The 57,671-nt window shown below is 49.6% G+C and carries 48 protein-coding genes, 5 tRNA genes and 2 pseudogenes (1 of these 55 running past the window's edge); 9 read left to right on the top strand and 46 right to left on the bottom strand.

From position 1 onward, the window contains the following. A protein-coding gene (hydA, locus tag OUY18_RS06025; protein WP_268057847.1) for a dihydropyrimidinase crosses the window boundary here: on the top strand, positions 1-405 show its 3' end. 981 nt of this gene lie to the left of the window's left edge; the window shows 405 of its 1,386 coding nt (coding positions 982-1,386); its start codon lies beyond the left edge, outside the window; its stop codon occupies positions 403-405. A 199-nt stretch (positions 406-604) separates the two neighbouring features. On the opposite strand, the gene OUY18_RS06020 is transcribed toward hydA, so the two are convergent. From OUY18_RS06020 to OUY18_RS05960, 13 genes are all read right to left on the bottom strand, one after another. Next, positions 605-1,267: a potassium channel family protein gene (locus OUY18_RS06020; protein ID WP_268057846.1), complete on the bottom strand. Its 663-nt coding sequence runs from the start codon at positions 1,265-1,267 to the stop codon at positions 605-607. A 17-nt stretch (positions 1,268-1,284) separates the two neighbouring features. Continuing rightward, positions 1,285-1,935 (bottom strand): potassium channel family protein, encoded by a 651-nt coding sequence (locus OUY18_RS06015; protein WP_268057845.1) that lies wholly within the window; start codon positions 1,933-1,935, stop codon positions 1,285-1,287. Between the two features lies 1 nt (position 1,936). Then, the gene (locus tag OUY18_RS06010) at positions 1,937-4,762 is read right to left on the bottom strand and encodes a cation-translocating P-type ATPase (protein ID WP_268057844.1); all 2,826 of its coding nucleotides are present in this window, start codon (positions 4,760-4,762) and stop codon (positions 1,937-1,939) included. A gap of 90 nt (positions 4,763-4,852) precedes the next feature. Beyond that, the gene (locus OUY18_RS06005) at positions 4,853-5,902 is read right to left on the bottom strand and encodes a lysylphosphatidylglycerol synthase transmembrane domain-containing protein (RefSeq protein WP_268057843.1); all 1,050 of its coding nucleotides are present in this window, start codon (positions 5,900-5,902) and stop codon (positions 4,853-4,855) included. A 216-nt stretch (positions 5,903-6,118) separates the two neighbouring features. Continuing rightward, a complete protein-coding gene (locus OUY18_RS06000) occupies positions 6,119-7,588 on the bottom strand; it encodes a transglutaminase domain-containing protein (protein ID WP_268057842.1) in 1,470 nt (489 codons plus the stop codon). Between the two features lie 186 nt (positions 7,589-7,774). Beyond that, complete coding sequence (locus OUY18_RS05995; RefSeq protein WP_268057841.1) at positions 7,775-8,725, bottom strand: leucine-rich repeat domain-containing protein; 951 nt, start codon at positions 8,723-8,725, stop codon at positions 7,775-7,777. A gap of 563 nt (positions 8,726-9,288) precedes the next feature. Continuing rightward, on the bottom strand, positions 9,289-10,542 hold the full coding sequence (locus OUY18_RS05990) for an SIS domain-containing protein (protein ID WP_268057840.1): 1,254 nt from the start codon (positions 10,540-10,542) through the stop codon (positions 9,289-9,291). After that, complete coding sequence (locus OUY18_RS05985) at positions 10,488-12,248, bottom strand: glycoside hydrolase family 9 protein (RefSeq protein ID WP_268057839.1); 1,761 nt, start codon at positions 12,246-12,248, stop codon at positions 10,488-10,490. The genes OUY18_RS05990 and OUY18_RS05985 overlap by 55 nt, the downstream gene beginning before the upstream one ends. A 105-nt stretch (positions 12,249-12,353) precedes the next feature. Further along, complete coding sequence (locus OUY18_RS05980) at positions 12,354-13,127, bottom strand: response regulator transcription factor (RefSeq protein WP_268057837.1); 774 nt, start codon at positions 13,125-13,127, stop codon at positions 12,354-12,356. A gap of 96 nt (positions 13,128-13,223) precedes the next feature. Then, complete coding sequence (locus tag OUY18_RS05975; RefSeq protein ID WP_268057835.1) at positions 13,224-14,096, bottom strand: carbohydrate ABC transporter permease; 873 nt, start codon at positions 14,094-14,096, stop codon at positions 13,224-13,226. 13 nt (positions 14,097-14,109) lie between these two features. After that, the gene (locus tag OUY18_RS05970) at positions 14,110-15,006 is read right to left on the bottom strand and encodes a carbohydrate ABC transporter permease (protein WP_268057834.1); all 897 of its coding nucleotides are present in this window, start codon (positions 15,004-15,006) and stop codon (positions 14,110-14,112) included. A 112-nt stretch (positions 15,007-15,118) separates the two neighbouring features. Beyond that, on the bottom strand, positions 15,119-16,507 hold the full coding sequence (locus OUY18_RS05965; protein ID WP_268057833.1) for an ABC transporter substrate-binding protein: 1,389 nt from the start codon (positions 16,505-16,507) through the stop codon (positions 15,119-15,121). A gap of 123 nt (positions 16,508-16,630) precedes the next feature. Next, positions 16,631-18,388, bottom strand: coding sequence for a sensor histidine kinase (locus tag OUY18_RS05960; RefSeq protein ID WP_268057831.1), 1,758 nt, complete (start codon positions 18,386-18,388; stop codon positions 16,631-16,633). Positions 18,389-18,902: 514 nt separating this feature from the next. Between OUY18_RS05960 and OUY18_RS05955 the strand changes: the two genes are divergently transcribed. The 3 genes from OUY18_RS05955 to OUY18_RS05945 all read left to right on the top strand — a co-directional run bounded on the left by OUY18_RS05955 (position 18,903) and on the right by OUY18_RS05945 (position 21,328). Continuing rightward, entirely contained in the window at positions 18,903-19,244 is a 342-nt protein-coding gene (locus OUY18_RS05955) for a hydrogenase maturation nickel metallochaperone HypA (protein WP_268057830.1), read from the top strand. Positions 19,245-19,278: 34 nt separating this feature from the next. After that, positions 19,279-19,935, top strand: coding sequence for a hydrogenase nickel incorporation protein HypB (gene hypB, locus OUY18_RS05950; protein ID WP_268057828.1), 657 nt, complete (start codon positions 19,279-19,281; stop codon positions 19,933-19,935). A gap of 250 nt (positions 19,936-20,185) precedes the next feature. Further along, positions 20,186-21,328, top strand: coding sequence for a hypothetical protein (locus OUY18_RS05945; protein ID WP_268057827.1), 1,143 nt, complete (start codon positions 20,186-20,188; stop codon positions 21,326-21,328). A gap of 198 nt (positions 21,329-21,526) precedes the next feature. Here OUY18_RS05945 and OUY18_RS05940 read toward each other — a convergent pair whose 3' ends face one another. Further along, positions 21,527-23,407, bottom strand: a complete 1,881-nt coding sequence (locus OUY18_RS05940; protein WP_268057825.1) for a type I phosphomannose isomerase catalytic subunit — start codon at positions 23,405-23,407, stop codon at positions 21,527-21,529. Positions 23,408-23,747: 340 nt separating this feature from the next. Between OUY18_RS05940 and OUY18_RS05935 the strand changes: the two genes are divergently transcribed. Next, positions 23,748-25,208 carry an ABC transporter substrate-binding protein gene (locus tag OUY18_RS05935; RefSeq protein ID WP_268057824.1) on the top strand — a complete coding sequence of 487 codons (1,461 nt, stop codon included), beginning with the start codon at positions 23,748-23,750 and terminating at the stop codon, positions 25,206-25,208. A gap of 40 nt (positions 25,209-25,248) precedes the next feature. Here OUY18_RS05935 and OUY18_RS05930 read toward each other — a convergent pair whose 3' ends face one another. From OUY18_RS05930 to OUY18_RS05900, 7 genes are all read right to left on the bottom strand, one after another. Next, a complete protein-coding gene (locus OUY18_RS05930; RefSeq protein ID WP_268057823.1) occupies positions 25,249-26,781 on the bottom strand; it encodes a response regulator transcription factor in 1,533 nt (510 codons plus the stop codon). A 2-nt stretch (positions 26,782-26,783) separates the two neighbouring features. Then, on the bottom strand, positions 26,784-28,574 hold the full coding sequence (locus OUY18_RS05925; RefSeq protein ID WP_268057822.1) for a sensor histidine kinase: 1,791 nt from the start codon (positions 28,572-28,574) through the stop codon (positions 26,784-26,786). A 131-nt stretch (positions 28,575-28,705) separates the two neighbouring features. Next, positions 28,706-31,798: an alpha-mannosidase gene (locus OUY18_RS05920; RefSeq protein WP_268057821.1), complete on the bottom strand. Its 3,093-nt coding sequence runs from the start codon at positions 31,796-31,798 to the stop codon at positions 28,706-28,708. Continuing rightward, entirely contained in the window at positions 31,795-32,796 is a 1,002-nt protein-coding gene (locus OUY18_RS05915) for a glycoside hydrolase family 130 protein (RefSeq protein ID WP_268057819.1), read from the bottom strand. Before OUY18_RS05915 ends, OUY18_RS05920 begins: the two co-directional genes overlap by 4 nt. 114 nt (positions 32,797-32,910) lie before the next feature. Next, a complete protein-coding gene (locus OUY18_RS05910; RefSeq protein WP_268057818.1) occupies positions 32,911-34,386 on the bottom strand; it encodes an ABC transporter substrate-binding protein in 1,476 nt (491 codons plus the stop codon). A gap of 29 nt (positions 34,387-34,415) precedes the next feature. Continuing rightward, on the bottom strand, positions 34,416-35,342 hold the full coding sequence (locus OUY18_RS05905) for a carbohydrate ABC transporter permease (protein WP_268057817.1): 927 nt from the start codon (positions 35,340-35,342) through the stop codon (positions 34,416-34,418). 13 nt (positions 35,343-35,355) lie between these two features. After that, positions 35,356-36,312: an ABC transporter permease gene (locus OUY18_RS05900; RefSeq protein ID WP_268057816.1), complete on the bottom strand. Its 957-nt coding sequence runs from the start codon at positions 36,310-36,312 to the stop codon at positions 35,356-35,358. 425 nt (positions 36,313-36,737) lie between these two features. On the opposite strand from OUY18_RS05900, the gene OUY18_RS05895 reads away from it, so the two are divergent. The 3 genes from OUY18_RS05895 to OUY18_RS05885 all read left to right on the top strand — a co-directional run bounded on the left by OUY18_RS05895 (position 36,738) and on the right by OUY18_RS05885 (position 38,464). Beyond that, entirely contained in the window at positions 36,738-37,190 is a 453-nt protein-coding gene (locus OUY18_RS05895; RefSeq protein WP_268057814.1) for a spore coat protein, read from the top strand. 467 nt (positions 37,191-37,657) lie between these two features. Continuing rightward, positions 37,658-38,068, top strand: coding sequence for a helix-turn-helix domain-containing protein (locus OUY18_RS05890; protein ID WP_268057813.1), 411 nt, complete (start codon positions 37,658-37,660; stop codon positions 38,066-38,068). 24 nt (positions 38,069-38,092) lie between these two features. Further along, the gene (locus tag OUY18_RS05885; RefSeq protein WP_268057812.1) at positions 38,093-38,464 is read left to right on the top strand and encodes a nuclear transport factor 2 family protein; all 372 of its coding nucleotides are present in this window, start codon (positions 38,093-38,095) and stop codon (positions 38,462-38,464) included. Positions 38,465-38,635: 171 nt separating this feature from the next. Here OUY18_RS05885 and OUY18_RS05880 read toward each other — a convergent pair whose 3' ends face one another. From OUY18_RS05880 to OUY18_RS05865, 4 genes and pseudogenes are all read right to left on the bottom strand, one after another. Then, positions 38,636-39,079 carry a hydrogenase maturation protease gene (locus tag OUY18_RS05880; protein ID WP_268057811.1) on the bottom strand — a complete coding sequence of 148 codons (444 nt, stop codon included), beginning with the start codon at positions 39,077-39,079 and terminating at the stop codon, positions 38,636-38,638. A 104-nt stretch (positions 39,080-39,183) separates the two neighbouring features. Further along, positions 39,184-40,389: pseudogene (locus tag OUY18_RS05875) on the bottom strand (nickel-dependent hydrogenase large subunit); the annotation flags it as partial. A 95-nt stretch (positions 40,390-40,484) separates the two neighbouring features. Further along, positions 40,485-41,361, bottom strand: a pseudogene (locus OUY18_RS05870) (hydrogenase small subunit). Then, positions 41,361-41,795: a cytochrome b5 domain-containing protein gene (locus tag OUY18_RS05865; RefSeq protein WP_268057808.1), complete on the bottom strand. Its 435-nt coding sequence runs from the start codon at positions 41,793-41,795 to the stop codon at positions 41,361-41,363. The pseudogene OUY18_RS05870 and the gene OUY18_RS05865 overlap by 1 nt, the downstream one beginning before the upstream one ends. Before the next feature lie 64 nt (positions 41,796-41,859). On the opposite strand from OUY18_RS05865, the gene OUY18_RS13870 reads away from it, so the two are divergent. After that, a complete protein-coding gene (locus tag OUY18_RS13870) occupies positions 41,860-42,171 on the top strand; it encodes a transposase (protein ID WP_419196124.1) in 312 nt (103 codons plus the stop codon). Between the two features lie 32 nt (positions 42,172-42,203). Here the strand turns inward: OUY18_RS13870 and OUY18_RS05860 are convergent. The 21 genes from OUY18_RS05860 to OUY18_RS05760 form a co-directional block, all read right to left on the bottom strand. Further along, positions 42,204-42,279, bottom strand: a tRNA-Lys gene (locus tag OUY18_RS05860). A 93-nt stretch (positions 42,280-42,372) separates the two neighbouring features. After that, positions 42,373-42,448 (bottom strand) — tRNA-Gln (locus tag OUY18_RS05855). A 46-nt stretch (positions 42,449-42,494) separates the two neighbouring features. Then, positions 42,495-42,571 (bottom strand) — tRNA-His (locus OUY18_RS05850). Between the two features lie 7 nt (positions 42,572-42,578). Beyond that, positions 42,579-42,655: transfer RNA gene (locus OUY18_RS05845), tRNA-Arg, on the bottom strand. A 7-nt stretch (positions 42,656-42,662) separates the two neighbouring features. After that, positions 42,663-42,736 (bottom strand) — tRNA-Gly (locus tag OUY18_RS05840). An 81-nt stretch (positions 42,737-42,817) separates the two neighbouring features. Next, a complete protein-coding gene (locus OUY18_RS05835; RefSeq protein WP_268057807.1) occupies positions 42,818-45,103 on the bottom strand; it encodes an ATP-dependent Clp protease ATP-binding subunit in 2,286 nt (761 codons plus the stop codon). Positions 45,104-45,150: 47 nt separating this feature from the next. Further along, positions 45,151-45,759: a CDP-alcohol phosphatidyltransferase family protein gene (locus OUY18_RS05830; RefSeq protein ID WP_268057805.1), complete on the bottom strand. Its 609-nt coding sequence runs from the start codon at positions 45,757-45,759 to the stop codon at positions 45,151-45,153. Positions 45,760-45,775: 16 nt separating this feature from the next. Next, positions 45,776-46,294, bottom strand: coding sequence for a CvpA family protein (locus OUY18_RS05825; protein WP_268057803.1), 519 nt, complete (start codon positions 46,292-46,294; stop codon positions 45,776-45,778). A gap of 64 nt (positions 46,295-46,358) precedes the next feature. Then, positions 46,359-47,594 (bottom strand): DUF5711 family protein, encoded by a 1,236-nt coding sequence (locus OUY18_RS05820; RefSeq protein WP_268057801.1) that lies wholly within the window; start codon positions 47,592-47,594, stop codon positions 46,359-46,361. 2 nt (positions 47,595-47,596) lie between these two features. Continuing rightward, a complete protein-coding gene (gene truA / locus OUY18_RS05815) occupies positions 47,597-48,346 on the bottom strand; it encodes a tRNA pseudouridine(38-40) synthase TruA (protein WP_268057800.1) in 750 nt (249 codons plus the stop codon). 90 nt (positions 48,347-48,436) lie between these two features. Then, on the bottom strand, positions 48,437-49,252 hold the full coding sequence (locus tag OUY18_RS05810; RefSeq protein WP_268057799.1) for an energy-coupling factor transporter transmembrane component T family protein: 816 nt from the start codon (positions 49,250-49,252) through the stop codon (positions 48,437-48,439). Further along, entirely contained in the window at positions 49,245-50,111 is an 867-nt protein-coding gene (locus OUY18_RS05805; RefSeq protein WP_268057797.1) for an energy-coupling factor transporter ATPase, read from the bottom strand. Before OUY18_RS05805 ends, OUY18_RS05810 begins: the two co-directional genes overlap by 8 nt. Then, the gene (locus OUY18_RS05800; RefSeq protein ID WP_268057796.1) at positions 50,098-50,973 is read right to left on the bottom strand and encodes an energy-coupling factor transporter ATPase; all 876 of its coding nucleotides are present in this window, start codon (positions 50,971-50,973) and stop codon (positions 50,098-50,100) included. Before OUY18_RS05800 ends, OUY18_RS05805 begins: the two co-directional genes overlap by 14 nt. 22 nt (positions 50,974-50,995) lie before the next feature. Continuing rightward, on the bottom strand, positions 50,996-51,859 hold the full coding sequence (locus OUY18_RS05795) for a class I SAM-dependent methyltransferase (RefSeq protein ID WP_268057795.1): 864 nt from the start codon (positions 51,857-51,859) through the stop codon (positions 50,996-50,998). A gap of 33 nt (positions 51,860-51,892) precedes the next feature. Then, positions 51,893-53,242, bottom strand: coding sequence for a phosphoglucosamine mutase (gene glmM, locus OUY18_RS05790; protein ID WP_268057793.1), 1,350 nt, complete (start codon positions 53,240-53,242; stop codon positions 51,893-51,895). A gap of 86 nt (positions 53,243-53,328) precedes the next feature. Beyond that, the gene (ruvB, locus tag OUY18_RS05785; RefSeq protein WP_268058007.1) at positions 53,329-54,342 is read right to left on the bottom strand and encodes a Holliday junction branch migration DNA helicase RuvB; all 1,014 of its coding nucleotides are present in this window, start codon (positions 54,340-54,342) and stop codon (positions 53,329-53,331) included. A 91-nt stretch (positions 54,343-54,433) separates the two neighbouring features. Next, positions 54,434-55,036, bottom strand: coding sequence for a Holliday junction branch migration protein RuvA (gene ruvA, locus OUY18_RS05780; protein ID WP_268057792.1), 603 nt, complete (start codon positions 55,034-55,036; stop codon positions 54,434-54,436). Positions 55,037-55,076: 40 nt separating this feature from the next. Continuing rightward, positions 55,077-55,592 (bottom strand): crossover junction endodeoxyribonuclease RuvC, encoded by a 516-nt coding sequence (gene ruvC / locus OUY18_RS05775; protein WP_268057791.1) that lies wholly within the window; start codon positions 55,590-55,592, stop codon positions 55,077-55,079. Positions 55,593-55,783: 191 nt separating this feature from the next. Then, on the bottom strand, positions 55,784-56,224 hold the full coding sequence (locus tag OUY18_RS05770) for a threonine/serine exporter family protein (RefSeq protein WP_268057790.1): 441 nt from the start codon (positions 56,222-56,224) through the stop codon (positions 55,784-55,786). Between the two features lie 3 nt (positions 56,225-56,227). Continuing rightward, entirely contained in the window at positions 56,228-56,992 is a 765-nt protein-coding gene (locus tag OUY18_RS05765; protein ID WP_268057789.1) for a threonine/serine exporter family protein, read from the bottom strand. A gap of 111 nt (positions 56,993-57,103) precedes the next feature. Then, positions 57,104-57,671, bottom strand: a 568-nt coding sequence (locus OUY18_RS05760; protein WP_326492981.1) for a transketolase family protein, incomplete at its 5' end; no start/stop codon positions are given.

Genomic DNA, 57,671 nt, shown 5'->3' with positions numbered 1-57,671 from the left:
GCGGGCGATTTCACCGCCTGCCCGAACGGAGCGCCCGGCGTGGAAGAACGGGTTCCCCTCCTTTTCTCCGAGGGGGTTTTGAAAAACCGTATTTCCGTCAATAAATTTGTGGAACTGCTCTGCGAAAACCCGGCAAAAGCTTACGGCCTTTATCCGCAGAAGGGCACCCTCCTCCCCGGTTCGGACGCGGACGTGCTTCTGATCGACCCCGCAAAAGAAAGAACCCTCACCATCGGCGACCTGCACGGCGCTTGCGATTACTGCACCTATGAGGGAATGAAGCTTCAGGGGAACATTGAAATGGTCTTTTCCCACGGTGATTTAATTGTAAAAGACAACCGGTTCCTCGGAAAGAAAGGCGCCGGCCGCTTCCTGAAACGCGGAAAAAGCCTGTTAATCGATTAATCCGGAAGAATGGATTCATGACTCATCCCTTAACATCATCTCTCCTGCCCCTCCCGCACTGATAAACTTCAGCTATTTATTGGTGCGGGGGGTATGCAGCGGGGACTTGGAGCAAAAACCTTCCGGTTATTCTGATTCTATGAAATTGCAGCCCGTATCCGGCGGATACGGGCTGTTTCTAGTGTTAAGATATCCGGTTTTACGAGCCAAACAATTTATTAATGGCCGCCTGCGCCTTTTCGTCCGCAAGGGCAAGAACGTTGTCGCCCTCCTGCACAGCGGTGTCGCCGCGGGGAATAATCGTTTCCTCTCCGCGGAAAACGGCGATCAGCACCGCGCCGGCCGGAATGACCAAATCTTTGATCTGTTTGCCTGCCGCCCGGGACTGCGCACCGACATGCACCTGAACAATCGAATAATCGCCGCGGTTCATTTTCAGCAGCGTCATAATATTTTTCAGGTCGATTCTCTCAATGACGAGGTGCGCCATCAGGTCGGCCTGGTTAATGCCGATGTCCACGCCCATTCCGGCGTTGAACATCCACGCGTTTTTCGGATTGTTCACACGGGCGATCACACGGGGAACGCCGAATTCAAATTTGGCAATGGTGGAAGCAACCAGATTGATTTCATCCGCGCCGGTAACAGCTACAACGACATCGGCGGCCGCAATCCCGACCGATTCCAGAACGTCGGGGTCGGTTCCGCTGCCGTATACAATATATTCTTCGGGAAGGTCGTTCTTCAGCTTCTGAAAAACTTTTTCCCGGTTTTCAAGCACTTTTACGGAGCAATGGTTTTGGAGAAGCAAATTCGCTATATAAGCCCCGGTCTGACCTCCGCCAATAATAAATACATTCATTTCTATTCCCTCCGATTCTAATCCAAGTCCAGCAGGGTTTTCAGTCTTTTTGCAGAGGAAGCCAGAATGGCAATATAAATAATATCATGCTTTTGCAAAGGCGTTCCCACCGCCGGCAGAAACGTTTTATTGTTGCGGCTGATGGCTACAACGTGGATTTCGCCGTATACGGTCAGTTCGTTGACCGTTCTGCCGACAAGGAGGGCGGGCGTTTCGGCCCGGATAATTTCAACCTGGCTGTCGCCGATGGTTAAAACACTGTCAAGGCGGTCGTAGCTGAGCATTTCCATCGCGCGCTGAACGCCCCAGGTTGTTGTGGAGATGGTTTGAATGCCGAGACTGCGGTAAATTTCCGCTCTGCGCGGGTCATACAGCCTTGAAATAACGCGGGGAACATGGTAAACGTTGCGCGCAATTCTTCCGATCAGCGCATTCGATTCGTCGCTCTTGCTGCAGGAGACGATCGCGTCGGCGCGGCGGATATTGGCCTTTTCGAGAATATCCCGGTCAAAGCCGATGCCTACGATGGTCTCTCCTTTAAAATCCTTGCCGAGCAGCTCGAATGCTTCCGGGTTGTTATCGATGACGGTCACCTGATTTCCTTTTCGAAGCAGGCTTTTTGCAAGCCCGGAGCCCAGCTTGCCGCATCCGACAATAATAACTTTCATGTTATTTCCCTCCATGTTCTTTGATATGAATTCGGCGTAAATATGCTTTCCGTAATTCGTCCAGGGCTACGATCGGCACAGGGCAGAAAACAAGGAAAATCCAGTGCTTCCATCCGATGGAAGCGGTTTGGAAAATATCCTGTAAAAACGGCACATACATAATGGCGGTGATTAAAAAGATTTCAAATACAATACCGCGGATAATATTCTTGTTGGTGAACAGGCCGGTCTTAAAAATGGACTGCCGCTCCGTACGCGCGCACTCTACAACGCCGATCTGGCAGAAAACAATGGACGCGAGCGCCATGGTGGTGGCCTGCGTGTAAACCATTCCGGAGGAAGCCAGCGGAACGCCCGGCCAGCCGTGCAGCATATTCACAAAGAAGTATGCGGCCATGGAAACAGCGGACTCAATTAAACCGTACCAGAAGAAAGCCAGAATAACAAGCCTTTTATTCAGCAAAGTTTCCTTTGTGGAACGCGGCGGCCGGTCCATAATCCCTTCCTCCGGCATTTCCGTCCCCAAACCAAGCGCCGGAAGCATGTCGGTGCCGAGGTCAATGGAAAGAATCTGCATGACGGTTAAGGGAAGCGGAATCCCGCCCCTCGAAAACAGGAACGCGGCCGAAGGAACGGCTTCCGACATGTTGCTGTTGAAAATATAAAGAAGGAATTTGCGGATGTTGCTGTATACCGCGCGGCCTTCCTGAATCGCTTTGACAATGGAGGCAAAATTGTCGTCCGTCAAAATCATTTCGGCGGCTTCCTTAGCGACATCCGTGCCGGAAATGCCCATGGCAACGCCGATATCCGCTTTTTTCAGCGCGGGCGAGTCGTTTACGCCGTCTCCGGTTACCGCGACAATATGCCCCAGCTCCTGAAGCGCGACAACCACCTGATACTTTTGCTCCGGCGCTACTCTGGCGAAGATCACTTCCTCCTTCAGAACGGTCTTCAGTTCTTCATCGGACATTTTTTCCAGTTCAACCCCCGCAACAATCCGCGGATGCTCTCCCCGCACAATGCCGATGCGCTTGGCGATGCTTTCCGCAGTCAAACCGTAATCGCCGGTAATCATGATAATGCGGATGTTCGCCCGGTGGCACTGCTCGACGGCGTCCGCAACCTCCGGGCGCGGCGGGTCCATCATGACGACCAGTCCGATAAAAATCATATTCTGTTCAATCAGCTCCGGCGTATAGGCGCTCATCGCGGCTGGAAGGTTGTCGTCCTTCCCTAAATAACGGCAGGCAACGGCAAGCACACGAAGCCCCATGCTGGCGTATTTATCATTTTCCTTCATGATTTCCGCGCGCTGTTCTTCGGTCATATCGATGCGCGCGCCGTTTTGATACACGCCCGTGCAAAGCTCCATCACTTCCTTCGGCGCGCCTTTAATATAGGCAATCCGCTGGCAGCCGTTTACCGGCTTTTCGAGCTGATGGATGGTGCTCATCCGTTTTCTTCTGGAATCAAAAGGAAGCTCTCTTAAACGGGGCGTCAATTCCACCTGTTGGCGAAGGTCAATCCCCGCCTTCTGCGCAACAACGCCAAGGCAGGCCTCGGTCGGGTCGCCCAGAACGGTGTAGCGGTCGTTTTCCTCGTTCGGCGGAACCACGCGCGCGTTGCTGCAAAGACCGGCGGCTATAAGCAGCATTTTCAGGTCGGGATTACCGGAAGCCGCAACTTCCTTGTCCCCCGCCATGATTTTCCCTTCCGGCGCGTAGCCGAGCCCGGTTACGTCGAACTCCTGCCCGGGAAGCCAGGCATGGGTAACCGTCATTTCGTTCTGCGTAAGGGTACCGGTTTTATCCGAGCAGATGACCGTGGTGCAGCCAAGCGTTTCCACTGCGGAAAGGCGTTTTACAAGCGCATGCTCTTTTGCCATTCTTTGCACCGCCATGGCAAGGGACAGGGTAACCGTAGGCAGCAAGCCTTCCGGGATAAACGCGACGATCATGCCGAGCGCGAAAATGAAAGCCTGCGCAAAGGGCTGTTTTACAAAGAAAAACGCCGCCAGAAAAAACGCGAGGCCAATTCCGATCGCGATCAGCGAAATCTGCTTTGTCAAAATGTTCAGTTCCTTTTGGAGCGGGCTTTGCTCCTCTTTCATGGTTTGCGTCAGATTTGCGATTTTACCGAACTCGGTTTTCATTCCGATCGCCACAACCACCGCTCTTGCCGTACCGCTTGCCACACTGGTTCCGGTAAAAATCAGGTTAGGAATTTCGAAGCGGGAAAGCCCCTCCTTTAAAACCGGGTCGTGCATTTTCCGGACCGGGTTTGATTCCCCGGTTAAGGTCGACTGGTTCACCTGCAAATCGCTGCTCGTGAGCAGCCGGGCGTCCGCGGAAATCTTGTCGCCCTCTTCAATCAGCATAATATCCCCGGGGACAAGATTTTCGGCGGGAATCTGCTGTTCCTGGCCGTCCCGGATGACGCGGGCGTAAGACGGCAGCATTTTTTTCAGCGCCTCGGTCGCTTTGCTGGCGCGGTGCTCCTGCCAAAAGCTGAAAACGCCGTTAATCACGTTTACCATCCAGATTGCGACGCCCAGCTCCGGCATACCGGCTACGAACGCAATGATACCGCCGATCCACAGCAGGATTGCCATCAGGCTGATAAAGTTGGAAAGAAAAACAAGGATGACAGGCTTGCCCTTCTTCTGGGAGATAACGTTCCCGCCGTATTTCTCCTGATTTTCTTTCACCTGCTCCGCCGTAAGTCCCTTTGGCCCGGAATTCATGGCCTTACAGGCTTCTGATTCGGTCAATTTATAGATTCCTTCTGTATTTTCATCGATTTGAACCCGGTTTTTTTCTTCCATTTTCATGCCTCGTTTTGAACTTAATGTAGTCTTAGTGTGATGATGACATAACAGCACCGCTAAAAGTGAAATCCAATAAGGGGAATTTCTCTAATTCTGTATATTTTTACTTTCCGATCCGCGGTATTTCCTTTTTCCCCAATATACGATGACACCGCCGAAAAGAATGTTTAAATAGTACGTTGAAATACGCCAAAGCGTGATCGCCGGGAGAATCGCCGGCCCGAAAAACTCACGGAAAAAAAGATAGAATCCGCCTTCGGCTCCGCCGGAGGAACCCGGCAGCGGAACAAAGGAGGCAACCATGGTTACAAAGGTATCCGCCGCGACCATGGTAAAAACGGAGATCCCTTTCAGGTTAAAGCTGCGGTAAACAAAGTAGGAGATCAGGCTGGCAATGGTGATTTGCACCAAAGTCAGAAGAATGGCTATGGTATACAAAGGAAATGACCTTCCGATGATTTTGGAGCAGTCGTGAAAAACCATAAGCTGGTCGTGTACTTTATTGTAAAATTTCTCCGAGGCCTTGTGCAGCTTTATTTTATCCAGAAACCGGGCAATCGCCCTCAGCAGGGAATTGGTAAGTTTTTCGTTCGTCATGAACATGGTGACCAGAATGATAAAAATACTGTTGGAAATCAACCCGAAAATTGTAATAAACGAGAAATTGCTGACCCGCGTCTGGAAATAATTGAGTTCGAAAGAAATTAATACAAGGGAATAAAAAAAGGTGACCGCGTGGTGAATGAGAGATTTCACCGCGATAATGGAAGTGGACGCCCCTATATTCATTCCCATTTTTGTCATGTTATAAACTTCCATGGGCTCCCCCATGTTAAAAGGCGTCAGCGCGCTGTAATACAGTCCCACCATTCCGACATAAAACGACTTTCCAAAAGACCATTCTTTATATAAATGCCTGCAAAACAGATGCAGCACGTAGCCCTCCAGGAGCCATCCCGCCAGTACCCCGGCAGCAATCCAGAGCAGCCAGACCGGCTGCAAATGAAAAAGAGCGTGCCTTAAATTCCGGGCGCCTTCCTCCGTACCCATAAAAAAAGCAAGGATTCCGATGGAGAGTAGAATGGTAACTGCCGAAAACAGATTTTTGCGCATCCAATTTTTATATTTCTGTTGCATGTCATTCCCCGTTCATAGATAAAGTGGCATAGCCGACTTGCTATATTATACATCAAATAACAGGAAATAAAATAGCAATTCCGGAGAGGATTTTCGGGGATAAAACCGGATCACTGTTAATTCTCATAAAAAATAGAATTCCCCGAAACGTTCGCATTCATGCCTTGAAAATGCCTTAACGTTTCAGGGAATTCTTTATTTGCTTTTCATGGATTTTTATTGATAGGAAAGGAATATCGTTAAGCCGCGGTCATCTTTGTCGTTCAGATACTTCAGATTATTAGTATTGATCTTACTGCCCGTACTCTTTGCGTTTGCATCCAATACCCAGTTCTGGATCTTGTACGGCGAAGCGGTTATCAGGCCGGCCACGGTCTGGTCATAATCGACGCTGTCATCCACATAGAAGGAAACGGATGAACTTTTCGACCGGATTGCCGACGCCAAAGCGGTTACGGCTGCGTTATCATCCGTATTATCCAGACTGCCGACCTTAATGCCCTTTACCTTAAAGTAGTTATCCGCCGTCGCCGTGCAGACCGGAACCGTAAGGTTGCACTCCGTCGCTTTTCCGCCGGCCTTGCCGTCGATCTGGGAATCGGTCAGCGTGGAAGCGCTCGGGAAAATCGTATGGGACTGCGTAATCACCGCGTCGTCAACGTTAAAGTAATTGTAAATCAACGTGCTGCTGTCGCTCCAGGTAATATCCAGGTGATACCAGTTCCCGTTGATCTTGATAACATTCCACATATGGTTTACATTGTTGCTCTGCCCGGTCAGAAGCATGCACTGCAGGCCGGCATAGCTGGAAAGAAGCTGCATTGCCCGGGAGTACCCCTCGCAGACAGCCTTGCCGTCAATCAGCATGCCGTAGGCGGAAAAGGCCTGCCAGATGTTATTGTTGGTAACCGCCTCGTTATTATACGTGCAGTTGTCCGCGATATATTTGAAAAGATACAGCTCACGGTCAAACTCGCTCAGCCCGGCGGGCATCGCCTTCATGACCGCGCTGATTTTCTGGTTCATTTTCTCAATCATCGTATTGCACGCTGCCTGCGGGGCAACCGAATACAGCTGGATGTAGGTGCCGCCGCTGCCGTAAGCGTAGGAATAGGCGTTTGCAAGCCAGAAAACCTGCGGGTTGTCGTTCAAAAACGCAAGCAGAATAATCCGGAGCTGCGCTTCGGAAAGCTGCGTTCCGGGCACAAAGATCCTCTGTGTCGGATAATATCCGTCTGCCGTGGGCTTTACCGCGATTTTATAAACGCTCTGAAAAATCTGCTTATATACGTTCCGGCTGGTAAGGTCGGGAAGAAAGTTGTAACCGTCGCGCTGGTCAATGTGCGTGTAGCCGGCCGGCCCCTGCGCCATGGTGCGGAGTACGTTTAAGTGCTGGCTGTTCTGCGCAGCGGAATCCTCTTTGATCCTCCGGACGGACGCGTTGCCGGAAACCTCTTGGGAAGAATTCTTAACCGCCGCCTTTTGCACGGTTTTCGCGGGAGCTGCCGCAGCGGAACTTGTCTTTTCTGCAATTTGAGAGGAAACTTTACCGCCCGCCTCCGAGAGAATCGAATCAAGATTTTTGTTTTGTATCTGCCCGCAGCCGGACAGCGGCAAAGTCATCATTGCGGCAGCTAAAATTCCCGCAACAATGGACCGGATTCGTTTATGGGTGATTACTTTCATATTCCATTTCCTCCCAGTTGTTTCATGCGCACATTATAGCATAAAAATGTGATTTTTATGTGAAAATTTTAAGAATTATCAAAAGGTTATACATATTCCGCGAAATATAGATAAAGCAAAAAATTTTTAAAATGATATGACGAAACCCGCAAGGTGTTTGCGGGTTTCATTCTGTGAATTTATCCGTTAAAACTTAATTGTCTTCCGGGTAGAATTTCCGCGCGTCGCCGCTCCGAATTTTGATTCAACCTTTACCGTTGTGGAAGCAATTGCTTTATTATTCTTATAAACGGTAAACACGATATCGGATTTTCCGGCTTTCAGCGCGGTTAGCTGAAACGTTTTGCTGCTTGTCTTTGTAACCTTAACGACCTTGCCCTTTGTGGAAGCCGCACGAACAGAGACGCCGGAGCCAACCAGATTGGCGCCGATCGTATAGCTGCTTCTGGGTGCCAGCACTAAACTCTTCGTATCCAAAGTCAGCGAGCCGATGCCGATGGATTTAAAGGGGATTTTATTTTTTGCCGCATAAGTCTGGATAAAAGAATCCGTATAGCCGCTGATCGTCAGATCGCTGCATCCGTCAAACGTATATTTTCCGACCGATTTTACCGCGCTTGCAACGACGATGCTTTTCAATCCCGAGCAATCGCTGAACGCGTAATTTCCGATGGAAGTCACCGTATCCGGAACCGTAATCTGCGTAAGGCTTTCGCACTCGTTGAACGTGCGGATACCGATGCTTGTTAACTTATTCGGAAGGGTGACGCTTTTTAAATCCGTGCACTGATCGAACGCATAGATGCCGATCGTCGCAACACTGTCGGGAATAATGATTTTTTTCAGTGCGGAGCATTCCTGGAACGCATATTTCCCGATGGAGGTTACGGAGTTCGGAATTTTTATATTTTCGATTTCCGTATGCTCCTTAAAGGCGTAATCGCCAATCGAGGTTACTGTATTGGGAATGGTAACGGCCGGGGCCGAACCATTATATCTCGTAAGCACACCGCCGATGATGGTGAAATCCGACCTTGCAGCCGAAGCGACCGCCGTGCCGCCATATTGCACGACACCCGTCAGAACAGCAAGAAGCAGGAAAAGGGACAACACCTTTTTCATCCGTAATTTGACCAATTTGTACTCCTCCTTTAATCATTGGAATATTCAGTTGTTTCATTATACCTCTTTTATTCTATTATTTCAATAATAAAAAATACCGCCTGAAACAGACGGCATTTTTTACTGGGAGGAGTATGAAAGGGGTATATATAAAACCTTATAAAAAGGGAGGGTTGTTGGTCTGCCGGCCTATGGTTCGGTATTCCGTCCTGGGCCATAGGCTGATAGCAGTAATTTTATCTTTAGAGTTTCCTTTATCTCCTTGGAATGATTCCAGTATACGGAAGGATTATGAGTTCAAAATGAAGATATTATAAAGGTTATGAGAAGAATCTATTACGAAATTAAAAATGCGAGTTTGATATTAAAAAGCGGTATGAAGCCAAAGTCCGCATGGACATACGTCCATACGGGCTTTTTGGCATAAGCTTATTCTATTTGGTTTTGATGTGCGATCCGAATCCTTCGGATTGACGCTTCGCCGCGGCACAGCAGCGGGCGTCCGGCTTCCACTCTCCTTTCCAGTTTCTCACCTATATGGCAGTATCGGCAGGCGTGAAACCACGCCGATGCGCGACCTAATGAACCGGCCTTCTGACGGCCTTCGTTTCCATCAGGGAGCAAAAATTCGGGAACTTTGACTTGTCGCAGTTCATTCCTTTATACTCCGAACCAAGCACACTGAATATCTGAAAAAGCAGAAGGGTTTCAAACGGCTGCGTACAGGCGCACCCGCTGCCTTCCAGTTCCAGCGCGTTCGTAAATCCGCTGTCCGGCGCGGAAGTGATTACAAAATCGCTGCATCCGTTGGCGCGGCAGTAGTCATCCAGTTTCCACATCCACTGAAAGTTCGCCGGGTTGACCGGAACAAACAGGTTGCAGATCCCGGGGGCAATCAAGTTGTTGATTCCGTGCAGATACTCTTCAAACTCATAGCTGTAAGCCGGAACACACAGCGTTTCCAATATCTTTAACGCCCCTTCGCACGCGGCCGCGTAGCCGGTGCCGTCGGAGATGATCGTATAAAACGGCTGCTCGGAAAGGTTCCTCAGATTCGCCTTGCAAAACTCTTTGCAGCGGGCGATATTCTGCGGAGCAGCCGCAAAGGAGCGAAGGAATTTGCTGCACACCGTTGCTTCCTTTTCGCAGTTCAGCCGCCCGGTCACGCTGCACAGCCGCATTCCGGCAAGATACAGCGTAAGCACCGACGCCGTCATCCCCTTGGTTTTCGGGCCGATAAATTCATCGCCGCAGTCAATAAGCTGGTGCACATCGCATGCTCCGGCAACCGGAGAGCTTTCGTCCGCTGTGAACCCCGCTACGGTAAAGCCTAATTTTCGGAATAGATGGATTGCCTGAATGGTTGAAATACTCAAGCCGGACTGGGACACGGCAAAAATCAGCGTGGTTTCCGGGTCCAGCAAGGGGGGCAGCGTACCGATTCGCGCGGGAACTTCCGCCTGTGCTTCCAGCCCCAGCATTTCCTGATAAAACTGGGCGGCAAGCAAAGAGGCGTTATAAGAGCTGCCGGAACCGACAAGGACAACGCGTTTGATCTTTCTTTCAAAAAACTTTTTCTCCAGCGGCTGAAACAGTTGCGATCTATTTTCCAGAATCCTGTTCCATACCGCAGGCTGTTCTTCCAAATATTGCAGCATTTTCTCCGCCATCAAATTACCCCTTCCGTAATCCATTGCAGACAGGTGAATGGTTTGTTTCAATGGTTTGATGTGGATATTTTTTAGACTTTCATTCTTTTCATTGATAATAATAAGCTTTATCTTTTTTTCAACGCGTTTGCCATGATAAACCAGCTTGCATGCGGAATCCATTGTTCCGCCCAGCGCCAGTTATCGGTTACCTCGCCGGTCGGCTTGTCAACAAAGGCAATTCCCTCCTCGTCGTGCAGACCACTGGTGATGCCGTTGCAAATGCCGCCCGGGCAGTTGATAAAATCGTAGCGCCCTTCAAAGAAATATTGAATATTGTTGCGGCCGTAGCCTTCGATCATGCAGGCGTCGAACGGATTGCATCCCATAATCCAGTCTAGCTGATCCTGTGCAAACCGGAGCAGTTCCTCTTGAAACTGCTTGTCGAAAGTACGCTCCGCAACGGCGCGCGCCGCGCTCGAAAGGGAGGCCAGCCTCGCGTTGTCGCCCTGCCACCACGGTTTTGCCGAGGATTCATGGCAGTAGAAGAAGCGGGTAATAAGCTGCCCGTTGTCATCGCGGTACTGATACCGGGGATATCCAAACGGGTTTGCGCCCTGTGAAGTCAGGTGCAGGCACCAGCGCATGGCCTTTTCCGCCGCCGCTTCCGTCCGCGCTTTTTCCTGCGCATCCGGTTCAATTTCCGCATAGGCAAGGAGCGCCAGTACCGGCATTCCTTCATCCGAAGCGGAAAAGAACGGTTCGCCGGGCAGAACGTCGAACCACGCCATGGCATCCCCATGGGATGTCATCCGGTTCATGATGCGGCTGGCCATTTCCTCCGCGCGGCTGAGATATTCATATTCGCGGGAAGCCTTATATAATTCTACTGCGGCGAACAGCGCGCAGTACTCGTCAATCAGGTTCCATCGGCCGTCGTTTGTATAGCGTTCGTTGTTCCGGTAAAGGGTATCCCACGCCCGTTTGGCCGCGGCAATATACTCCCCCTGCGAATAATCCGTTCCGGGATAATAATGGCGGGATGCCGCCGCAAGCGCCGCAATGCACATTCCCCCGCCCGAACGGAAACTGACTTCGTAGTTTTGATCACGGACGGTTTCTTCCTCCGCAGTCTCCGCCTTCTCCGAAAACTGGTCGCTCGAATGGTGGTATTCAAATCCGATCCCGCGATCTCCGTGCACACAGTTCAGCGAATGGATTCGCAGGACGGAAGTGAAAAACGAACCGGACGGAGCCTGCATGCGCATGATAAAATCCGCGCCGAACGTTCCTTCATCCAGCATGCGCCGTTCCATCATGGAGTATTCCCTATTTCCGGACTCCATCATTCGATCCGCCGCCTGGAAGAAAACATAGGCACTCCATCCCAACTGCTGGGGATTATGGGTCGTACTGTGGGATAAATGCGACATACGCATGCTGTAATCGCCGGTGGCGTCGAACCATCCGCCGTGAACATCCCGCACGCCCTCGCGCGGCCCGTGAAACGGCAGGCACCGGTCTTCCTCCAGCCATTCGCCGGTTGAGCGCTGTGCTTTAAAATAATAATTCACCGCATTCAGCATGCGCATCGTGTGCAGGTACACCGTAATTTCAAACGGGAACGAGCGAACCTTTCCCCGCGCTGTTTCCAGTTCAAGAATATATTTGCCCGGCTTTTCAATCGGAGAAAAATCCATTACCCAGTAGCTTCCGGTATTCCAGCGGTCAACCGCGCCCGCATACTGCGCGTTGCCGGTAAAAAGTATCTCGCCGCTGTCTTCTTCGATCAGGCGGAAGGATTTTGCGTCGTCGCCTTCCGCGCCCTGATACACCGCTTTTTTATAATCCGCAGTCTCATAGCCAAGATGATTGGTGAGAATTTTCATTTACGTTCGTCCTTTCAAACGGATTTCCGGCCGCTCTTAGAAGGGCAAATGACGCTGCACCGTGGCAGGGGAACATCCAGCCCGACCCTCCGCCGCTTTCAGGCTCTACGCGGGGGACCGGCTCCCGTGGCCGGAATTACGATATTCAATCGGCGTACAATGTACAAATTTTTTAAATGTTTTTGAAAAATGCGTGACGTCGTTAAATGCCAGATGATCGCTGATTTCATGTACTTTTAGAGACGGATCGCAAAGGAGATCCTTTGCTTTTTCGATCCGCATCTGATTCAGCAGATCATTAAAACTCTGGTGCATGTATTTATTCAGCAGCTTACTGAGATGCCATTGGCTTACATAAACCTTATCCGCAACATCGGTCAGCTTCAGTTTTTCGGTGTAGTGTTCTTTCATATACTTGAGCGCGGAACTCACGACGATACTTCCGGATTCGCCGATCGATTCCGCCGCCGAAAGGTCCATTTTCAGCGCGGAACCCGAATACAGCTGGTTCAGCTTCGCCGTCATTGCCTCCAGCGCCTCGTTGATTTCATCCATCTGCGAGGGCTTCAGCAAAAACCGGGTAACCCCCAGCTGGATTGCTTTTTGGGCGTATTCAAAATCGCGGTATCCGGTTAAAACCGTAATCTGCATATCGGGGAATTCGCTTTTCACCCCGGCAAGCATGGTTAATCCGTCAATATGGGCCATACGAATATCTGTAAACAGGACATCGGGCTTACATTCCCGAATCTTCTGCGCGCCTGTGGTTGCATCATCCGCGGTTGCAACAACTCTACACCCGTACTTTTCCCAGTTTACGACTTTCTTCAGACCTTCCACGATCACCGTTTCGTCGTCGATGAGAATAACGTCATACAAGTGCAAGACCTCCCGTTCTAACAAATTCAACTCTGCTATATCCTATTGCGCATACGGATGCAGAAAAAGATATTGTACATGCTTTCCTGATCGGAATCAACCCTTTACGGCGCCGATGGTCATTCCTTTTATAATATTTTTCTGAAGCAGGATGTAAACGATCAGAACCGGAATAACAACCAGAATCACCGAAGCGTTCATAAAGCCATAGTTGGTTCCCGCCTGGGAAGTAATCTGGCTGAGCAGAAGCGTAATCGTACGGGTTCCGGGACGGTCCAGAAAGAACATCTGCGTAAACAGGTCGTTGTAGGACCAAAGAAAAGTAAAGATCGAAACCGTGGCAAAAGACGGTTTCGCAACCGGTAAAATGATCTTGGTGAAAATCTGCACCACGTTGCAGCCTTCCAGAAAAGCCGATTCCTCCAGCTCAATGGGAAGGCTCTGAATATAGCCGCGCAGTACAACAATCGCGAAGGAAAGATTCCCGGCAACCTGCGGAAGAATAACGCTCAGCAGGGAAATCAGATCGTATTGATTATTAACGATTCCCCATCTGTATTCCATGCGGAAAACCGGGATAATGGTGGCAAATACGGGGAACATCATACTGGCGATAATCAGATTTTCCAGTATTTTTTTGCCGCGGAACTGATACCGCGCAAGGGCAAAAGCGCTTAAGCCGGCAAGGATAATGACGAGTACCGTTACCACTACGGATATGATCAGGCTGTTCAGATAAGCGTTTCCGATATCAATCCGTTCAAACGCCGTTTTAAAATTCAGTAAAGTAAACCGTTTTCCAACCGGCAAAGTAAACGAACTTTGCTGAATAAAAGCGTTCTTCTTAAATGAATTCATAATAACCCAGATAAAAGGGTATATCGTGGTCAGCGACCACATGATCAGCAGGAAATAAACAATAATCTTGCTGACGGTCACTGGTTTTTTCCGTTTTGACGCAGAAGTCATTGGTCTCTTCCTTTCAGTACTCTTTCTCTTTAAATATGCGGCTTGTGGCCTGAGAAAGGATGACTCCCAGCACGACGATCGCAATGGCGATTGTTGAACTGTAGTCTACATCCCCCAGCTTCCATGCCTGCTGGTACATATACGTACCGGTCATCCACGTGGTATCCATCGGCATTCCGGAGGGGAACATGACCCATGGCAGATCAAAAACTTTCAGTGCACCGGTGATGGCTAACACCAGGCAGGTGCAGAGTGTATTGCGAAGCAGCGGCAGAGTGATGCGCCAAACGCGCTGCATTTTGGTGGCGCCGTCGATTTCAGCCGCTTCATACAGTTCCGGTGAGATATTGTTCAGCCCTGTCGCGAGAATCACGAAGTAGAACCCCACGTACTGCCAGCAGACCGGAATGAACATGGTGGTAAGCGCGTGCGCCGTATCTTTCCAGTCCACCGGGGAGTTGGCGGCCTGAAGATGAAGGCTTTGCAGAAGCTGGTTGATCATGCCTCCGTCATACATAAACACCAGATTGAACATCAAACCGAGAGCGGTGGCGGAAATAACAATCGGGAAGAAGAAGGCTGTACGGAAAAACTGTGTGCCGGCACGGATATTGTCTACCAAAAGCGCCAGCACCAGTGCAATACCCACTTGGAAAACGATGGTGAGGAGAATCATTATAAATGTATTGCGCATGGACACACCCATAAGCGGGTCCTGAAAAAGCTTAACGTAATTTTCGTACCAGGGCTGATTGACGCCGAGCGCCTTATCCCCCAGCGCGGTAATATGTAAAAAACTGTTAATCACGTTCATGACGAACGGATAATATAAAAAGACGGTCATAAAAAGAAGGGATGGGATCAGAAATAAAAACAATGCTCCCTTTTTCCGATATATCATTGCATTCATGTGATTGCCTCTTTCTAAAAAAGCCGGGGAGAGGCATTCTCCCCGGCTCATCAAGTGAAATTGAATGGTAGGTCAATTATCATATCAGACTGTAAATCTGTGTATATTGACTTTAGGAAGCCTTGGAAGAAGTCTGCGCCACGAAAGCGTTCTGGGCGGCAATGACATCGCCTACGGCTTTCGTAATATCCAGTTGGCCGGTAACCATGTTCTTTACATCGGCAAAGAACGGGGTGCGTACGCTCTTGTTGTCCATCAGGTCTTCAACCGCAGCGGAAATCCCGGTAACTTTCTTGTTCATCTCGTTTACTTTCTTTACCAGAGGAGACGCTGTGCTCGGAGCGGTAACGCCGTTCTTCAGAGCGGAGATCGAACCGGCGGAGCAGAAGGTAGAAACAACGCTGTCCTCTGTCATATGGGAAATAAAGTCAACACATGCATCGCGTTTGTCCGGATCGTTCCAGGCTTTGGTCGTAATGAAATAGCCCATGGAGATACCGCCGATGTAGTCGGTGGAAAGTCTTGTGCTGCCCTTGACCGGCGGGAACGCTACGTCGATATTTTCGATATCCGGCTTTCCGTCGCCGTCCATATCTTCTTTCATGTTCTCTTCGAACCAGCCGACTTTCCAGGAACCGTCGATCATGAAGGCCGCTTTGTTCTGCGACATCAGATTATTGGTGTCCGCATCCGTTGTGGAGTTGGTGTTCTTGGGGAAATAGCCTTTTTCAAACAAGGTCTTCATGTCTTTCAGACCATTGATCCATGCTTTGCCGGAAGCGTCGCCGACGGCCTGCGGCATGGTGTTGAAGTCTTTCGCGCTCATATAGTTGTAGGCCAGGAATTCGAACCAGTAGTTCGGTACCTCCGCAAGGGAAGCGGCAATCGGCGTATAGCCTTTGTTCTTAATGGTTTCGCAGTCCTTCAGGAACTGGTCGTATGTATAGCCCACGACGGGAACCGTAATTCCGCAGTCCTTCAGAACCTTCGTATTCACAAACATGGATTCCCAGTAACCGTTTACAGGCACACTGTAATTTTTGCCGTCTACAGGAGAAGCGCCAAGCATATCTTCTCTCATATTTTTCGCGTAATCCGGATACTGTTTGCGGATTTCGTCAATCGAAACAACCTTGTTGTTTTTTACCAGCTTATTGGAATCCGCTCCGTTAAAGAAGAAGAGAACGTCCGGTTCGGAACCGACTTCGAAGCTGTTCATTACTTTGACCTTCCAGTCCTCATTGCCGGTGCCGGAAGAGTCTTTAATCGTATTCCCGGTCTTCTGTTCCCAGGATTTGAATGCGGTTTCATAAGCCTTTCTGTTGCCGTCGTCACCGCCATAGGAAGTGACTACATCCAGTGTAACCTTTTTGCCCGCCGGCGCAGCCGTTGACGGCGCCCCGCTTTTTGCCTCCGATTCGGCAGTCTTACTGCTTCCGCATGCTGTAAATACGGATGCTGCCATTAATGCCGACATCATAATCGCTATAATCCTTTTCATGATTTTCCTCCAAACTGTATAAATATTGTCTTGGCCTTCTATAAAATATCATAACTTTTTCACAATTCCATTACAACATATTAACTTGCCATTTGTTGTATAATATTGGTAACTATTCCAATTCTACGATTTTTTTCCCGCCGGAATGGTTATTCTGGCAACCGTGTCTCCATTTTCCAGCGGTTCGATTTGGAGATTTCCGAGAGGACCGTAAAGGATATGCAGCCTCTGGTAAACATTGTGAATGCCAAGGTTTCCGGAATGTTCATACTGCGGATTATAGTCGTCTGAAAGAAGTTCCGCGATTTTATTCTTATCTTTTTCGGTCATTGTGCCTGTGTTTTCCACTTCCAGGAAAAGCTGATTTTCCGCCCGGTAAACGCGGATGAAAATTCTGCCGTTTTTCTGCGAATCCACCCCGTGCTCCACCGCGTTTTCAAGAATCGGCTGCATGACCAGACGGGGCACCATACAGCCCAGCAGGGATTCATCGACATCCATTTCCACCGTCAGCCTGCTGCCGAGCCGCTGTTTGATGATATACAGATAGGAATTCACATATTTCATTTCTTCGGAAAGCGGGATCAAATGGATGTTCTTTCGGCACATGGCGGCGTTGAGCATGGTTGCAAGCGCATTGATCATATTCGATATTTTCTCATTCCCGATCATGCGGGATTCCCAGTTAATCAGCTCCAGCGTGTTATTCAGAAAATGCGGGTTGATCTGGGCCTGCAGCGCCATGATCTTTGCGTCCCGCAGAGCCAGCTCGTCATTGTAAATCTGTTCAAACTGCGATTTCAGGCGGTCGGACATCTGATTAAAATCGCTTGAAAGATGTTCAAAGTCCCGGTTCGGAAAATCCTCCTGCATATGGATGCCGAAATTTCCCTGCCCCAGTTCCTGATACATCTTCAGGAAACAGGAAATCGGCCGGATAACGTTGCGGGTAAAGAAGTAATACGCCCAGCACAGAAGGGGAATGACCAGAAGGCACAGCAGGACCATAAGGAGCTGGAAATGCTTCAGGGATGTCAGGATTTCGGAGTAATCAATCCCGATGGCATAATTCAGATTTCCGATTCCGAGTTTTTTCGAACCGGTAATGATCGACGGGTAACGGCGCGGATAATTTACGGCGGCTCTGTATTCCACCCGTGAAACCGGCGTTCCTTTCAGATTCAGGCCGCAGCCGTCGACCCAGATGGTGGCGTCTTTTTCATACACCACATTCGTCAGATTGCCAAAGGCGGTTGCCTCGTGAAGCTGCATAACAAGGGTTGCATAAGGCAAAAAGGTATAGCTGTTCACCAGGTTGCGCACCATGTAGTATTTTCCGTCTATGCTGCAAAAGCCGACCCGGGTGCCGAGCGACTGCGCAAACTGGCAGATCTCACTATGTATATTTCTATGATACTCCTGATATTGGACAAAGTTCATGCCGGACGACTCGTTGTAAGTGTAGTAAAGCGTATCGGGGTCGTCATTGTAATAGAGGATGGTCATGTCGAACTGGCTGTCGTTCAAATACTGCCTTTTCAGAAAGGTGGTTACATCGGCGTACAGTTCATCCGCCGTGTATTTCGTAACTTTCCGGTTTTGGTAACGGTCATAAGCCGCGGCGATATCGGGATTATACGTGGCGGCGTAGGAAGCGTTCACCGACGCGTCGATCTGCGCCGCGCAAAGCTCGGCGGAACTGGTGACGCTGTTTTTAATATTCTCCATCATCTGATTCCGGATTTGATTCGATGTGTAAACGCCCGCGATTCCGATGATCACCAAAAGCGGCAGCACCCAGCAAAAGGCAACGGTACATAATAAATTCGTTTTTAAAGAGCGCTTTCTATCCTCTTTCGGATTTTTCGTTCTTCTCTTCATCCATGTCCCCTCCATGTTCCCCTTTCAGGATATTCTCTGGTAGTATTATAGCGTATCTCTCCTGAATTTGGAAATCCTATTTCTTTGGCGGCCGATTCGTTCTTTCTCCTCACCGCGAATCCTTCAACGTTGCCCCCTGCGAAAAGCCGGTCGAAAGAATTTAGCCTGTTAAATTGCCCGCCCGGCCGTGATTTATTTACCATATGCCAAATTTCCTATGACAATCGAAGCATGCCGTAAAAATGCATCGGAACATACTTCCGGCCAATTGACAGTATGCCGTAAAATATGGTATGATCAGTTGGAATTTAGGTTATGAAAACCTGAAAAGTGATCGGATGGAATCCTGTTTCGAAACCTGCAATGAATTTAAGCCATGAAGGTTTGCTCTGTGAGGGCACGGACTTTCATGGCTTTTCATATCCTGGGAGGGTAAAAACGGGAAGAATCCATCGTACGCCGGATTTTCGGAAAGATAAAGAAGAGAATAAACCCAGCCTTGGAGGTCTGAAAGATGCATGAACTCCCCGTAGTCCTTGACATTGTTCATGTAATGGACGAAGAAGCAAACAAAAACGGTATGAAGGAAATTACCCGGATTTCTTTGGTAATCGGCGAGCTGTCCTCGATTATCGACGAATCCGTACAAATGTATTTTGAAATCGCGGCAAAGGATCATCCCTGCGAAGGGGCAAAGCTGGTTTTTGAACATCGGCCCGCCATGCTCAAGTGCCAAAGCTGCGGAAAGGAATTCCCCCACGAAAAGAACTTCCAGTGCCCGGATTGCGGCGGCGATTCCAATTTGATCAAAGGAACCGGGCGGGAATTTTATATTTTATCATTTGACGGACAGTAAAGTACTGATTTATAACATGGAAAGGTGAATGAAAATGGAAGTCATTATTATGAAAGAACTGCTGGAGGGCAATGAAAAACTCGCGGAAGAAAACCGCAAATATTTTGCCGACCGGCATCTCCTTGCCGTAAACCTGATGGGCGCTCCCGGCGCGGGAAAAACCACGCTGATCTCCGCAATCGCCAAAGAATTGAAGGATATTCCCATGGGCGTAATCGAGGGCGACATCGCTTCCTCCATTGACGCGGAAAATCTGGAAAAGCAGGGCCTGCGTTCTTCGCAGATCAACACCTGCGGGGAATGCCATCTGGACGCGCGCGTGATCCGGAACGGCGCCGATCAGATCGACATGCACGACGGTATTGTATTTATTGAGAACGTCGGCAACCTGATCTGCCCGGCGGAATTCGATCTGGGCGAATCCGTCCGTCTGCTGGCCGCCAGCGTACCGGAGGGCGACGACAAACCGTTTAAATACGTGCCGATGTTCAGCTACATCGATGTGGTTGCGTTAACAAAATGCGACCTGAAAGAGGCGGTCGGCTTTGACAGCGCGAATTTTCTGAAAGGTCTGCGGGCCGTTTCAGAAGCGCCTGTTTTCGAAGTAAGCTTAAAGAAAAACGGAAATGCGGCCGGAATCGACGCCCTTGCCCGTTTCCTGAAAGAAAAATACGAGCAGATGCATCAATAATTTTCGATCAAAACTCCCGTAAGATTGGCTCTTTGGACAAATCTTACGGGAGTTTTCCTGTATACCGAAAAGAATTGATCTGAATAAAAAAGAAAGAAATCCCTGCATTCCTTGGAATTAGTTACATCAAATAACCGATCTCCGCCTGTCTATACTAATCTGTGGTAGGTCAGTATGCAGGGGAGGTGGTAATATTTCGAAAAACCGTTCTTTCTATATCGCCGTTCTTTTTTTAAGTTTTCCAATTATTTTGTTTACGATATACCATAATTTTCCTGTTTCCAAAACGGAAAACAAATCGGAATCCATTTTTGAATTTTCAAGCAATGGAATCGAAAAGGCTCTGGAAAATCGCTCATCGGAAGCTGCCGTGCAGGCAAAGCCGAAGGAAATCGACCCAGCCAAAAAGAATCCTTCTAAGCCTTCCGCGGAAAAAGCATCGTCAAGGCCGGGGGAAAATAAAAAAACGGGTATCAATCCTCCGAAATCCTTTCTGAAGTATCAAAAGAAATACCGTTTGGTTGCTATTCCTACTTATGAAGGTACCTTTCAGCTTACCCACCCGAAAATCCTTTATTTCGAGAACGGCTGGAACGGCTATAAATACTGGATGTCTATGACGCCGTATCCCCGCGGTGTGGATCTTTACGAAAACCCAAGCATTGTTGTTTCCAACGACGGCAATACCTGGTCCGCCCCGCCGGGCTTAAAAAATCCGCTTGTCAAGCCTCCTAAGGACAGCAAGGCAGGCGGGCATTATTCCGATCCGCACCTGGTTATGCGCGACGATATTCTGGAGCTTTGGTACCGGTATAATCCCGCAAAAGCGAATGCGAAAAACCGGCGTCTTCCCGATAATTCCGTGAATATTTATTTTCGCAGAAGGTCTGTGGACGGTATCAACTGGACGCCGCCAGAAAAATTGCTGCAGAGTAAAGACGGGCATTTAAGCCTTTGCGAATTGTATCAGGATGACTTTTACGAAACATGGTACGCCACCTACGGCGGGGCCTTATTCTATTCACAAAGCAAAGACGCCAAAACATGGTCTTCCCCCATCCGCTGCGACGTCCCTTTGCCGAAGGGATTCCAGTCTTATCATCAGGACATGATCAAGTATGGTTCAACCTATTATCTGCTTCAGACGGCCGAAAAAACAGAAAGCTATCCCTTTCAGCTCTTTCTGTTAACATCGAATGACGGAATTCATTTTAAGAATTCGCAGCAAATCTATCCGGACAAAAGCACCGGCCCCTGGGATAAGATTTCCTTTTACCGGAGTACTTTATTCATCAAAGACAATCAGCTGAATGTTTATATTTCTTTAATTATTCCGCATCTGAACTGGTTTATAACGAAAACAATCCTGCCGATTCCAAATCCGGCTGGATAAGGCCAAATCGAAATCATATGCCTTCACCTCATTCCGCAAAAAGGAGCTTGATGCAATCCGCACCAAGCTCCTTTTTATTGAAAGATTTAAAAAACCGTTCATTCGCAGGACGATTCAAATTCCTGTCTGCGGCGCAGGCGAATGACAGGATGTTATCCTGCCAAAACTCCGGCGGTGCAAGGACATTCTGTACTGCGGTTATTTTAATACCGCGGCTCCTATGATTCCGGCGTCGTTTCCAAGCGCCGCCCGGATGACTTTCGGCGGTTCAACCTTATCGCTGCCAAAACAAAGACGGCTTACATGATCGTTGATCGGGTCCAGCAGCCGGGCACCCTCATTGCAGATTCCGCCGCCAAGGATAACGCATTCCGGACGAAAGATATTCACAAAATTGACTACGCCTTCGCTGAGATAGGAAATATAATCTTCCACAACCTGTTTCCCTGTTTCGTCCCCCTGCTTCTCCGCTTCAAAAGGAGTCCGACCGGAAATCTGCTCAAGGTTTCCGCCGCAAAGCTTCCAGATCACGGATTCCGGGTGATTTTCCGCGGCACGCTTCGTCTGCCGGATGAGTGCGCTTGCGGACGCATACGCCTCAAGACAGCCATGGCGTCCGCAAGTACAGCGTTCGCCGTCTTTTATTAAGACGGTGTGTCCCAGCTCCGCGCCGGCGGAATGACAGCCCGCAAAAATCTTTCCGTCCAGGATTACGCCGCCGCCGACTCCGGTTCCAAGGGTCAGGAGCACGGCATTTTGATACCCCTTCGCGGCGCCCGCCGCCACCTCTCCCAGCGCCGCGCAGTTCGCGTCATTGCTGAGACGGCAGGGAAGGGGAATCCACTTCCGCAATTCGGCAACCAAAGGGACGTTTTCCCATTGAATATTATTGGAATAAATCACCGTTCCGGTTTCCGAGTCACAGATACCCGGGCTTCCGATTCCGACGGACGCGCACTGTTCCAGCGAGATTCCGGCTTTTTGCAATGCGCTGAAAACCGCTTTTGCCATATCTTCAATAATCTGCGGATAAGGACGCTTCGCCTGCGTCGGTACGGAATGCTTCGCTATGATACGAAGGTTTTCATCCACGATTCCGACCGCGATATTGGTTCCGCCGAGATCAATGCCGATCCGGTAGGCGGGAGGGGCGGGAACCCATGTGTGTAAGGCTTGAAAGTTACCGCTTACCGTGCAGTCTCCCAAACCGGCAGGCAAAAAGAGACTGTCTCCTTTTTTGAATTCCAGCCTGCCGTACCTCCATTCGATTTTTCCGTTCCCATCGAGACACAAAAGATGGTGAAAGCTATTTTCATCCGAATGAATCGGGACAGCCGTATCGGTTTCGATTTTATCCACCGTAAAATACCGGCAGCTTGCCAGATGGTTTTCCCATTTCCGTACCGGGGCAGGTTTGAGGGAAGCCACATCGAGCGCCTTTTGGATATGCAGCGGGCGCTTATTGCCCTGCGCATCCGTGCGGTTATAATCGTAAACACGGTAGGTAACATTGGAATTCTGCTGAATTTCCGCAATCAAAATTCCTGCGCCGATCGCATGGACCGTTCCCGCCTCAATGAAAAAAACGTTGCCAGGATGCACCTCCACCCGGTTAAGAACCTGAAGCAGGGTTCCGTCCTCAATGTGCTTCTGAAATTCCTGTTTCGTAAGCTCGCGGGTCAGGCCGTAGTACAGCGCCGCCCCCGGTTCACAGTCCACCACATACCACATTTCCGTTTTCCCCTGCTGGTGCTCCGCCTGCGCGGCATAGGCGTTGTCCGGATGCACCTGTACCGAAAGGTCTTGTTTCGCATCGATTAATTTGATTAAGATGGGAAATTCCCCGAACTCTTCACAGTTTTTTCCGAGCAGGCCTTTCCCCTGTTCTTCAATGTATCGAGCCAGCGTTTTCCCCCGATCTTTTCCCTGTGCAATGGTACTGGGGCCGTCCGGATGGCAGGACAGTTCCCACGTTTCCGCGATCCTGTCCTTTTCACTTTGCTTTCCGAATTCTTTTTTCAGCCTGTCTCCTCCCCAAAGGTAGTCCTTACCGGCCGGTATTAATTTTACTGCTTCCATTGGAAACGGGGCCTCCTTATGATAATTTCGTGTTTTGTTTGCTCTCCCGCCGCATCACCGTGAGCGCAAAGTTTTCCTGTAAATTTTTAATTATATATTAACACAAATTGATCTCTTTTCCAAAGCCAATTAAAACGCCGCATTGCCTACTCCGACTTTATTGCAAGTTCCGCTCCGTTTCCATCGGCATCCCTATCCCAAAATTCAAAATAAGAACCTTATATTTCGAATATTCAATTTCCGCATTATGGAATTGTGATAAACTATACAAATATGTGTTATAATTTTACGTTTTTATTCATTTTGTTCGGATCGTATTTTTATGTATAGGAGAACGATCATGAATTTTAAACGAATCAAATCGATAGGCTGTTTCTTTGTTCTGCTTTTATTCTTAATTCCGGCCACATTCGGCTGTGAAAATCAAACGGCTGTGAAAGCAGACCCGCCGGTTACCCTCATTTGGTGGCAGATCGGCCCCCAGCCTGCCGATTTTAACAAAGTCTCCGCAAAAATCAATGAATACTTAGAAGAAAAAATCAATGTTCACCTTGACCTTCGCTACTGCGATATTAACGGTTATACCTCAAAACTCAGCCGCATCATCCAGTCCGGCGAATATTACGACATGGCCTTTACCAGTTCATGGGCAAACCCGTTCATTACCAACTCCAATGCCGGCGCTTACCGCGATCTGAAAGACCTTCTTCCGGAATACGGGCGGAGCCTGACCGGCACGATTCCGGACCAGCTTTGGCGTACCGTAACGATTGACAGCCATATTTACGGCGTTCCCGTCTATAAAGATTCCGTTTTTGCGCCGTATTTCGTATTTAATAAAAATGAGCTGGATAAACTCGGCTTAAAAGCGCAGGATTTTAATACGTTGGAAAAGCTGGAACCCGCGCTGGCAGCTTATAAGAAGGCCCATCCCAAATCTTATCCGCTGGAATTCCTGGCGGATGAAGGGTACCACGGCTTTTTCGATGAATTTGATATGCTGCTGGGAAACGATCTGCCCATCGGCGTACAGTTAACCGACGGGAAAGCAACCGTAGTCAACCCCTTTGAAACGGACATTATTCAGAAGAAATGGGATACTTTGCATCGCTATTATCAGATGGGCTATATCAATCCAGATTGTACGACGCTGCAAAAACGCCCGGATATTGTATTTTGCTACGGCGCGCACGGCTATCCTTATGCGGACGTTACCTGCTGGTCCGATCACTATCCGGCGGTCGGCGTACCCCGCTATGATTCCTATTTCACGACGGGTTCCGTTACCAGCGCAATCAACGCGGTATCCGTACTGTCCCGGCATCCGGAAAAATGCATTCAGGTTCTGGACCTCATTGATTCCGACGTGTATCTGCGGAATCTTCTTGCTTACGGCATTGAAGGCGAAAACTATGAGCAAACAAGCAAAACCTCTGTCCGAATGCTCAATTACCGCTGGAATCCCATGACTTTTTCACAGGGTACCTATTTTAACCTGTATACCGTCGACCCCGCGCCAAGAAATCTTTGGACGGCGCTGAAACGGCAAAACGACAGCTCGAAATTCTCCCCCATTTTGGGTTTTTCCTTTGACTCAAGGCCCGTTGAAAGCCAGGTAGCAATGGTGAAAAGCGAATTTGCTTCTTATAAACCGGATGTACTGTCGGGGGCGCGTTCGCGAAAAGAAGTGTATAACCAGATGATTGCCTCGCTGAAAGCGAAAGGGCTGGACGATATTCTTGCGGAAGCCCAGAAACAGGTTGATCAATGGAAAGCCGGAACGGCTAAAGAAACGAAATAACCATGAAACCGCTGTCTGCCCTGCACAGACGGCGGTTATTTTATGTAAGGCCGCCCCTTGCAATTAAGTTGCGGAACTCATTGGGGGACATCCCGTAAAACTTTTTAAAGCGGATATAAAAATAACTCGGATTCTTATAGCCCAGCATTCTTGCGATACTGTTTACTTTTACATCCATTTGGCTGAGCATGGCTTTTGCCTTTACCAACCGGCACCGATTCAGATAATCCGAATACTGCTGCCCGACCTTGCTGTTGAACAGAGAACCCAGATAGTTCGCGTTTACATTGAATTTCTCCGCCAAAAGACGAAGAGTAAGGTCCTCCGCATAGTTTTCATTGGTATATTCGATCATGCGCTTAATAATGGGAGGATACGCGTTTTTTACAAGTTCCATACTGGTGATGATATTTCCCGCTTCCTCCCGGAGCATCTTTTCAAACTCCCCTAAATCTTCCTGCATCTGCACCTGTTTGAGCATGCCGGAAATATCGAAATAACGGTCGCGGATATCGAGGTGGTATTCTTCCGACACTTCCCGGAAAACGAGCATGATTCCAAGGCAGTAATTATAGGCTTCGACCGGCTTTAAATCCATATTTCGGATTTTATCCATCAGACAATCGATTGCTTTTCTTGCCTGCTCTTTATCCATCGCAATAACGGCTTTGCTGAGCGGGCTGTATTCTTCCCTTCCCAGCTTAATCTCTGCGTTTTCACCGACGAAATCATCAAATACGATAAGCCGCTTCTCTTTCATGAATTTCAGATAGGGTTTCATTACGGAAATCGTTGAATAACTCATGCTTACCTGTTTATAGCCGGAAACGGTTTTTCCGACAAGAAAACGATAATGGTCTTCAAACAGCTCTTTCAGTTCAAAATCAAAGCCCCGGATTTTTTCTTTTATTTGAGTTTGCGAATCCGCGGAAAAAATGACGCATAAACGCTCGTCAAATGTCTCATAGAGTTCCGTGTCCGGAACGATTCTCCTTAAATCATCCGCAACCGGTCGGGAAGCGCCGCCTTTGTCCAGTACCAATCCAACCGCATAATACGGTTTCTCAAGAGTGATGGAAAACAGCTCTTTTCTGAGTTGAAACTGGGATTCATCGAGACTGTCACAGCACCACCGGTACAGCGTATTGATGCGAAGCATATCCATGGTGCTCTGATTATAAAACACCGCGTCATTCTCCATTTTCTTGATTGAGTTTTGTAACGTATCCGCTAATTCGGTATTACTGATCGGTTTTAAGATATAGTTATCAATGCCTAGCTGCATGGCTTCCTTTGCATAGGAAAACTCGTCGTACGCGCTTAAAACGATAAAGCGGGATTTCGTATTGCCGTCCGCCTTGATTCTCCGTATTAATTCCAGCCCGCTCATGCCTTCCATACGAATATCCGTCAGGATCATTTCGAACGAACGGCTTTCAATTTTTTTCAATGCCTCCTCGCCGCTCAGCGCCGTCTCAACACAAGTGATCTGCAATTTTTTCCAATCGATCAGACTTTTAATCCCATTCAGGATTGCCGCTTCGTCGTCCACGACCAATACGGAATATTCCATCCTTACACCCCTCCTCTCTTTGGAATCCGGACAAGAGAAACCATCATATCCTCTTCATTTCTTTCCAACGTCAAACCGTATTGGTCCCCGTAAACGTTCTTTATGCGCTGGTTCACATTCCGTATTCCGATGTATTTTCTCGACTGAAAATCTTCTTCCTGATGAAGAATTTTATTGATGTCATCCACCTTCTCCCGGGACACCGGCATTCCCAGGCTTTCCACCCGAATCAGCACCTCATCTTTCTGATTTTCATCTTCCGCCACCAGAATCAAAAGGGTATTTTCTTCGGCGGCGTGATTGACTCCATGGATAAAAAAGTTTTCAATTAACGGCTCCAGGAGGAATTTTATGGTTAAGCAGTCCATAAGCTGCGGTTCCGCATCGATACAATAATCAATTTCCGTGTTTTCATAGGCCATTCGAAACAGTTCAATAAAGTTCCGGCTGTATTCGATCTCACTTTCAATCGTAATAAATGTATCGTCCTTCGCTAAATTCCGGTACATTGACGCTAAGTTATAGATCATTTTCTGTACGACGGTATCGTTATTTGTAAGGGCCTTCATGCGGATGATTTCCAGCGTGTTGTAAAGGAAATGCGGATTGATTTGATTCTCCAGCGCTAAAAGCTGCGCGTTTTTACTCCGGAGCTGCGCTTCGTAGGTGCGTTTGATATACGCCTGCAATTGCTCGCACATTTGATTGAACTGCTCGCTGATCAGCCCAATGTCGTCCTTCTGCGAATCGCAGTCGATTCGAACGGTAAGGTCGCCCTGCTTTACACAGTTGATTCCTTCGAGCAGCCGGTCCATACGCCTTTGATTTTTTGACATAAAATATTTTAAGGTTTCCGCCGCGCTGATTAAAACCAGAAAACCGGCTCCCAGCATAATCAGCGCGTCCTTTACAATCCAAAGCGCGATATCGCGGTCGCTGGTCGATACCGTCACATACGTGCCGCCCCGCACCAGATTGGTTTTCCGGTTCTCTCCGTTCGCATAACGGGATTTGTATTCCCGATCGGTTAAATTCAGGAAATCCACCTTTCCGGTATTCCGGTTATATTCAAACAATTTGCAGGTATCGGATTGTTTCACCGCAGCCGTGTGGATAAGTCCCTTCTCATTGATCAGCCCATCCGCGATAAATTCCTGCAAATCGTAAACGAACATGACTCCGGTTTTGGTTGAATTTTTAACCAGCATATTATTGAGCAAACGGGAATAACTGCCGTACGGCTTCCCCTGTAAATGGATATACTCCCCTACCTTTTCCGCAAGCTGTTCGTATTCCTTGTAAAAATTATTCTCTTTCCGCTTTGCTTTATAAAGTTTCGGATTCCCGGAAGAGGCCGCGTCCCTGTCATAGACCGCGATGCGCTCTCCCTCGAATCCATAAAAAACAATGTAGACAAGCTGACTGTTATTTGCGAAATTCTGGCTGATGAACTGCTCTTTGCCCCTGTAATTACTGGACGACTGGTTTGTAATACTGTCGAAACGCTTCTGCTTGTATTCTGTTTCCTCTAAATTCATATAGTTGCAAATGTCGTTCAGCGTAAACAGATCGCCATACACCATGTCGATCGAGGATTCGAAATTACTCTGTGTGGCGGAAAGATAACTGGTGACGGAGTTAAGCAGCGCATTTTGCTGTCTTTCCGCGCGGCTGACGATCACCTGCCCGGCATAGATAACGGCCGCGGTATAAATCAATAAAAATACAAAGCAAAGAACAATCGTACTCACTTTGAACATGCGGCGTAAAATCGATAATCGGGTTTTTTCCAAATCTACATCCCCTTTGGAGCATACCATCTATTCCTTTACTATAGCATATTGAATCTCATAAGGTAATGCTGTGATTTTTCAAAGCCCTGATAGATACCGGAATTTCTTTTCCTAATTCCAAGATGAGAAAATTAATTCACTCGGAACGTTTTGATTTCGTACGGTTTGATTTCAAAGGAAAAGCTGTTTGCGCTATGTGCCAACGCTGCCTCTGTATTTTCCATCAAATTGCATTCTTCCACACGGTGGATGCTGTAATCGGACGATACGGTCACCTTTCCGCGCTGATTCTGATACTCGTACAGGCGCAAAATCATGGATTTTCCGTCTTCCGACAGCTTTACGGTGTCGAGCATGACATGCTCCGCGTTCAGCGAGAACAGAGAATAATTTTCCCCTTTTTGCCCCCCGGCCTGTGCGTAGAAAGGCTGGTTCAAAGCCGCCGCTTCCCGCGCGGTTCCGGCTTCGCGCCAGTTTCCCGCGTGGGGGTACAAAGAGTAGGTGAAGAAATGCTCTTCCTGATCGGCCACCGGGTTTGGCTCGATTCCGGATTTAATGAGCGTTAACGCCATATTGCCATCGTTTACGGAATGACCGTATTTGCAGTCGTTCAGCAGGCTTACGCCGTAACCGCCTTCACCCAGATCAATCCATCGATGGCCGCAGCTTTCAAACCGGGCAACATCCCAGCTCGTGTTATGGTGTGTTTTCCGTGTTACATTGCCGAATTGTATCTCGAACGTTGCCTCATCCGAATGGATTTCCACCGGGAAATGCACTTTGAGCAAATGCTGATGCTCTTTCCAGTCGATACGGTTTTCAAAATCAATCCGGCGGCTGTCGGCATAGAAATAGATTTTCTGCCGGAAGAAAGAATGCTGAAATTGATGCTCCACAAGCAGCGCCGCCCTTACCGGGCCGCGTTCCACCCATTCCATACGGAGCACATCGTCAACATCCCATGATTTTTCCGTGTGGAAAATATCGATATCCCAATTATCGTAATAGATGGGCTTGTCTTCGTATACGCGCATGAGATTGCCGCGCGTGTTCGGCTGAAGCACCTCGCGCCCGTTTTCTTTATCATAAACAGAGGTAAACGCCCCGTTCTCATCGATTTTAATACAGTAAAACGGCGTTTCTATCCCATTCGGCTGAATAAGAAACGGACTTTCCGTTTCGGTGGCATCTTTGCCGATTGCAAAACCGGCATACCCTTTTGAAGGAACCGATTTTACAAAGGCAACCGCGCCCTTTCCGGTCTTCTGTACCGGATAGGCCGCCCCGTCCCCGCCAATCAGCGACTTGATATTGCTGTCGTTCAGATGCACCACTCCGCCGTGTTCGAAGCCCAAGGTATTAAACACGGTCATTCCATCGCCGCCCTGAGAAAGTGCTTTCAGCCTTTCATAGATAAGGCCTTCCCCAAGCTGCCGAATCTCCTCGTATTCCTTTTTCGTTACCTCGTAGACCTCATGAATCGATGAGCCGGGAAGGATATCGTGGAACTGGTTCAGCAGTACGGTCTTCCACATGGATTGCAGTTCAGTCGACGGATAGGATACTCCCTTTGATAAAGCCAAAAGGGACAGCAGTTCCAAATCCATAAGCATCTGTTCACTCCTGCGGTTCGAGCGTTTATTCCGCGCCATGGAGGTATACGTGCCGCGATGGTATTCGAAATAAAGTTCGCCGACCCATGTCGGCAGGCGCGGGTTGTCTTTTACTCTCTCCGACAGCTCGTCAAAGTATTTTCCGGAAAACGCCTGCCGAACCTTCGGGATGCCCTTTACGCCCTTCTCCATCCGCTTCGAAACCTCGAGCATCTGGCGGGCCGGGCCGCCGCCGCCGTCGCCATAACCATACGAAATCAAAATATCATTATTGATTTCTTTGTTCTGATAGCGTTCCCAGCCCCCCATAATGGAGCCCGGGTGCAGGTTGCCGTTGTAGGTCGTAAAGAAATCTTTTTTCGGGTCCTGCTCTTCGCCCAGCGTTGTAACAAAATGGGTCAGAATCTCGCTGCCGTCAATTCCGCGCCATTTAAACGTATCATAAGGGATTTTGTTGAACTGGTTCCAGGAAAGCTTCGTCGTCATGAAATATTCTATACCGCTTCTTTTCATAATCTGGGGCAGTGCGGCGGAATACCCGAAAACATCCGGCAGCCACAATTCGCGGCTGTCCACGCCGAATTCTTCTTTAAAAAAGCGCTTGCCGTATAAAAACTGGCGCACAAGCGATTCGCCGGAGGTCAGATTGCAGTCCGCTTCCAGCCACATACCGCCTTCCGGTTCCCAGCGTCCTTCCTTTACCCTTTCCTTAACCTTTTCATACAGTTCGGGGTAACGTTCCTTCAAGAACTGATAAAGCTGAGGCTGGCTGGACATAAACTTGTAATCCGGATATTCATCCATTAATTTGAGCACCGTGGAAAAGCTGCGCACCACCTTTTCGCGGGTCTGGGCGACCGTCCACCACCAGGCAACGTCAATATGCGTATGCCCGATGCAAGTTGCGATCACGTCTTCGTAACCTGCCATATCCTGATAAAGCGCTTTGGCGATATATGCTCTCGCTTTATCGACGGATGTATAAAACGCCTTGGAATACACATCGCGCAAATCCAACATATTAATCGTTTTATTGAGCACCGTTTCCAGATCGAGGCGGGTTTTGCTGTCCTTATCCATCCGCTCAAGCGCCCAAACCGGCACCTGTAAATCATAATAAAGCCCCTGGATTTGCGGATTGATTTCCGTCATCTTTCCCAAAAGCTGAAACTCCGTGTGCAGAGTTCCCGAATACGCCTGCATATCCATTTGATAAACGTCACCGGCTTTTGCATTTTCCGTAATCAGCACTTCCCGGTGGTTCATATCGATGCCCTGCACGACCTCTCCATTCAGGAACAGTAAAAACTGCGGATTTTTTGCGTCGTCCCACTCATCAATTTGGGTACAGATATTCAGCCAAAGCGGTTTATGATGAAAGCTTTCGGGTACCGTCCATTGTGTACGAAACCAATAGTGGCGGTCTTTTCCGTACCAATGCATGGTGTGGCTGTCAAAGTCCTCCCATGGCTTTGGGTCGAGTTCCGCTTCGTTCGGGCGGAAGAAAAGCCCTTCTTTCATTTTCCAAAGGGAGATTTCCTGTTTCTGTACAACCGCTGATTTTTTCAGTTCATTGCAAATCACCTGGACACGTTCTTTGGCAAAAATCATGCTTTGTCCTCCTCCAAAGGATGTTGTTTCATATAATTGATCAGTTCATCCGCCGTAGTAAACGCAAGACCGGTTACCGTATCGGCGCAGCCGTAATAGATTGCGATTCTGCCGGTGTCCGCGTCCGTCAGCGCCGCGCACGGGAAGGTAACGTTTGGAACATCGCCTACGCACTCGTAGTATTCCTGCGGGCCTAAAATGTAATATTTGGAACGGCACTTCACTTTCCACGGTTTATCCCGATCCAGCAGAGCGCAGCCCATCCGATAGACGAACCCGTTGCAGGTTTGAATGACGCCATGGTAAATCAAAAGCCAGCCTTCGTCCGTTTCAATCGGAATCGGCCCGGGGCCGATTTTCTTCGACTGCCATGCGGAAGCGTCGCCCGGTACCGTACCCATTACGTAACGGTGCTTTCCCCAAAAAATCAAATCCGGGCTTTCACTGTAGAAGATATCCCCGAACGGTGTGTGGCCGGTATCGCTCGGGCGGCTGAGGATTGCGTAATTGCCGCCGATTTTGCGCGGGAACAGGACGCCGTTCCGGTTATAAGGCAGAAAAGCGTTCTCGCTCTGGTGGAACGTTTGAAAATCGAACGTCCATCCGAGCCCGATCGTCGGGCCGTGATAGCCGTTGCACCAGCTGATGTAATAGCGGTCCCCAATAAAACATACGCGCGGGTCATACCGATATTCGCGCCGAATGACCTCGCTGTCCCCTTCAAACGAAATCGGGTCGTGATGGATCGTCCAATGGATTCCGTCCTCGCTGAATCCGGCAAACAAATCCATGCTGACGGATTTGCTGTCACAGCGAAACAGCCCCGCAAAGCCTTTGCCGAACGGCACAACGGCCGAATTGAAAACGCTGTTGGAGCTGGGAATGGCGTCACGCGGTATGATCGGATTTTCCGTATAGCGCCATACCGGTGCGGTGCACCCCTCCGGCTTCTCCTGCCACGGGATATTGGGAAGCGGTTTATCCATTATTTTGCTCATAGAAGTTTCTTCCTTTCTCATTCTTATAAATTTGGCCGGTGTATATTGTTTCCCATTATATACCAAATAGGGCGGGAGACCAACCGGTCCCCCGCCTATAAAAAGAGAAGGGATTTATTTTTTAAATTGTTCGTCGATTTGCTTTTGCGCTTCCGCAATGATTTTATCCATTCCGGCCGCTTTCATTTCCTGAATCACCTGAGGAACAATTTCGTGCGGGTCCTTTGCTCCGGTTTTTACATTATTTTTATATTTATCCCAAACGGCCCGCACGTTCTGAACTTCGTTGCGAACCGGTTCCCTGTCAAATGTAAAACCGAGAATGACCGATTTTTCCGCAGCCTCATTTAATTTTTTGATTTGTTCCCACTGGTCGGTCGGCACGCCCTCGTCAACCGAACGGGTTGCCGAAGTACCCTGTGCATAGCCGGGAAGTCCCCAGTCCATTCCGATTACGCGCTTAACCACGCCTTTTTCTTTATCTACATAGTTGAAGTTCACGCCCTCTTTGCCGTAGGACCACATGTCGCGCAAAGTACGGTCCGTATTTAGCAGTTCAAGGTACTTCAGGCATTCCGCCTTATATTTTGATTGCTTGGAAATCACCTGTAAAGAGCCCTGAATGGTTGAGTTGGTGTAAACCGGGCCGGCCATTTTTTCCATAACCGTATTTCCGTCGGAGATATCCATATTAATGGCAAAGGACTTTTCTAGGCCCGGGTATGCCTGCGTGGAGAACACGGTCCGGTATCTCGGCAGCTCGGTGCAGATTGCCGCGTCCTTATTCATGATGCCGTCTTCCATCCAGGAGTGAAGGATGGACAGGTCTTCCATCACTTCCGGCTGCTCCAGCACGGATACCACCTTACGCTCCGGATCGTCCACGCGCACGCCGATCGTCGGAAGCCCCAAAGTCATGTCATCGTAGTTCATCAGCATGCCTTTCACGCCGTCAAAGTCGACAATGAACGGGTAAAAGTTCTTATTCTTCGCGCCTTCTCCCTTTTTAATCTCGCGCAGAATCGGGTCGAGCTGTTTGAGTGTTATGGCATTTTTGGTATCAATATGATACTTCTTTACAATTGCTTCGTCCCAAATCCAGTACTCTGTCTGCGCGGAATCCTTGTAGGCCGGAATTGCGTACAGCTTGCCTTTGATTTTTGCACCGGACCAGACATCTTCCGGTATCAGCTTCGTTAAACCGGGCACTGCCTTGAGGTCCTCATCGGTAATCTCCGCCAGTGCGCCCTGCGAGACCTGCTGTGCATATTTTGTATTATCCGAGAACATAAAATCAAAATACTCGCTCGTATTGATGATCTGATTCATCTTGGTTTCCCAGTCGCCCCAGCCGGCAACCTTCAAATTGATTTTCACGCCGATCTTTTTCGCCGTATAATCGTTCATCGCCGCCAGACCTTCGTCGAGGTTTTTCGGCTGGTTGCCGATCGTCCATACGGTCAATGTAGGGATTTCCTTCCCGCTGGTCTTTACATCCGATGATGCGTTCTTCGTTTGGCATCCCGCCAGCGAAGAAGTCATGAGTGCCGCCGCACAGAATCCGGAAAGAATTCTCGTTATCTTTTTCATATACAATTCTCCTTACTGCTATTTTAAAATTATTCTTTCACCGAACCCACTGTGAGGCCGGAGATAAAATATTTCTGGAAGAACGGATAGGCGCACGCGATCGGCAAAATAATCAGAATCGCAATCGCCATACGGCTGCCTTCTTTGGGAAGGTTTGCAACCAATTGTGCAGCCTCCACACCCATAAACGCCCGGTTCTTTGAGAGATACTCCACATTCTGCATTGTCATATTCAGCAACGCCTGCAGGGAGTACATTCTTTGATTATCGATGTACAGCATCGATTGGAACCAATCGTTCCAGTAGCCGAAACAAAGGAACAGCCCAATCGTTGCAAGAACCGGCAGAGAAAGCGGAAGAACAATCCGGAAATAGATGCGCAGCTCCGACGCACCGTCGATCTTTGCCGATTCGATTACGGAATCCGGAATCGTCGTTCGAAAATACGTCCGGCAAATAATAACATTAAACGAGCTTACGGCAATCGGAAGAATCAGTGCCCACACAGAATCTTTCAGATGAAGCAAATTGGTATTGATATAATAGCTTGAAACCATTCCTCCATTGAAAACCATCGGGATAAAGACCATCCAGGTCAGTAACTTGTTCAGTTTATACTCCCGGCGGGATAAAACATAGCCGAGCGTTGTCGTAAGGATAACCCCGATGACGGTACCCACAACCGTAACAAACACCGATATTCCGAGCGCAGGGAAAATCAAATGTCCCTGCTGTGCTAAGAATTTGTAAGCCTCAAAGGAAAACTCCTTTGGGATAAACTGATATCCATTTTCCAAAGCTTTCTCGCTGGTAAGCGAGATCATCAGCACAAATAAGACCGGAACGACACACATGATGGCCAGAATTAAAAAGATAAAATTAAACAAAACATTCGTGCCCGGTTTGATCCGGTTGAATTTTTCGAGCCCGCTTTGATATGTTACCTTGGTTGTCATACTCCCTGCCTCCTTAAATTAATGCATTTTCCCTGTCGAATTTTTTAACAATCGCATTCGTTACCAAAATCGTCGCGCACCCCAAAACAGACTGCACGAATGCCGCCGCGGAAGCCATACCGGTTGAAGCGGTTTTCAATTGCTGGAAAACGAACACGTCAATCGTATAGGTAACATTGTACAAGGAGCTGGCTCCTCTGGGAACCTGATAAAACAATCCGAAATCGGAGTAAAAAATCCTGCCGACAGACATAATGAACATCATGACAATGACCGTTTTGAGCAAAGGCAGGGTAATATATTTCATCTGCTGCCATTTGGTGGCTCCGTCGATAATCGCGGCTTCGTAATAGGTACTGTCGATGCTGGTAATCGTCGCGAGGTAGACAACCATGCCGTAGCCCAGACCCTTCCACATATTCATGAAAATCAAAAAAGGAGGCCAAAAGCCAGGCGTATCGTACCAGCTTACCCCTTCGCCGCCGTGAGACTGGATAATCTGGTTAACCAGGCCTTTATCGATGCTTAAAAAGCCCCAGACAACCGCCGATACGACCACCCACGATAAAAAGTACGGCAGGAACATCGCCGTCTGGTATACTTTTCCCGCCCGTTTATTATGGAGCTGGCCGATCATCAGTGCAAGCGTAACGGGAACCACGATTCCTAAGATAATAAAAACGATATTGTACAGAATGGTGTTCCGGGTAACCACCTTGATCGCGTCTGAAGTGAACAGGAAAACAAAATTTTCGAACCCGCACCATCTGCTTTCTATAAAACTCTGCCAAAACCCTCCGGTAATCCGGAAATCTTTAAACGCGATTATGATTCCAAACATGGGCAAATAGCAAAATAAAAGGAACCATATCGTCGTTGGCAAAGCTAATAAGCTTAATTCCGTATCATCTCTTGTCCAGCGCTTCTTTGTGCGCTTTTTCTCCTCCTGTTCCACCCTGATTTCTTTCATACAATCACACCTTCCCTGGTTTTCGCCATGCCGGATATCTTCGTACCCAACGAATATTTCAACCTCCAGACGAAATAAAGAAATACCGGAAAGTAAAGTTTCTGCTTCGTACAGCCGACCGAAGCGTTGCTGCATCCTTTACTTTCCATTACGCTGTAAATTATACACTAATTTAGACAAATAAACATGTAATTTTATGTGCATTATGTAATTAGTAAATAAAATCTGTGATTTTTAAACTTGCTTAATTTTTCATTTCAATTTGGAAATCAGGCAGGCAGCCGGTACGTTGTTTTCTTCACCAGCTCTCTGAATCCATGCGGAAATAAAATTACCCCCGGCAATGGGCCGGGGGTCTGCAAGATATTTTTTAAATGAAGAATAGTTTCCTTTTCTTCTCAAATAATAGATTCGGAGGTGTTTTTATGACATTAACACAAAAAGAAACCACGCTGTTGCAGGACTTGAAATCGCAGGAACAGTTATGCATCGATAAATATTCGAAATATTCTTCCGACGCCTGCGGCAGTAAACTGAAAGACCTTTTTTCAGAAATCAAGCAGACGGAGCAGCAGCATTTTACGACCGTGAATCAAATTCTGGGCGGCACCGTTCCCCAAGTCGGCGGCGGCAGTCAGGCCAACTCTGCGCAATCGGATTACAATTCCCAATACAGTGAGCAGGACAAGCAAAAAGACAAATTCCTTTGTACGGACGCGCTGTCCACAGAAAAGCATGTATCTTCGCTTTACAACACCTGCATCTTTGAATGCAAGGATACCAACGTCCGTAATGTGCTGAACCACATTCAAAAAGAAGAACAGCAGCACGGTGAAAAAATCTATAATTTTATGTCACAAAACGGAATGTACAGTTAAGTAGGACAGAAAGTCAATTTCAGAGAAAATTTCATCCATTCGATAAAGAATCAACTTAGGTTGGTTCTTTTTTTATTCCCGGCATTCGGCCAGCCTCCGAATCTTATGGCTTATATCGATTTCAAAAGGAACAAATAACATCTTGAACAAAACCACTCTTGCGATCAGTAAGAGCGGTTTCCAGTCTAAAGGCAAAACATCCTTCGAATATAGTAAACCATGGATAAAATTGATACATTATTGTTGAATTTTATGATATGTGAGAATATACTAAATATTATCTAACTGAATAAAGGAACCTCAAGCTGTCTCTATTCAGATTATTTATAAACTAAGCAGATAAACAGGAATTTATATAGCCGAACTACAGGTAAACTACAGGTCTACCAGATTAAACTGTAGGTCGGTTGAGTAAATCAGAGGGGAATGATACGATGCAATCATCAAATAAACGGAGGAATGACCCTATGAAAAAACAAACACTTGGAATGATGATTACATACCTTAGAAAAGAAAACGGAATGACCCAGCTGGAATTGGCGGAAAAAATGAATGTTACAGACAAAGCCGTATCTAAATGGGAAAGAGATTTATCCTGCCCAGATGTAAATTCTTTGCCGAAACTTGCGGAAATATTCGGAATAACCGTTGACGAACTTATGCAGATTAAATCAGAAGCACAACTGGACGGCAATACAAAAGATATTAAAAACATGATTGCGTTTATTTTTAAAGCAGTTTCTTTAGCAATGGGTATTGGAGTTATTGTTTTGTCAATCTTGAAAGAGATAAATATGTATTCTGGTTTTACTATGTTGGGAATTGGTTTGGCATGTGCGGGAATCTCCCTTTTTCAGAAGAAAGATAAAGAAGTCTGATTATTTATAATGTGTGAGGTTTAAATGGACTATAAATTAATAACACAATATTGGGAAGATATCACAAAGCAGGACGAACAGAGACTAAGGGAATACTTCTGCGAAGATGCTTGTATCCGCTGGCATAACACAAATGAACAATTCAATGTTGAAGAGTTTCTAAGGGCGAATTGTGACTACCCCGGAAAATGGGATGGAACAGTTGAACGAATGGAACAGATCGGCAATCTTGTCATTACCGTTGTGCATGTATGGACTGAAGGTATGTCATTTCATGTGACTTCCTTTATGAAAATGAACGGTAACCGCATTGTGGCAATTGATGAATACTGGGGCGACGACGGATGTGCACCGCAATGGCGTATGGAAAAACACATCGGAAAGCCAATTCAATAATTTGTTTATAATTCGTAGCGAATAAGACCCAAAATAGCCGATTATCTTTGCAAAAGAGGTCGCAACAGATAAAAAACAATATTGTTGGCCCAATCGTACTATTGGGATGCATTGATGCCGAAAGTTTATATGAATTAATTCGAAAAAGTACCCGCTTTGAAATGCGGAATTTTAAAGCTCTAACATATAATTTTGAATAATCTTATCGGATTGAAACACTATGTTATCGAAATTACACTTCATAGGGCTGCTTAGACCGAATTTTAGTGAAATTTCATAAGGTTCAACGCCAATGATCAATCCGGAAAAATCAAGCCGCAAAAAATTCAGCAAATGACAGTTGTGCAGTGAAATTCCGTTCTGGAATGGGGTAACCTTGTTATCAAACGGTATATGTTGTATGGTTCCCGGAGTTTTTCCCATTTTCACGGCGTCAATAAGAATTACGTATTTGGTCTTAATGAATGGAATTACCCAATCCGCATCGGTTTCACCCACTACATAAGAAATACGGTTGTCCGGATTTTTGGCAGCCAGCGCTTCCACTACATCATTTCCGATTCCGTCATCACAGTAAAGCCGGTTTCCCACACCAATAACGGTTATCAGGCTCATGACATCACCTGATATGTTTTTGCTTCCTGGCCGGGACAAAGTACATGAGTCGAACAGGAAACGCATGGATCGAAGGAACGCAGAATCCGGCCAATTTCTACCGGATTTTTGCTGTCGGCAATCCGCGTTCCAATCAGAGCCTGTTCAGACGGCCCCAGAGACTGTTCATCCCGCGTTGAAAAGTTCCAGACAGACGGCGTAATGATCTGATAAAATGAAATAACCGCATTCTCTATTTTTATCCAGTGGCCTAATGCGCCCCGCGTAGTGTCAATAAGACCGACGCCCTTGGCCTGCCGAGGAATTTCATAGCGGCTTTGCGTATCCGCGCCCGGAATGACGTTATCAAGTAAAACAGACAGTATATCAACGATTTTTCGGGTCTCATACACACGTGCGACCGTTCTGTCCATTGCAGAAATCCGATTCGGATAACATCCGGCCAAAATCTGCCGGGCGAGCGGCCCGACTTCGCACGGCTTTTCCAGATAACGCGGGGCCTTAATCCACGAATAGGCTTTTTGCTTCTGCATATCCGGTTCTGAAACGGTTTCAAACGGTTCATAGTTATCCTGCCCTGAATACCAGGCATAATCGATCGATTCTGTAATGTTGTGCGGATCATACGGAACTTTCTGTCCATCCAAACAGACGCCGGGATCCAGATATAGCGTACCAAGCGAATTATATTGATGAAAGCAGCCGTAACTTAACAGATTTTTGCATCCGCCGCCCATCTGGAAATAATCCGGATAGTAATGAGCGATGAGATTCGCATCTTCCGTCATTTTCGTTGTGACAAATTCCTTTATTGTGCTCAGCATAGACTTCATCTGAACAATGGTATCGGCATCCGGCCTGACAGTCACTCCGCCAATAAAGACTCCATGGTTATGCGGTGCTTTACCGCCAAGCACAGCCAGCATGTCATGTGCCTGCATACTCATTTTCAGCGATTCAAAATAATGATCGGACAGAATTCTATTTTCTTCCGGCGGTAACCGGAAGTCATTTCCGACCGTATCAAACAACGGCAGTTTATCCGGCATCCGTACATAATCAGGAATCGTATACTGATAAAAATGGCGGATATGATTTTGCAGGAACTCACAGCCATGGACAATATCACGCAGGATGCGGCCCTGTTCCGAAGGAGAGATTTTCAAAGCATCTTCCAGTGCAAGGGAGGATGCCATGGAATGCGCTGCGGAACAGATTCCGCAGATACGCTGGGTAAAATAAACGGCGTCAAAAGGACTGCGGTTCAGAAGAATTTTTTCAAAGCCGCGAAACAGCAGGCCGCTGTTCATTGCCTGCGTTACGACACCATTTTCAACATCCGCTTTAACCTGCAAAAATCCGCTGATCCGTGTGAGCGGATTAATTAAAATACGTTCAGCCATTTTCACTCCTCCGCTTTCGAAACATCATAACTGATAAAGGGTTCCATTTGATCGGGAAAGCCGAACTGCGCGCAGCCAATGCATGGTGTGCTGCTGCCAACCGGCCAGTTCACGTGTCCATTCCATTTACGAATGGGGCAGTCAATCGGGGTAATAGGCCCTCGGCAGCCCAATTTGAACATACAAGCCCCGTCACCCAGTTTTTTTGCAAAAATACCCTTGTCGAAGAAAGATCGTCTTTCACAGCGGTCATGGATCGTCTGGGAATAGAACATAACCGGCCGGTTCCGGCGGTCGAGTTCCGGGTCACCATAAAGCAATAAATGAGCAAGTGTGCCGGTGAACCAGTCGGGGTGGCAGGGACAGCCCGGAAGCTGAATTACTTTTCTTTGCAATACGCTCGCAACACTTACGCAGCCGGCCGGATTTGGTTTTGCCGCCGATACACCGCCATGAACCGCACAGGCACCTACCGCAATAACATGGGATGCCCGTGCCCCAAGAAATTTGACTGCGGCAAGCGCTGTAAGCGGTTTTCCGTCCATGGAGCCAATAATATTGTAATAACCGTTGTTTGCTGTTGCCACAGCACCCTCAACGGCTAAAATATAGGGAGTATTTATAATATTCTTTAGCTTTTGAGTTGCCGCTTCTCCTTCTGCGCTCATCAGGCTGTTACTGTATACGAGATTCACCCATATCGGTTATAAGGTATTGGAAATTCGGATTATGCCCATCCAAAAGAGATATAATATTTCCGGAACAACCGGTTAATTCCAGCCAAATCAGGTTGGTTTTCGGCTGTTCCGGTCCGCTTTTTTTCTGTAATTCCCGGATCAGACAATCTGTTAATGGATACTCCCGTGTTTGTACAGGCATTAAATCATCTTCCCAACAATAGGCAATTTTTCAAGAATCGGCTGTCCGGCATGGCAGGAATTGAATTGCGCGGTGAGGTCATTCCCGGCGGACAATCCAAAATGGGTAGCCGCTCCCCACGCAGCATTGTTTGTTACATCGTACACTGTCCCATTGACCGCTACATAGGCCGGATTTCCATTTTTTCCGTTAAATGCAGAGAGTTCCTCTTTGGTGAATTGGCGGCTGTTGGAAAGCGGAAGCGCATTTGCGGTCATTGCAGCAGTTGGGAGCAAGGTACCGTCTAAATTATTGATCAAATACAAATCATAAACCTTACATCCCAGATAATTCAGGATGTTATTCCTTGTTTCATCACAAGGAGAACTGTACAGCAAATTGATGCAGGCATTGATTTCACAGATCGTTCTGTTTGCTTCATCGCGGCGGTTCATGGCCTTCCTCCTAATCTATATTCCGGAATTCTTTATCATATTACGCCGCACTTTTATTTGGTGACTGCCTTCAGAACAACAGCAGCAGGTTGACCGGATGCTCTATGCAAGCAGTCGACCTCTTACGGCTTACTCCCTAAAGGAGCAATTCTTTGACGTCCTTGACTCAAAAAACAGCATTTCCGCCGGAACAGCACTTCCTCGCCGGAGCATAGCGGCCCAGAACAGTAGACTTAAAAAGTTTTCTGATTGTGGTGATACAATGGTTCGCTGGTTTACCCCAACTATTGTCAAAGAGCCTTTGATCTTAAATGCGCCTAAACGGCGGCATTCTTCGATTATTTTACAGGATTTTTTCTCCGAATACACGAAATAAAAAGAGCACCCTTGCGGATGCTCTTTTTGTTTTGGTGAACCATCGGGGATTCGAACCCCGGACACCTTGATTAAAAGTCAAGTGCTCTACCGACTGAGCTAATGATTCATAAATGTAACTTATATATTATATCAGTTTTCGACACTGATGTCAACTATTAATTTGCCTGCCCGCGTACAAAGCCCGCAGACAGGCGCGTTTTGGCTGGGCTGGCAGGATTTGAACCTACGGAATGACGGAGTCAAAGTCCGTTGCCTTACCCCTTGGCTACAGCCCAATATAAAGCGCGGAGCACTCAGCTTGTCCGCGCCTAATTTTTTTAATGGGGTGGAAGATGGGATTCGAACCCACGGTCTCCAGTGCCACAAACTGGCGCTTTAACCAGCTAAGCTACATCCACCATCATATGGCGCGCCAAAAGGGACTCGAACCCCTGACCTACTGCTTAGAAGGCAGTTGCTCTATCCAGCTGAGCTATTGGCGCATAACCATGGAGCGAGTGATGGGAATCGAACCCACACGACCAGCTTGGAAGGCTGGAGTTCTACCACTGAACTACACTCGCATTTTAGCGACGGCTATTATTGTAGCATAGTCCAGTGGCAAATGTCAATATGGATTTCGATTTTACTGTATTATTTTCTAATTATTTTAAAACATCCAGGCGGATTCCGTCTTTCTCATCCGCAGTAACCGAAATACCGGTAATCGTTTCGCCGTAATTCTCAACAATAAGGGATGCAATCCGGTCCTCCACCTCGCGGCGGATCAAATTGCGAAGGTCTCTGGCGCCGCTCTTTTTGCCGAATGCATGCTCCGCCAGCCAACGGGTCGCCTTGTCGTCATAAACCAAGCGGATGCTGCGCTCTTTGAGGGAATCCACATACTCGTTGAGCATCAGGTGAGAAATCTTCTCAAAATCATCTACACTGAGCGCGCGGAACACGATGATTTCATCTACACGGCTCAGAAATTCGGGACGCAGGAAGTCCGACAGGGCTTTCATTGCCTTTTCACGGGTAACATCGGATTCGTTCTTGGCAAACCCGAGCGTCCCCTCCTTTTTCTCGCTGCCCGCGTTGGAAGTCATGACGATGACGGTATTTTCAAAGTTTACGGAACGGCCGTGCGCGTCGGTAATATGGCCTTCATCCAGTATCTGCAATAAGATGTTCATTACATCGGGATGCGCTTTCTCGATTTCATCAAAAAGCAGTACGGAATACGGGCGCCTGCGCACCTTCTCGGTTACCTGCCCCGCCTCGTCGTAACCGACGTATCCCGGAGGGGAACCGATAATGCGGGAAACCGAATGCTTTTCCATAAACTCGGACATATCAAGCCGTATAAGCGTCTCTGGGGTGTCGAAAAGTTCCTTCGAGAGTACTTTTACCAGTTCGGTCTTTCCAACGCCTGTGGGGCCTACAAAGATAAAAGAAGCCGGTCTGCGGCGGGGGCTGATCTGTACCCTGCTGCGGCGGATCGCCGCGGAGACAGCCTTAACGGCCTCCTGCTGACCGATTACCTTGGAATTCAGGGTTTCTTCAAGATCGGAAAGTTTTTTCAGTTCATTTTCCTGTATTTTGCTGGCGGGGATACCCGTCCAAAGCTCGATGACCCGGGCGATATCCTTTTCCTCCACCTCCGCGCCGAGCGCCTTGGGGGCCAGCTCCCTCGTTTTTTCTTCAAGGCGGGAGATATCCGTGCGGATAACGGCCAGCTTCTCATAATCCGGCTGCACGTCGTCCGCTGTCAGTTCTTCTTCCTCTTCCTTCAGCTTTTCCAGTTCAAAATTCGCCGCGTCGTAATCCGCCATCGGGATATTGCGCAGGGCGGCGCAGGCGCAGGATTCGTCGAGAAGGTCGATGGCCTTGTCGGGGAGGAAACGGTCGTTGATATAGCGCTCCGAAAGCACGGCGGCCTTGCGGGCGATCTGTTCGGGAACGCGCACGCGGTGGTACGCTTCGTAATAGGATTTCACACCCATCAGCACGGCAATCGTTTCTTCAATGGACGGTTCGGCGATGGTAACCGGCTGGAAACGCCGTTCCAGAGCAGCGTCCTTTTCAATGTACTTGCGGTATTCCACAAAGGTAGTCGCACCGATTACCTGAATTTCGCCCCTTGAAAGCGCGGGTTTCAGTATATTGGCGGCGTTCATGGAGCCTTCCGCGTCGCCTGTGCCGACGAGATTATGCACTTCGTCGATAAACAGTATGATATTTCCCTCGGCCTTCACCTCGTCGACAAGCCCTTTAATCCGGCTCTCAAACTGGCCGCGGAACTGGGTTCCGGCCACAAGGGCGGTCAGGTCGAGCAGATGGATTTCCTTTTTCATCAGCCGCGCGGGAACCGTCCCCTTTGCGATGCGAAGGGCAAGGCCTTCCGCCACGGCGGTTTTGCCGACGCCCGGTTCGCCGATCAGGCAGGGGTTGTTCTTTGTGCGGCGGCTTAAAATCTGAATCACGCGGGAAATTTCTTTTTCACGCCCGATGATGTTGTCAATTTCTCCGGCCTGCGCTTTCGCGGTCAGATTCGTACAGTAAGCGGTGAGGTGTTTGCGCTTTGTTTTCCGTTTTTCCTTCTTTTCTTTTTTAGCCGTATCATTTTCCTGAACTTTTTCCGGAGTATTTCCGCTTGTGGAGAATATATTCTGCAGGAACGGAAAAGTCGCGGCTCCTCCCGGGATAAATCCGTCGCTTCCGCTCTCATCCTCTTCATCGTCCGGATTCGCAGCCATCAGTTCGTTCAGTTCCGACTCCATCGCCTCCATCTGTTCCTCGGTAATCCCCATTTTCTCCATCAGGTCATTCACGGGTTTAATGCCAAGTTCCTTGGCGCATACAAGGCAAAGCCCCTGGCTTTCCTTAGAGTTTACCGTCGGCGATATAAAAACGACCGCCGGTCTTTTGTGGCATCTCGAACACATCATAGGAATAACTCACTTCTTCTCTTTCAATAAATATATCGATCATCAGTTTATTTGCGGAATGCTTTTTTATCCATTACTTCGTTGAAATCAATCGCGTCTTTCGGATCGTCGGAATGAAGAATCGACAGGTAAATTTTAAAGTACTGGATAAACGCGTAAATCATAAACGCGGCTGTAATGGAAAGCAGGACGATTGTCACCGTAAGATTTTCCATGTTCCAAATCTTCATAGCGACAATAACGGCAAAGGAGATATAAAATAAAACCGTTGCCACCTTGCCGTACCATCTGGACCCGGTCGGCCTCTTTTTCTTCTTAATCAGAAGGCAGGCGGCAACCACCATTAAAACCTCTTTTAATACAAATATGCCCAATAAGGGAATAAGAACCGGCTGTTCAATCGCCAGGCAAACCGCGACCGCTCCCTGCGTCAGCTTATCGGAAAGCGGGTCCAGCATCTGCCCCAGCTCCGTGAACTGGTTGAATTTGCGCGCAATCATACCGTCGAGCATATCCGAAAGGCCGGATAAGATCAAAACAATCCCCGCCGGTACTAGCTCGTTGCGCATAAAATAGTAGACAAAGGGAATGATGAGCAGAATGCGCAGAATTGACAGTCCGTTTGGTATATTAATATTCTTATTCCTGTTTTTCATTCACGTTAACCTCATTCTAAATTTCCGCCTGATACAGCAAATATACCGGATTGATCGTCTCTGCATACTTGTAAATTCTGGACTGCCTGATTTCCCCTTCTTTTATCTGCGGGAATTTCGACGAAAGATACGGAAGCGCGAAGCGCAGCAGCACGCAAAGCACCAGCACAACCAGTATTCCCTTGAGAAGGCCCAGAACACCGCCGAGCAGGGAATTGATCGCGTGAAGCCCCGGAAGTCTGCATACGGCGTCGAGCGCGCGGGCAGCCATTTGGACCAGAATCTGAAGAACAATAAAAATTACAAGTATGGATATAACTTTGAGAAACGTACGGTCAAGCGGGGTTACAGCCTGCCGTTTGTTTAAATAACCGCAGACTGCCGCCGTAAGATAATCCGACAGCGCAAAAGAAGCAGCAATAGCAAAAAAGTAGCCGATCAGCTCTGCAAGAGAGCGCACCAGTCCTCTTTTAAAACCCGACACAACAAAGCAAAGGGCAATCATGCAAAACAAAAGATCCAGTACAACGCCCATAGATTCCTCCAAAATTGCATTGTTTCAAATTAATATAGCACAAATCAGAATCAAGCACAAGGACTCATTTCCCATCGGCGTAGCGGATCTCGGACACGCCGAGAATATAAACCGAGGTTTCGTCGCGCAGGGCAATCGCCCTTGCGTCGCTTCCGGCGGAACAGCTTCCGGCCGGACTGCCCGTTGCGGCGGAGTAAAACAGAACCTTCCCCTGGGAAAGAACCGCCGCCGCGTCGCCGTAAAGGGACACCGACACCGGGTCCTGCGCGATGGTGGTATTCGCCGTTACACCGCCGGAAGCGTTCAGTACGACGAGCCTGCCGCTTTGGGCGCTTCCGAAAGCGGAAAGGCCCAGCGCCGTTCTGCCGTTATCCATACAATATGCTTTTAACTGCATGCCTTGATAATCATAATCCGATTTTGTGCGGCTTCCGGCGTTGATGACCGAAGTCAACCGGTCGCCGACGGCGGAAACCGTGTCTTTATCGCTCCAGGAAATATCCAGCATCATATTTTCGGAATACACGGCAGCGGGCGAAACTGTTTTATTCTCGCCCAGGTCAAAAAGGTATACCGCGGAGCTCATGCCTCCGTCTTTGGCGGTGACGGCCGCCACCGCGGCCCTCGTCCCGTCCCGGTTCAGCGCCACGGCGGTCGGGTAATAATCGGAAAACCAATAGCGGAACACCGCTTTATTGTTGGAATCGTAAGCCGTCATGCAGCCAAGGTATCCGTCCGCTTCCGTAATCAGCGCATAACGCCCGTTTCCCGCGAGTGCCCCCGCCAGAATATTCTGCTGGACCGCGGTTTTTACCAGCGTACCGCTCTGGCTTTCGATCTGATAGCCTTTTCCGCCGAGGTTGTAAATCAGCGTGCGGTTTCCGTTCACCTTCATTACGGGCTGGGGATAGCTGTGCTGGCGGCTGCTGGCCACCTTTGCCGTGGAGTTCAGCACGGTCAGCGCGGTATCGCTGGCGACATAGATTTCTTTATTTACGGATTTAAAATTCCCAACGGCAACGGCGTTTCCCACGATTTTTGACGGGAAGCCGTCCCCGATGCCCATCCCGACCACGCTGTCGTGCACCCAGTCCACCACATTGTCGGGGGTAAGATTGCTCCGGTTAAACCAGACGAGCATGGAAACCACGCAAAGGATTAAGATGACGATGATTTTATAAACCCAGCGCGGGATACGGGGTTCACGGCGGCTGCGCCGGTCCCTTCTGCGTTTTCCCTCCGGATGGTGTTTGGCGGTATCGATTTCCACCGTGTCGAAGCGCTGCCCTGTGTCGCCCATACTCACTTCACATCCTTGTAGTAAACATGATTCAGATACAGGCCGCAGGGCGGCGCGGTCGGCCCGGCGGCTTTGCGGTCTTTGGCTTCGATAATCCCGGGAATGTCCCGGGGCTGAAGCTTCCCCTGCGCCACACGCAGAAGCGTTCCCACCATAATGCGCACCATATTATAGAGAAAACCGTCGGCGGCAACCGTAAAGGTGACAAGATCGCCTTCCCGCCCGCACTCCGCTTTCGTAACCGTTCGCACCATATTCCCGCGTTCCCGCGCGTCCAGCGTGCAGAACGAGCTGAAATCGTGCGCCCCCAAATAGCAGGCGGCGGCTTCGTTCAGCTTGTCCAGATCAAGCGCATACCAGTAATGCAGCGCGCGGTGATTGAGAAAAGGGTTTCGCACGGGATTATTCCAAATTTGATAAACATATTCCTTCCCGGTACACGAATAGCGCGCGTGAAATTCGGGAGAAACCTCCCGGCAGTACAGTACCGCGATATCTTCTGGAAGAAAATGGTTCAGCGCCCCCAAAAGACGCGCGCAGGGAATGGTATGCTCCGTTTTCAGGCTGATGCAGTATTCCCGCGCGTGTACAAACGAATCGGTACGGCTGCAGCCCTTGATATCCGGCTTTTCATGGAGCACCCGAACCAGCGCCTCCTGAAAAACCTGCTGTACGGAAACGGCGTTCTGCTGAATCTGCCAGCCATGATAGCCCGTGCCGTCGTAACAAATGGTCAGCATAAGGTTCCGCATAGTACCGCTCCTCTCTCAGACCTTACCCAAAACGCAATTCTAACTGAAAAACTGTTCCAGTATTTGAACGCATCTTAAATAAATCGTGAATTAATGCATAACCGCCGGAAAATACACGCCGCATAAGACAACGGCGATACAAACAACCAGAGAAAAAGCAACCGCCACCGCGTCCAGCGAAGTCGCATGCAGCACTTTCATTTTGGTTCGGCCCTCGCCGCCGTGGTAGCACCGGCATTCCATTGCCATTGCAAGGTCGTAGGCGCGCCGGAACGACGAAACGAAAAGCGGAATCAAAATCGGAATGAGCGCCCGGATACGCTGCATGAGCCCGCCGCTTTCCAGGTCGGCGCCCCTCGCCTTCTGCGCGCTCATGATTTTATCGGTTTCTTCCAGAAGGGTGGGCACAAAGCGAAGCGCAATCGTCATCATCATGGCGATTTCATGCACCTTGACGTGCAGCAGCTTCAGCGGCTTCATAATCCGCTCCAGCGCGTCGGTCAGTTCCGTCGGGGATGTGGTAAACGTCAGAACGGAGCTGAAAAGAATCAGGCTGATGATGCGGATGGTAATAAAGATCGCGTTGGCCACGCCGCCCGTGGTAATCTGGATAGAACCCCAGCTCCACAGCACGTTTCCTCCCCCGTAAAACAGGTTCAGGATGGAAGTAAAGAGAACGACAAATAAAATCGCTTTCAGGCTTTTAAAATACTGCTTGAGGGGTACGCCGGACAGCAGCAGGATACCGAAAATCAGCGCCGACATGGTCAGCAGTCCCTCAAAATTGGAAGCAACAAAGATAAATACAATATAAACAAAGGTAAGAATGATTTTCACACGCGGATCAAGGCGGTGAATAAAGGATTTTCCCGGAATATACTGACCGAGCGTAATATCCCTAATCATGTTTCCGGCCCCCCTTTTCCAAAAGCGGTATCAGCTGCTTTAAGGCCTGTTCCACCGTCAGGACGGTTTCCACCGGATAGCCCTTCGCTTTCAGCACCGCCATGATTTTTGTGATCTGCGGCACGCGGAGGCCCATTTTTTCCAGTTCCTGATCGTGTGCAAACACGTTTTCGGTTTTATCGAACATCACCGCATGGCCGGAATTCATCACCAGCACACGGTTCGCCGTACGGGCGATATCCTCCATGCTGTGGGACACCAGCAAAATCGTATTGTGCCGCGTTTCGTGGTAGCTGACGATCTGGCTTAACAGCACGTCGCGGCCGCGCGGGTCGAGCCCTGCCGTAGGCTCGTCCAGAATCAGAACGTCCGGGTCCATTGCGATTACACCAGCAATTGCAACACGGCGTTTTTCGCCGCCCGAAAGCTCAAACGGGCTTTTTTCAAGCAGTTCCTCTTTCAGCCCTACAAAGTCAGCCGCCGCATGCGTCCGCTTTAAGATTTCGTCCTTACCAAGCCCCATGTTGCCCGGGCCGAACGAGATATCCTTTAACACGGTTTCCTCAAAAAGCTGATGCTCCGGATACTGGAACACCATCCCCACCTGAAAACGCACGTCGCGGATTTTCTTCGGCTCCGCCCAGATGTCTTTGCCGTTCAGGAGCACCGTGCCGCCCGTCGGGCGCAGAAGGCCGTTCAACTGCTGAATGAACGTGGATTTTCCCGAACCGGTATGCCCGATCACGCCGATAAATTCGCCCTGTTCGATTGCAATATTTACGTTTTCAACCGCGGTCTTCTGGAACGGGGTTCCTTCTCCGTAGGTATAGGTTAAATCTTTTGTTTCAATGATCGGCATACGCTTCTCCTAATGCAGCTTTCTTTAAAAGGGGTTCCAGCGCCGCGACACAGTCTTCAATCGTCAGCGCGCAGCCCGGCAAATCAAATCCGCTCGCTTTTAAACGGTAAACCAGCTCCGTAGCCTGCGGTACATCCAACTGATGCTTTTTGAGCAGCTCCACCTGCGAAAATACCTCTTTTGGGGTCCCTTCGGTAAGAATGCGGCCGCTGTCCATTACGATTACCCGGTCGGCCTGCACGGCCTCGTCCATATAATGCGTAATCAGGACAATCGTAATGCCCTTTTCCCTGTTCAGTTTATGAATCGTGTCCAAGACTTCCGTGCGCCCGCGCGGGTCCAGCATAGCGGTCGGCTCGTCCAGCACGATGCAGTCCGGCTGCATGGCGATGATGCCCGCGATGGCAATGCGCTGCTTTTGCCCGCCGGAGAGCTTGTACGGCGCGTTCAGACGGTAATCGTACATTTCCACCGCTTTCAGGGCGTCGTCCACCCTTTGGCGGATTTCCGCCGGAGGAACACCCAGATTTTCGGGGCCGAACGCCACGTCCTCCTCCACCACGCTCGCAACGAGCTGGTTGTCCGGATTTTGCAGCACCAGGCCGACGCGGCGGCGGATTTCGTAAAGCACGCTTTCGTCCTGTGTATCCATTTTATCAACATATACCTTGCCGCCGCTCGGCAGCAGCATGGCGTTGAAGGTTTTCGCGATTGTGGATTTTCCCGAACCGTTATGCCCCAGAAGCGCCACAAATTCGCCCTTCCGGATTCCAAGTGAAACGCCGCGGAGCACCTCATGGCGCTCGGCGGCTTCCGGTTCGTCATAGCTGAAACTGACATTGTCCGCATTGATATAATCCATTTCAAATCCTACCTGTTCCTGTTTATCGGCTCTCCCAGATCGCGGTGCTTCCGCAGGGAAGCACCAGCCCGCTCCGGGTAACCGGCAGCCCGATTTCATCCGACGAAATCCGGCCTCCGAACTTTTTCTGAATCAGCACGCCCAGAAGGTATTCCATAACCGCCGGGGACAGGCCCGTCGTATAGGAATTTAAAAGAAAGAACAGCGGATTTTCGGAAAGGATCGGAACGCACAGGTCGACCAGCGGATAAAGCTGTTCCTCCAGCTTCCACACCTCGCCGTTCGGGCCGCGCCCGTAGGAGGGCGGATCCATGATAATTCCGTCGTACGTATTTCCCCGCCGCTGCTCCCTCTGCACAAATTTTACGCAGTCGTCCACCAGCCAGCGCACGGGGCGGTCGGAAAGGCCGGATGCGGCGGCGTTCTCTTTCGCCCAGGCAACCATCCCCTTGGACGCGTCCACGTGGCAGACCTCGGCACCCGCCTTTAAACAGGCAAGGGTTGCCGCGCCGGTGTAGCCGAACAGGTTCAGCACCTTCACCGGCCAGTTGGCGCCGCGTATTTTATCCATTGCAAAATCCCAGTTCACGGCCTGCTCCGGGAAGATGCCCGTATGCTTAAATCCCATGGTCTTGAGCTGAAACGTCAGTTCGCCGTACCCGATTTTCCACATCGGCGGAACTTTTTTCATTTCCTGCCAGCTTCCGCCGCCGGTGGACGAACGGTTGTACCGGGCGTTTGCCCCGCGCCAAAGCGGATCGTCCTTCGGCGTATTCCAGATAATCTGCGGGTCGGGCCGGATGAGGACGACATTGCCCCACCGTTCCAGCCTTTCCCCCTCAGAAGTATCGATCAGTTCATAATCCTTCCAGTTTGCAGTTCTCAATTTGATACCTACTTTTCTTATGATTCCGCCCGTTTACGCCAGTCTTTCGCGAATCACGTCGGCTACGGAATTCGCCAGCGCGCTGATATAATCCGGGTCCTCGCCCTCGATCATAACGCGGAGCAGCGGCTCCGTGCCGGAAGGACGGACGACGACGCGGCCGTTTTCGCCCAGCTTCTGCTTTGCCTGTTCAATGGATGCTTTTACTTTGTCGTCCGTGTAGAAGCGCAGCTTTCCTTCCGCGCTGATATCGACGTTGACCATAATCTGCGGATAACGCGTCATCAGGGTGGCAAGGCTCGAAAGCTGCGCCCCTCTGCGGTGTACGATGCTTAAAAGCTGCGCGGCGGTCAGTTCGCCGTCGCCCGTGGTTGCAAAGTCAAGGAAGATGATATGCCCGCTCTGCTCGCCACCGAAATTGTAGCCCTCGAGGAGCATTTCCTCCAGCACGTAACGGTCGCCGACCTTTGTGGCGGCAAATTTCAGGCCGTTGTCCTCGCAGAAGCGGTTAAAGCCCATATTGGTCATGATCGTACCGACCGCGGTGTTTTTATTCAGCTTGCCGCGGCTCTTCAGGTCGGCAGCGCAGATCGCCATCAGGTAATCGCCGTCCACCAGCTGGCCTTTTTCATCAACCGCAAGGCAGCGGTCGGCGTCGCCGTCGAACGCAACGCCCGCGTCCAGATGATTTTCCTTTACAAAGCACATCAGGCTTTCGATATGGGTGGAGCCGCAGTTATCGTTGACGTTCACGCCGTTCGGCCTGTTCGCCAGCATATGGCACTCCGCGCCCAGCTCGGTGAACAGCTTTTCCGCCGTGCGGCTTGCGGAACCGTTCGCACAGTCGATGCCGATTTTCATTCCGTCCAGCGCAAAGGGAACGGTACTCTTAATATGATCGACATAATCGCGCACCGTATTCTCCGCCGCCGATACGCTGCCGATATCGCCGCCCACCGGGGAGGCCGGTTTCTGCGCATGATCGAGCACGATCGCCTCAATCTGCTCCTCCAGCGCGTCCGGCAGTTTGTAGCCGTCGCCGCTGAAAATTTTAATACCGTTGAATTCACAGGGATTATGGCTGGCGGTCAGCATTACGCCCGCGTCGGCCTTGTATTTGCCGACCAGATAAGCGACCGCCGGGGTCGGAACAACGCCGAGCTGCACAACGTTCGCGCCGACGGAGCAAAGCCCCGCCGTGAGGGCGCTTTCCAGCATATCGGATGAAAGGCGCGTGTCCTTTCCGATCAGGATTTTCGGGTGGCGGCGGTTGTTGTCGGTGAGCACCATTGCGGCTGCGCGGCCGATATTCATCGCCAGCTCACAGGTAAGCTCGCTGTTTGCAATTCCTCTTACGCCGTCTGTACCAAAAAGTCTTCCCATAATATGAACAACTCCCATTTGTTATTAATATAAATTTTGAAAGCGACAGCTTTTCTTCTGCCGCCGGAAACAGGATTGCCTATGAATCAAAACAGCCTCTGCTGGCCTTCCTCGGCGGAAGGCGGGGTCAATCCCAAATGCAGATACGCCGCATGCGTTGCGCAGCGCCCGCGCGGGGTCCGGTTTAAAAATCCGATCTGCATCAGATAAGGCTCGTAAATATCTTCGAGGGTAACGGCTTCTTCGCCGATGGCGGCCGCAAGGGTTTCCAGCCCCACCGGACCGCCGTTGTAAAACTTGATCAGCGCGTTCAGCATGCGCCGGTCGTTCGCGTCCAGACCGATTTCATCGATTTCCAGCCGGTCCAGCCCGACCTTTGCGGACTGATAGGTAATGACGCCGCTGCTGATAATCTGCGCAAAATCGCGCACCCGCTTTAACAGCCGGTTGGCAATACGCGGCGTGCCGCGCGACCGCGAGGCAATTTCCAGCGCGCCGTCCGCTTCAATGGGGATATCCAGGATTTTCGCGCTTCGGGTAACAATCTGCGCCAGCTCCTGCGGGGAATACATCTCCAGCCGGAGCACGACGCCGAAACGGTCGCGCAGAGGCGCGGAAAGCTGCCCGGCGCGGGTGGTCGCGCCGACCAGCGTAAATTTCGGAAGCGGCAGATGATAGGAAGCCGCCATCTGCCCCTTACCGGTTATGATGTCCAATGCATAGTCCTCCATCGCGGGGTAAAGAATTTCCTCCACGCTCCGCGACAGGCGGTGTACTTCGTCGATGAACAGAACGTCGCCCGGATTCAGGTTCGTTAACAATGCGGCCAGATCCCCCGGCTTTTCAATCGCCGGGCCGGACGTAATGCGAAGGTTTACATTCAGTTCGTTCGCAATAATCCCCGCAAGGGTGGTTTTTCCAAGCCCCGGCGGGCCGTAGAGCAGCACATGGTCGAGCGATTCCTTCCGCTGCTTCGCCGCTTCAATAAAGATGGAAAGGTTTTCCTTTACCTTTTGCTGTCCGATATATTCCGAAAGCACCTTCGGGCGCAGCGGGTTTTCAACCTCGGCGTCCTCGGGAACGTACTCCGGCGCAACCATCCGGTTTTCAAAGTCATAATCATTCGTATTTTCTTCGTAATTCAATTTCCGGTTCTCCCTCCTTTAAAAAGGGAATTCCCTCTTTGATCATTTATTTCATTCCGCTGCCCATCGCTTTCAGCGACAGGCGAATCAGTTCCTCCACGGGCAGGGCGGAATCAAAGCTTCCGACCACCGCGGCGGCATCCGTCGGCGAATAGCCGAGCACCGTCAGCGCGTTCACGGCCGCGCCCGCGTTTGCCGCGGCCGAAACAACCCCGGCAGGCGCAAAATCGGAAGTACCCGCCTGCAAGCCCTTCACTTTGTCTTTCAGCTCAAGGGCAATGCGCTGCGCCAGTTTCGGCCCCACGCCGCTCGCGCGGGTAAGCACCTTGCTGTCCCCGGTGGCCACGGCCGCGGCGACCTGCTCCGGAGCAAGCTCGGAGAGAATCGCCAAACCGACCTTCGGCCCCACGCCGCTGACCCCCGTAAGCATTTTAAAGCAGTTGAGCTCCCCCGTGGTGGCGAAGCCGAACAAATCCAGCGCATCCTCGCGCACATTCAAATGCGTATACAGCAGAACCTGCTCCCCGATCGGGGGCAGCGCGCGCTGGGTGCTGAGCGACGTCAGGCATTTAAACCCGACCCCGCCGCATTCTACCACGGTAAACCCGGGCTCCATGTGCGTTAAAATTCCTTTTACACTGTAAAACATCTTTTCACCCGTAATCCGGCCTGCGGCAGCCGGTTTTTCCTTATTTAAAACAGTCCGTACGTTTCAGAAGGTTCCGCCTTAAAACGGAACCGGCGGCCTGCCCGTGGCAAATCGCCATGGCGAGCGCGTCCGCGGTATCGTCCGGTTTCGGCACTTCCTTCAGGCACAGAAGCCTTCTCGTCATTTCCATTACCTGCGGCTTTAAGGCCTGCCCGTAGCCGGTAACGGCCATTTTTACCTGAAGCGGCGTATATTCAAAAATTTCAATACCGGCTTTCTGCGCCGCCAAAAGGATGACGCCCCTTGCTTCGGCGACCCCGATCGCCGTCTTCTGATTGTTTTGAAAATACAGCTTTTCAATCGCCACGGCTTCCGGCTTCCACTGGTCCATCACCTTCGTAAGCGAATCATAAATTACCTCCAGCCGGCGGTTAAAATCCTCGCCCGCTTTGGTAACAACCGCGCCGTGCTCCAGCGGCTGATAGCGTCCGCGCTGCGCGCGGATGACGCCGTAGCCCACAATCGCATAGCCGGGATCAATTCCGAGTATGACCATTTATAAAACGCTCCTATGTCCGGTTCTTTTTTCCGCCGCCAAGGCTCTGTGCGCCCCGCAGCATTCTTCCATAATATCCGTTTTATTATAGCACATCCCTTGGCATTAGGGAATACCGGCCTTCCATTTTACACCTGTGTATACACCGGTAGAATTGTCAAAGTTTATTATGGAAATACGGAATTTTTGGTTTATATTTTCTTTTCCTCCGTAATGATATGCCAAAGCCGGACGAGGGACGAAACGAGCAGCGTGCCCATGGCGAGCGCTCCGGCAATGCCGAGCGTATGAAGCCCCGTTTCAATAAACATTTGATTGTTCCCGATTACGCAGTACTCCATGGTGTAATAAATTCCGCCGCCGGGAACCATCGGAAGCATGGCCGCGAGCAGAAAGCCGGTTACCGGCATTTTAAACAGCCTTGCCATGATTTCCGAATAAACGGATATGGCGATCATCGCGATAAAATACTGCATAATATCATTATGAAGCGGATTGCAGAGAAGGTAAAAGAACCAGCCGATCCCGCCGCCGAGCGACGCGAAAAGCAGGGTTTTCCCCCGCAGGTTCATCACCGCGCCGAAAGGGATACAGGCTAAAAAGGCCCAAATGCAGGGCGTAAAGTCCGTCATTTCTTACACCCCCCATATCATGCGCGACAAAGTCAGCGCGATACCCGCCCCAATGGCGATTGCCGTGGCGACCAGCATGCTTTCGGTAAAGCGGATCAGTCCCGCCATCAGGTCTCCGGCGATAATGTCGCGCATAAAGCTGGTAATGGCGATACCGGGAACCAGGTTCATCAAAGCGCCGATAATGACCTTGTCGATGTTCAGCGCCATGTCGAACTGCGCCGCGCACATAACCATCGCGGCGGCCGCGAAGCTGGCGACAATATTCACAAAAAACGGGTTTGCATTGAATTTATTCATATAATGGCAGACGATCTTGATGACCGCGCCGCAAAACATGGAGCAGACCGCGTCGGAAAAATCGCCGCCGAAAAAAAGCGTAAAGAAAAAGGCGACCAGCGCAAACATCACAATTTGAAAACCCAATCCGAAAACCGGGCGGTGTTCGATCATGCTTATTTCACGGCGAACCGTCTTAAAATCGGGGCGTTCACTGCAAATGCGGCGGCAAAGGGCGTTGCCCCGTTCCACACGGTCAAGGTTGGTGCCGCGCACGGGAATCCGGCGGATCAGAGTGACCGGCTTTCCCTGCGGTGTAACAATGGTAACATTAATACACGTCGGAATGGCGAAAATCTCGCCGGTATGGACCCCATAGGCGCGAAAAATACGCTGCATAGACTCTTCCACACGATAGATTTCCGCTCCGTTCGCAAGCAGCAAACAGCCCACGTCGGTAGCCAGCGTAATCAGCTCGTCGTAATTCATTCGCAACACCCTTTTATCCTTCTGAACTTTGCCTTATTCTATCATATTTTTAAATTGTAAACAATATGAGGGACGGCCGGAAATTCCGGTCGCCCCCCTTGCTTTTCACGCTTACTTTTTCAGGATTTTCTTTGCTGTTTCCACAATATGCTCCGCATTCAATCCGAACTCGTCCAGCAGGTCCTGCGCCGGGCCGGAGTGGCCGAATACGTCGTTTACGCCGATCTTCATCACCGGTGTCGGGCATTCCTCGGAAAGCACGCTGCAAACCGCGTCGCCCAGCCCGCCGATCACGTTGTGCTCTTCCACGGTGATGATCTTTCCGGTCTCCTGCGCCGCCTTCACGATGATCTCGCGGTCGATCGGCTTGATCGTGTGGATGTTGATCAGCCGGGCGTCGATGCCCTGTTCGGCGAGTGTCTTTACCGCTTCCAGCGCGCGGGACACCATCAGGCCGGTTGCGATGATCGTTATATCCTTGCCGTCTTTCAGGGTGATGCCTTTGCCGAGCTCGAATTTGTAATCGTCCGCGTTGTTGAAGCTTTCAACCGCAAGCCGGCCCAGACGGATGTAAACCGGGCCGTGATGCTCGATGGCCGCTTTGACGGCCGCTTTCATTTCGTAGTGGTCGGATGGATTGAGAACCACCATGCCCGGAATCGTGCGCATTAAGGCGATA

It is taken from the genome of Caproiciproducens galactitolivorans (assembly GCF_026672255.1).
Classification (GTDB): Bacteria; Bacillota; Clostridia; order Oscillospirales; family Acutalibacteraceae; genus Caproiciproducens; species Caproiciproducens galactitolivorans_A.
This window is presented reverse-complemented; position numbering and strand designations above follow the sequence as displayed.

What these genes read in the sequence shown, in the direction of transcription:
- OUY18_RS06020 (WP_268057846.1), bottom strand. Translation starts at nt 1,267, where the DNA reads ATGAATGTATTTATTATTGGCGGAGGTCAGACCGGGGCTTATATAGCG.
- OUY18_RS06015 (WP_268057845.1), bottom strand. Translation starts at nt 1,935, where the DNA reads ATGAAAGTTATTATTGTCGGATGCGGCAAGCTGGGCTCCGGGCTTGCA.
- ruvA (WP_268057792.1), bottom strand. Translation starts at nt 55,036, where the DNA reads ATGTTTTACAGTGTAAAAGGAATTTTAACGCACATGGAGCCCGGGTTT.
- OUY18_RS05865 (WP_268057808.1), bottom strand. Translation starts at nt 41,795, where the DNA reads ATGAACCGCCGCGATGAAGCAAACAGAACGATCTGTGAAATCAATGCC.
- OUY18_RS05940 (WP_268057825.1), bottom strand. Translation starts at nt 23,407, where the DNA reads ATGGAAGCAGTAAAATTAATACCGGCCGGTAAGGACTACCTTTGGGGA.
- OUY18_RS05965 (WP_268057833.1), bottom strand. Translation starts at nt 16,507, where the DNA reads ATGAAAAGGATTATAGCGATTATGATGTCGGCATTAATGGCAGCATCC.
- OUY18_RS05830 (WP_268057805.1), bottom strand. Translation starts at nt 45,759, where the DNA reads ATGAAAAACAGGAATAAGAATATTAATATACCAAACGGACTGTCAATT.
- OUY18_RS05905 (WP_268057817.1), bottom strand. Translation starts at nt 35,342, where the DNA reads ATGACAACCAAGGTAACATATCAAAGCGGGCTCGAAAAATTCAACCGG.
- OUY18_RS05960 (WP_268057831.1), bottom strand. Translation starts at nt 18,388, where the DNA reads ATGAAGAGAAGAACGAAAAATCCGAAAGAGGATAGAAAGCGCTCTTTA.
- OUY18_RS06010 (WP_268057844.1), bottom strand. Translation starts at nt 4,762, where the DNA reads ATGGAAGAAAAAAACCGGGTTCAAATCGATGAAAATACAGAAGGAATC.
- OUY18_RS05820 (WP_268057801.1), bottom strand. Translation starts at nt 47,594, where the DNA reads ATGGGCGACACAGGGCAGCGCTTCGACACGGTGGAAATCGATACCGCC.
- OUY18_RS05955 (WP_268057830.1), top strand. Translation starts at nt 18,903, where the DNA reads ATGCATGAACTCCCCGTAGTCCTTGACATTGTTCATGTAATGGACGAA.
- OUY18_RS05895 (WP_268057814.1), top strand. Translation starts at nt 36,738, where the DNA reads ATGACATTAACACAAAAAGAAACCACGCTGTTGCAGGACTTGAAATCG.
- OUY18_RS05800 (WP_268057796.1), bottom strand. Translation starts at nt 50,973, where the DNA reads ATGGATTATATCAATGCGGACAATGTCAGTTTCAGCTATGACGAACCG.
- OUY18_RS05985 (WP_268057839.1), bottom strand. Translation starts at nt 12,248, where the DNA reads ATGAAAATTCTCACCAATCATCTTGGCTATGAGACTGCGGATTATAAA.
- OUY18_RS05805 (WP_268057797.1), bottom strand. Translation starts at nt 50,111, where the DNA reads ATGCCGATCATTGAAACAAAAGATTTAACCTATACCTACGGAGAAGGA.
- OUY18_RS05900 (WP_268057816.1), bottom strand. Translation starts at nt 36,312, where the DNA reads ATGAAAGAAATCAGGGTGGAACAGGAGGAGAAAAAGCGCACAAAGAAG.
- OUY18_RS06000 (WP_268057842.1), bottom strand. Translation starts at nt 7,588, where the DNA reads ATGAAAGTAATCACCCATAAACGAATCCGGTCCATTGTTGCGGGAATT.
- glmM (WP_268057793.1), bottom strand. Translation starts at nt 53,242, where the DNA reads ATGGGAAGACTTTTTGGTACAGACGGCGTAAGAGGAATTGCAAACAGC.
- OUY18_RS05935 (WP_268057824.1), top strand. Translation starts at nt 23,748, where the DNA reads ATGAATTTTAAACGAATCAAATCGATAGGCTGTTTCTTTGTTCTGCTT.
- OUY18_RS05910 (WP_268057818.1), bottom strand. Translation starts at nt 34,386, where the DNA reads ATGAAAAAGATAACGAGAATTCTTTCCGGATTCTGTGCGGCGGCACTC.
- OUY18_RS05920 (WP_268057821.1), bottom strand. Translation starts at nt 31,798, where the DNA reads ATGATTTTTGCCAAAGAACGTGTCCAGGTGATTTGCAATGAACTGAAA.
- OUY18_RS05970 (WP_268057834.1), bottom strand. Translation starts at nt 15,006, where the DNA reads ATGAATGCAATGATATATCGGAAAAAGGGAGCATTGTTTTTATTTCTG.
- OUY18_RS05880 (WP_268057811.1), bottom strand. Translation starts at nt 39,079, where the DNA reads ATGAGCCTGATAACCGTTATTGGTGTGGGAAACCGGCTTTACTGTGAT.
- truA (WP_268057800.1), bottom strand. Translation starts at nt 48,346, where the DNA reads ATGCGGAACCTTATGCTGACCATTTGTTACGACGGCACGGGCTATCAT.
- ruvB (WP_268058007.1), bottom strand. Translation starts at nt 54,342, where the DNA reads ATGGTTGCGCCGGAGTACGTTCCCGAGGACGCCGAGGTTGAAAACCCG.
- OUY18_RS05930 (WP_268057823.1), bottom strand. Translation starts at nt 26,781, where the DNA reads ATGGAATATTCCGTATTGGTCGTGGACGACGAAGCGGCAATCCTGAAT.
- OUY18_RS05770 (WP_268057790.1), bottom strand. Translation starts at nt 56,224, where the DNA reads ATGACGGACTTTACGCCCTGCATTTGGGCCTTTTTAGCCTGTATCCCT.
- OUY18_RS05825 (WP_268057803.1), bottom strand. Translation starts at nt 46,294, where the DNA reads ATGGGCGTTGTACTGGATCTTTTGTTTTGCATGATTGCCCTTTGCTTT.
- OUY18_RS05835 (WP_268057807.1), bottom strand. Translation starts at nt 45,103, where the DNA reads ATGATGTGTTCGAGATGCCACAAAAGACCGGCGGTCGTTTTTATATCG.
- OUY18_RS05915 (WP_268057819.1), bottom strand. Translation starts at nt 32,796, where the DNA reads ATGAGCAAAATAATGGATAAACCGCTTCCCAATATCCCGTGGCAGGAG.
- OUY18_RS05885 (WP_268057812.1), top strand. Translation starts at nt 38,093, where the DNA reads ATGGACTATAAATTAATAACACAATATTGGGAAGATATCACAAAGCAG.
- hypB (WP_268057828.1), top strand. Translation starts at nt 19,279, where the DNA reads ATGGAAGTCATTATTATGAAAGAACTGCTGGAGGGCAATGAAAAACTC.
- OUY18_RS06005 (WP_268057843.1), bottom strand. Translation starts at nt 5,902, where the DNA reads ATGCAACAGAAATATAAAAATTGGATGCGCAAAAATCTGTTTTCGGCA.
- OUY18_RS05890 (WP_268057813.1), top strand. Translation starts at nt 37,658, where the DNA reads ATGAAAAAACAAACACTTGGAATGATGATTACATACCTTAGAAAAGAA.
- OUY18_RS05765 (WP_268057789.1), bottom strand. Translation starts at nt 56,992, where the DNA reads ATGAATTACGACGAGCTGATTACGCTGGCTACCGACGTGGGCTGTTTG.
- OUY18_RS05810 (WP_268057799.1), bottom strand. Translation starts at nt 49,252, where the DNA reads ATGATTAGGGATATTACGCTCGGTCAGTATATTCCGGGAAAATCCTTT.
- OUY18_RS05975 (WP_268057835.1), bottom strand. Translation starts at nt 14,096, where the DNA reads ATGACTTCTGCGTCAAAACGGAAAAAACCAGTGACCGTCAGCAAGATT.
- ruvC (WP_268057791.1), bottom strand. Translation starts at nt 55,592, where the DNA reads ATGGTCATACTCGGAATTGATCCCGGCTATGCGATTGTGGGCTACGGC.
- OUY18_RS05990 (WP_268057840.1), bottom strand. Translation starts at nt 10,542, where the DNA reads ATGGATTCCGCATGCAAGCTGGTTTATCATGGCAAACGCGTTGAAAAA.